At 35.8% G+C, this 57,671-nt stretch carries 31 protein-coding genes (2 of these 31 cut by a window edge); 11 read left to right on the top strand and 20 right to left on the bottom strand.

The genetic code is table 11. The features are described from left to right. From HW347_RS18170 to HW347_RS18140, 7 genes are all read right to left on the bottom strand, one after another. Window positions 1-632, bottom strand: partial view of an SGNH/GDSL hydrolase family protein gene (locus HW347_RS18170; RefSeq protein ID WP_214613164.1) — the 5' portion only. Its footprint begins 151 nt before the window's first position; only the first 632 of its 783 coding nucleotides appear in the window; its start codon is at window positions 630-632; the stop codon falls past the left edge of the window. Between the two features lie 2 nt (window positions 633-634). Further along, window positions 635-2,062, bottom strand: a complete 1,428-nt coding sequence (locus HW347_RS18165; protein WP_214613163.1) for an MBOAT family O-acyltransferase — start codon at window positions 2,060-2,062, stop codon at window positions 635-637. A 247-nt stretch (window positions 2,063-2,309) separates the two neighbouring features. After that, on the bottom strand, window positions 2,310-6,140 hold the full coding sequence (locus tag HW347_RS18160; protein WP_214613162.1) for a PKD domain-containing protein: 3,831 nt from the start codon (window positions 6,138-6,140) through the stop codon (window positions 2,310-2,312). Window positions 6,141-6,710: 570 nt separating this feature from the next. Beyond that, window positions 6,711-7,991, bottom strand: coding sequence for a nucleotide sugar dehydrogenase (locus HW347_RS18155; RefSeq protein ID WP_214613161.1), 1,281 nt, complete (start codon window positions 7,989-7,991; stop codon window positions 6,711-6,713). Between the two features lie 10 nt (window positions 7,992-8,001). After that, window positions 8,002-9,000, bottom strand: coding sequence for an SDR family oxidoreductase (locus HW347_RS18150; protein ID WP_214613160.1), 999 nt, complete (start codon window positions 8,998-9,000; stop codon window positions 8,002-8,004). Window positions 9,001-9,265: 265 nt separating this feature from the next. Continuing rightward, window positions 9,266-10,282 (bottom strand): NAD-dependent epimerase, encoded by a 1,017-nt coding sequence (locus HW347_RS18145; RefSeq protein ID WP_214613159.1) that lies wholly within the window; start codon window positions 10,280-10,282, stop codon window positions 9,266-9,268. After that, window positions 10,279-11,676 (bottom strand): nucleotide sugar dehydrogenase, encoded by a 1,398-nt coding sequence (locus HW347_RS18140; protein WP_214613158.1) that lies wholly within the window; start codon window positions 11,674-11,676, stop codon window positions 10,279-10,281. The genes HW347_RS18145 and HW347_RS18140 overlap by 4 nt, the downstream gene beginning before the upstream one ends. A gap of 397 nt (window positions 11,677-12,073) precedes the next feature. On the opposite strand from HW347_RS18140, the gene HW347_RS18135 reads away from it, so the two are divergent. The 6 genes from HW347_RS18135 to HW347_RS18110 all read left to right on the top strand — a co-directional run bounded on the left by HW347_RS18135 (window position 12,074) and on the right by HW347_RS18110 (window position 26,297). Continuing rightward, entirely contained in the window at window positions 12,074-13,060 is a 987-nt protein-coding gene (locus HW347_RS18135; RefSeq protein WP_214613157.1) for a UDP-glucuronic acid decarboxylase family protein, read from the top strand. A gap of 446 nt (window positions 13,061-13,506) precedes the next feature. Beyond that, a complete protein-coding gene (locus tag HW347_RS18130) occupies window positions 13,507-14,592 on the top strand; it encodes an aminotransferase class V-fold PLP-dependent enzyme (RefSeq protein WP_214613282.1) in 1,086 nt (361 codons plus the stop codon). 4 nt (window positions 14,593-14,596) lie between these two features. Continuing rightward, complete coding sequence (locus tag HW347_RS18125) at window positions 14,597-16,528, top strand: polysaccharide biosynthesis protein (RefSeq protein ID WP_214613156.1); 1,932 nt, start codon at window positions 14,597-14,599, stop codon at window positions 16,526-16,528. A 40-nt stretch (window positions 16,529-16,568) separates the two neighbouring features. After that, window positions 16,569-17,372, top strand: a complete 804-nt coding sequence (locus HW347_RS18120; RefSeq protein ID WP_394370292.1) for a polysaccharide biosynthesis/export family protein — start codon at window positions 16,569-16,571, stop codon at window positions 17,370-17,372. A 33-nt stretch (window positions 17,373-17,405) separates the two neighbouring features. Next, the gene (locus tag HW347_RS18115) at window positions 17,406-19,790 is read left to right on the top strand and encodes a GumC family protein (protein WP_225901974.1); all 2,385 of its coding nucleotides are present in this window, start codon (window positions 17,406-17,408) and stop codon (window positions 19,788-19,790) included. Window positions 19,791-20,168: 378 nt separating this feature from the next. Beyond that, on the top strand, window positions 20,169-26,297 hold the full coding sequence (locus tag HW347_RS18110) for a malectin domain-containing carbohydrate-binding protein (protein ID WP_214613155.1): 6,129 nt from the start codon (window positions 20,169-20,171) through the stop codon (window positions 26,295-26,297). Between the two features lie 90 nt (window positions 26,298-26,387). On the opposite strand, the gene HW347_RS18105 is transcribed toward HW347_RS18110, so the two are convergent. The 6 genes from HW347_RS18105 to HW347_RS18080 all read right to left on the bottom strand — a co-directional run bounded on the left by HW347_RS18105 (window position 26,388) and on the right by HW347_RS18080 (window position 36,160). After that, complete coding sequence (locus HW347_RS18105) at window positions 26,388-27,098, bottom strand: tyrosine-protein phosphatase (RefSeq protein WP_317195327.1); 711 nt, start codon at window positions 27,096-27,098, stop codon at window positions 26,388-26,390. 230 nt (window positions 27,099-27,328) lie between these two features. Beyond that, window positions 27,329-29,560: a TonB-dependent receptor gene (locus tag HW347_RS18100; protein WP_214613279.1), complete on the bottom strand. Its 2,232-nt coding sequence runs from the start codon at window positions 29,558-29,560 to the stop codon at window positions 27,329-27,331. A 105-nt stretch (window positions 29,561-29,665) separates the two neighbouring features. Continuing rightward, entirely contained in the window at window positions 29,666-30,151 is a 486-nt protein-coding gene (locus tag HW347_RS18095; protein WP_214613153.1) for a hypothetical protein, read from the bottom strand. Between the two features lie 35 nt (window positions 30,152-30,186). Beyond that, window positions 30,187-34,329: a non-ribosomal peptide synthetase gene (locus HW347_RS18090; protein ID WP_214613152.1), complete on the bottom strand. Its 4,143-nt coding sequence runs from the start codon at window positions 34,327-34,329 to the stop codon at window positions 30,187-30,189. Between the two features lie 26 nt (window positions 34,330-34,355). Further along, window positions 34,356-34,586, bottom strand: coding sequence for an acyl carrier protein (locus HW347_RS18085; RefSeq protein ID WP_214613151.1), 231 nt, complete (start codon window positions 34,584-34,586; stop codon window positions 34,356-34,358). Further along, window positions 34,583-36,160: an amino acid adenylation domain-containing protein gene (locus HW347_RS18080; RefSeq protein ID WP_214613150.1), complete on the bottom strand. Its 1,578-nt coding sequence runs from the start codon at window positions 36,158-36,160 to the stop codon at window positions 34,583-34,585. The genes HW347_RS18085 and HW347_RS18080 overlap by 4 nt, the downstream gene beginning before the upstream one ends. 390 nt (window positions 36,161-36,550) lie before the next feature. Between HW347_RS18080 and HW347_RS18075 the strand changes: the two genes are divergently transcribed. From HW347_RS18075 to HW347_RS18065, 3 genes are read left to right on the top strand one after another with little or no spacing between them, the layout of a single operon-like run. Beyond that, a complete protein-coding gene (locus HW347_RS18075; RefSeq protein ID WP_214613149.1) occupies window positions 36,551-37,810 on the top strand; it encodes a HupE/UreJ family protein in 1,260 nt (419 codons plus the stop codon). A gap of 21 nt (window positions 37,811-37,831) precedes the next feature. Continuing rightward, window positions 37,832-41,860: a non-ribosomal peptide synthetase gene (locus HW347_RS18070; RefSeq protein ID WP_214613148.1), complete on the top strand. Its 4,029-nt coding sequence runs from the start codon at window positions 37,832-37,834 to the stop codon at window positions 41,858-41,860. Between the two features lie 10 nt (window positions 41,861-41,870). After that, window positions 41,871-42,569 (top strand): 4'-phosphopantetheinyl transferase family protein, encoded by a 699-nt coding sequence (locus HW347_RS18065; protein WP_214613147.1) that lies wholly within the window; start codon window positions 41,871-41,873, stop codon window positions 42,567-42,569. A gap of 62 nt (window positions 42,570-42,631) precedes the next feature. On the opposite strand, the gene HW347_RS18060 is transcribed toward HW347_RS18065, so the two are convergent. From HW347_RS18060 to HW347_RS18050, 3 genes are read right to left on the bottom strand one after another with little or no spacing between them, the layout of a single operon-like run. After that, window positions 42,632-43,933, bottom strand: coding sequence for a DUF3570 domain-containing protein (locus HW347_RS18060; RefSeq protein ID WP_214613146.1), 1,302 nt, complete (start codon window positions 43,931-43,933; stop codon window positions 42,632-42,634). Between the two features lie 26 nt (window positions 43,934-43,959). Next, complete coding sequence (locus tag HW347_RS18055; protein WP_155596817.1) at window positions 43,960-44,172, bottom strand: DUF4266 domain-containing protein; 213 nt, start codon at window positions 44,170-44,172, stop codon at window positions 43,960-43,962. Next, on the bottom strand, window positions 44,169-45,149 hold the full coding sequence (locus HW347_RS18050) for an FAD:protein FMN transferase (RefSeq protein ID WP_225901973.1): 981 nt from the start codon (window positions 45,147-45,149) through the stop codon (window positions 44,169-44,171). Before HW347_RS18050 ends, HW347_RS18055 begins: the two co-directional genes overlap by 4 nt. A 453-nt stretch (window positions 45,150-45,602) precedes the next feature. On the opposite strand from HW347_RS18050, the gene HW347_RS18045 reads away from it, so the two are divergent. Continuing rightward, complete coding sequence (locus tag HW347_RS18045) at window positions 45,603-48,557, top strand: DUF5060 domain-containing protein (RefSeq protein ID WP_214613144.1); 2,955 nt, start codon at window positions 45,603-45,605, stop codon at window positions 48,555-48,557. Between the two features lie 203 nt (window positions 48,558-48,760). On the opposite strand, the gene HW347_RS18040 is transcribed toward HW347_RS18045, so the two are convergent. From HW347_RS18040 to HW347_RS18025, 4 genes are all read right to left on the bottom strand, one after another. Then, entirely contained in the window at window positions 48,761-50,323 is a 1,563-nt protein-coding gene (locus tag HW347_RS18040) for a sulfatase family protein (protein ID WP_214613143.1), read from the bottom strand. Between the two features lie 12 nt (window positions 50,324-50,335). Next, window positions 50,336-51,922 carry a DUF4955 domain-containing protein gene (locus tag HW347_RS18035; RefSeq protein WP_214613142.1) on the bottom strand — a complete coding sequence of 529 codons (1,587 nt, stop codon included), beginning with the start codon at window positions 51,920-51,922 and terminating at the stop codon, window positions 50,336-50,338. Further along, window positions 51,912-53,126: a glycoside hydrolase family 88 protein gene (locus HW347_RS18030; protein ID WP_214613141.1), complete on the bottom strand. Its 1,215-nt coding sequence runs from the start codon at window positions 53,124-53,126 to the stop codon at window positions 51,912-51,914. Before HW347_RS18030 ends, HW347_RS18035 begins: the two co-directional genes overlap by 11 nt. 136 nt (window positions 53,127-53,262) lie before the next feature. Continuing rightward, window positions 53,263-57,363, bottom strand: a complete 4,101-nt coding sequence (locus HW347_RS18025; RefSeq protein WP_214613140.1) for a hybrid sensor histidine kinase/response regulator transcription factor — start codon at window positions 57,361-57,363, stop codon at window positions 53,263-53,265. A gap of 220 nt (window positions 57,364-57,583) precedes the next feature. Here HW347_RS18025 and kduI point away from each other — a divergent pair, with 220 nt between their 5' ends. Continuing rightward, window positions 57,584-57,671, top strand: partial view of a 5-dehydro-4-deoxy-D-glucuronate isomerase gene (gene kduI / locus HW347_RS18020; protein ID WP_214613139.1) — the beginning only. Its footprint extends 752 nt past the window's final position; only the first 88 of its 840 coding nucleotides appear in the window; the start codon lies at window positions 57,584-57,586; the stop codon falls past the right edge of the window.

Genomic DNA, 57,671 nt, shown 5'->3' with positions numbered 1-57,671 from the left:
GTAAGATTGTCATGAACCAAATAGACCACATTATTTAGATTTGGTTCAAATAGTTTAAAGTTGGGCTGTGAATAGAATTTAGGGCCATTAAGTTTTTGGTTAATTAAATTTACTAGTTTTAAAGGCGATTCTTGTGATTTTTTTGACTGTTTCTTGTAAACTAAATCATTAGTGCCAGTTATTAAGATAAAAACCAATTTTGCTTCCTTTAAATTATAGGTCTCATATATGTCATTATAAGAATTTAAATTTCCACCACTAGCCCCAAAATTATAGACTTTGGCATCGATTGTTTCATCTAAAAAGTAGGCTATTGAATTGTATGTACCACAAATTTTTGATGTCACAAATGAATCACCAACTAATGCATAATTTTCACTTAATTCACTTGGTTCAAAATCAATGTGAGAATAAAAACCCAAATTATTTATATTTAATCTAATTTTTTCTCCATTTGGATTATAGCCAATAGAATCATTTTTATTTGCAATAGACGGAGTAGTAAAGACCCGCTTAATATCTGCTGTAAATTGTCTGACACTAAAAATAGGGGAGGTGAGGCCTTGAAAACATTCAAAAACTACAATGAATAATAAGAGGAAAACAAAACTATTGAGTATTAATTTCTTCATGATTAAAATTGAAAGTATATAAAATCTGTTTGAACAACACCAAAATATTGTACCACATGGAAGAGTAGAAAAATATAAAATAAAATCCTAATAATTTTATATTTTGATATAGTAGATAATCTTTCGTCTTTTCTCAAAAACCATTCTATAATAATAAATACAAGACAGTAACCTACACCTTGAAGTTTTGAACTGGGTAATTGAATTTCAATAAACATTTTTTTTATGTACAAAAAAGCATTTGAAATAGTATCACTGCGAAAGAATACCCAAGCAATAACAACAAAAAAATAAGTAACACCAATCTCAATGAATTCTTTTATAGACGGTAGAAATTTATTTTGGGCAACAATACCTCCTACATATTTTCTATTTAGATCAAAGTAAAATAATGGAACATATAATAAAGCATGTATAAAACCCCACATTAAAAAAGTCCAATTTGCACCATGCCAAAAACCACTAACCAAGAAGATGATAAATATATTTTTTAGAGATTGCCATTTACCCCCTTTTGACCCACCTAACGGTATATATAGGTAATCTCGAAACCAAGTTGACAGTGAGATATGCCATCTTCGCCAGAATTCTCCAATATTTCGTGAGAAATAAGGAAACTTGAAATTAGACATTAGCTCAAAACCAAATAACTTAGACGTACCTATGGCAATATCTGAATACCCACTAAAATCACAATATATCTGAAAGGAAAAATAAATAGCACCGAGCCATAATGTTCCTCCATCATAGTCTTGATAGTTTGCAAATATATCGTTAGCCCTTGGGGCTAAAGAATCTGCGATTACAACTTTTTTAAACATTCCGTACAAGATCAACCGAAGGCCTTGAACAGATTGTTTATAATCGAATTTTCTTTTATTTAGAATTTGAGGTAATAAGTTTGTTGCTCTCTCTATAGGACCTGCTACTAATTGGGGGAAAAATGCAACAAAAGAGGCAAAGCCTATAAAATCTGATGTAGCTTTTAAATTCTTTCTATAAATGTCTATTGTGTATGACATTGTTTGAAAGGTATAAAATGAAATACCAACTGGTAAAATTATGTTTATAGTCCATCTATTTGTCTGGGAGAAACCTAACTCCATCAAAAACTCCATTAAGGAATCAATAAAAAAATTGAAGTATTTAAATACGGCAAGAACGCCAATATTAAAAAGAATACTTACCCAAAGATAAATTTTTTGTTTAGACGGTTTGAGCTCGTTTTGGACTTTTAAACCTATAAAAAAATCAACTAAAGTGGATAACAGAATTAAAAATAAAAAACGATAGTCCCACCACCCATAAAACACATAAGAACTAACTAGTATCACTAAATTTTGCGCCTTTAAATTACCCTTAAAAAGAAGCCAATATAAAACGTAAACTATAGGAAGAAATATTAAATAATCATTTGAGTTAAATAGCACAGAATTCTAATTTTTTTAGAAACGTAAAGATATACTTTCAAAGAGAAAGTAAAGGATATAACTTATTATTGCCTGCTTCGTAATTTAATAAATGAGGTGTTATATGATTTAGATTCTATTCTTATCTTTAAAATTGGCTAGGTCAATTTTTTATTTTCACCCTATTTGAAAACAAAGTATAAGCCTATAGGTGTGACTTACATTTCGCTTACGCAAGTATTCTGAATTATTTGTGGGTATTTACAATTTAATTGATGTGATTGTATGAAATGTTTACATTTACATTTGAACTAGGCTTGTAACCATCCTTATACCTGAGGGGGTTATCATTAGGCTCTTTTATTGTAAAAGTTCCTTTTATATTTTTAACAGTGTGTCCAATGTTCGGAGCATTAATACTCATAAAAGGTACATTTTTACTATATTCCAAATAGAAGTTATTGAATTCGAAATTTCCTGTTGTCGTTTCTCCGGAAAATGCCTCAAGTTCAATCGCTGGATCTGAACTACTGGTAGATACATTATAAGCTTTGCAATCTTGGAATATAACTTTATATGCATTTGCAGATTTTTTCGCCTTTATAACACGATATTTACTGCTATTGAATTGTAACCTCTTAAAAGTAGCTGTACCTTGTACTGGGTTATTATGTTGACCTTGCCCTAAATTAAGTTCAGCCGTCGTAATTCCATTCGAGGGTGATTGCATGTTATTTTCAAAAGTACAATCGGTTACATTTACAGAAATAGGAATGGAAGAACTTGTTAGCTTTCCAACAGAGAGAAGAAATCCGTGACTATCATTATCGGAAAACATACAATTATTGAAATTTATATTTACAAGCCTATCACTAGCATCATTTGGTTCTAAAGCAACTCCAGATTCAGGGTCTGCACCATTAGACCCGTTGAATTTTGAATTTTTAACCCAAACATCTTCTGCACTAATAATACTTAGCCCTTGTCTACGATTATTTTCACTAATAATGTTGTCTAATGTAATATTCTTGGAATAAGTGGCATTATAACCACCCGAAATATACATGCCGTCGCCTCCGCTATCTTTTAAAATTAAATCCTTAACGGTAATATTGTTGCCTCCGTTAATAGCAAACGCATGTCTGTTTTCCATGTTATTGTATTCTGATTTAATCATTTTGAGTTCTGCATTATTCCCCTCTATTTTGATATTCTCAGCGGCAACTAGTTGAAATAATATACTACTAGATGCAGAGAATGCTCCAGATTTCGCCCTTAAGGTTACTCCAGACTCAAATACTATTGTCATATTTTTAAGTCTAAACAGTTTTAACGGTTGAACAATCCAGTCTGAGCTTTGCTTATCAATAACAACATAGGAACTTCCAGAGGTTAATGCTTGATATATAGCATCTGTTCCATCACTTGAATTAAATCCAAAATCAGATGCGAAAACGGCATTTGAAGGGTAGTTACCTGAACTTCCGCCAGTGTCACCACCTCCAGTGTCACCACCTCCAGTGTCACCACCTCCAGTGTCACCACCTCCAGTGTCACCACCTCCAGTGTCACCACCTCCAGTGTCACCACCTCCATTATCTACGGGTCTTTCCTTTACTTCAACTTCAATTGTAGTAGCGTGAGTTAAGCCTTCTGCATCTTTTACAGATAGTTCTACTTGGTATGTACCTGAATTTGCAAAAGTGTGCTCCGGATTTTTTGTAGTTGTTGTAGATCCATCCTTGAAATCCCAAAAATATCCTTTAATCTCTTTGTCATCTGTAGAGTTATACGCCTTCAACTCTACTGTTAAAGGAGCGTAACCAGTTAAAGGAGAACCGGAAGGTATTGCAACGGGGGCTTCGTTTTCTGTTTTAGTAATCTTAATGGTTATGGTTTCAGAGTCTTTTAAACTTTCTTCATCAGTTACCGTAAGCAATACATTATAAATTCCTTCCTTTGTAAATGAATGTGAAGGATTGGAACTTGTTGAAGTACTACCGTCCTTAAAGTCCCAAAAATAATTTTTAACTCCTTTATCATCTGTAGAATTACTACCGTTAAACTGAATTTCTAAAGGGGCTTCTCCTTCGGTAACATTTGCAGAGGCATTTGCCTTAGGAGCTTCGTTTTCTGTTTCGGTAATTATGACAGTGATAGTTTCGGAATCTTTTAGTCCCTCTTCATCTGTAACAGTTAAAACAACATTATATGTGCCTTTTTCGTTGAAAGAATGAGAAGGATTACTGCTGGTAGCTGTGCTACCATCTTTAAAATCCCATGAATAATTTTTAACAGCCTTATCATCCGTAGAACTACTGCCTTTAAATTGAATTTCTATAGGAGCTTCACCTTCAGAAATATTTGCAGATGCTTTTGCCGTTGGGGCTGCGTTTTCTTTTTCAGTAACCGTAATGGTAACCGTATCGGTATCTTCTAATCCAGCTTTATCTTTAACTGTAAGTAGTACCTCATATGTTCCAGCTTTAGTAAATGTATGTGAAGTAGATGAAGAACTTCCTTTGTCCCCATCCTTAAAATCCCATATATAACTGGTGATTTCATTATCATCAGAAGAATTTTTACCATCAAAACTAACTTTTAATGGAGCTTCACCAGATGTTGGTGTTCCTTTGGCTACAGCTTTAGGGGCGTTGTTTTCACTTGGCTTTACTGTAATAGTAGTTTCTTCTGTATCAATTTTTCCTTGAGCATCTTGCACTGTTAGGGTTACTTTAAATGTACCCGCTTTTTCAAATGTATGAGAAGGGTTTGATTCATTAGATGAATTACCATCGCCAAAATTCCATCCATAATTTTTTACCTCTTGGTCGTCACTAGAATTATTACCAGTAAAACTCACTTTTAGAGGAGCGGTTCCTGAAGAAGGAGCTGCATCTACCACGGCAATAGGGGATTGGTTTTCAACAGGAATCACTACAGGAGGCTTTATTTCATCTTCTTCTTCCTCTTTAGGAGTCTCAACAGGAGTTTCTTCCTCTTCTTTTGGTGTTTCAGCTTCCTCCTCTGTTTCCTCTTTAGGAGTCTCAACAGGAGTTTCGTCCTCCTCTTTTGGAGTTTCAGCTTCCTCCTCTGTTTCCTCTTTAGGAGTCTCTGCAGGTGTTTCTTCCTCTTCCTTTGGAGTTTCAGCTTCCTCCTCTGTTTCTTCTTTAGGAGTCTCTGCAGGTGTTTCTACCTCTTCCTTTGGGGTTTCAACTTCTTCCTCTGTTTCCTCTTTAGGAGTCACTACAGGTGTTTCTTCCTCATTCGGAGTTTCAGACTCTGAAGAGATTTCATCTTCATTATTTTCGTCAGATACGGGGTCCGGGGTAGGAGAAATTGAAGTGGGAGTTTCGTTTTCCGAAATTATAGCTTCAGCATCTTGTGGAGCACTATAGGTAACAACAAGTTTTGGTCCTTCTTTTGTATCATGCTCTTTAGATGCAAACGCTAAATCATTACCGTCTTCATGTTTAAGCACTAAAGTAATTACTTCTGTTCCTACTTTTTCTTCATCAAGAATAATTTCTTGAGTCTGATTAACTTGGTAAATTTTATTCGTGGAGCCAAGTAATGTGTCCGATTGTGGTGCTGTATTTTCCGTAATGCTATGTTCGGACCAATCTGTTGAATCTCCTTTTAATATAGATATGGTTCCATGACCGTCATCATTACTGATCGTAAATTCAAAATGAATCTCTTCTAAGCTTCCACCAATAGAATCGATTTCACTTAAATCAAACATAATATAGCTTTCTCTACTACCTTCTTCAAGTCTAATCAAGTCTTGGTTGTATCCTTTGCCACTCTGTAAATGTGCATCATGAATAGGGGTGAACACAGTAGTCCTGGTTTCATACACTATTTCTTCAAGTATTTCCTCTTCTTCAACAACTAGAATTTCTTCTTCTAGAATTTCCTCTTCCACGATTTCTTCGGAAGCGTCTTTACTTTCTGCTTCTTCAACTAGAGTTGATGGGTCATTTAAAACAGCGTCTTTTAAAAGCTCGTTGTCTTTTGTACATGAAATGATAATAAGTAGAAAAATAAATACAAATCCTATAAAAGATTTGTTTGGAGTAGTGGGGTGAAATTTCATAAGTGGGCTAAAAAGTTAAATTTTCTTAAAAACTATAGAGTCCTAAATTATTCCAAAGTCGTTTAAAAGCATATTTTATCGATTAAACGCAAGCAGCCAAAAATAGAAACAAATTACTAGCATCTGGTTTTTTCGATGAAAAATATTTAAAAATCGATGAAATACATTAAAAAGTGTTAAAATCGACCCTTTGTCGAATACTAGATACAGTACGGTAAAATGTCTTGCTTTAGACGTTTATGTTTTATGTTTTTAACGTTTTGTTAGGAGTTTAATCGATGAAGTGCATAATATTGTTAATTTTTCTGACAACTTGCTGCGTATTTTAACGATGTGAAGACCAACGATTATAGTAACTATTTTTAATAAATTCAATTTTTTTAATGATTGGTTCAAATAGAAACTTCAAAAATCATTACGCACTAATCAATAAATTTAGGAGCCAATATTAGCGGTGTATTTATATAGATGTAATAGGGAAGGAAATTATGTTCTAGAATATTAGAAACCAAAAAGGGTCTAAATAGTATATACTATTTAGACCCTTTTTTAAATTAAATGACTTTTGTCTTAAAGTCTGCCGTCAGCTTTCTCTTTTAAAATACTTTTTACATCGTACAAAATACCATCTTCGTTTAATAGACCTCTAAGGTCAAGGTCAATAAATTCTCTATGCGCAACAGTTAGCACTACTACGTCAAATTTTTGGTTGGGCAGTGTTGATACCATGTCTAGATGCAGCTCTCTTTTAACCTCTTCTTTAGAAGCCCATGGATCAAATATAGTTAAATCAGTACCGTAACTTTTTAAATTATTAATAACATCAATAGCTTTTGTATTTCTTACATCAGGACAGTTTTCTTTAAATGTAATGCCTAGAACAAGAATCTTAGCGCCTTTAATTTTAATATCCCGCAGAGCCATTAGTTTTATTACTTCAGAAGCAACGTATTTACCCATACCATCGTTCATACGACGCCCAGCCAAAATTATTTCTGGATGATAACCATATTCCTGAGCTTTTTGGGCCAAATAATAAGGGTCTACACCTATACAATGACCACCTACCAGACCAGGTTTAAACGGAAGAAAATTCCATTTGGTTCCTGCAGCTTCTAAAACTGCAGTTGTATCAATATCCATTAAATTGAAGATTTTGGCCAATTCGTTTACAAACGCAATATTAATATCTCTTTGTGAATTTTCAATAACTTTTGCAGCTTCTGCAACCTTAATACTTGGCGCTAAATGTGTGCCAGCCTTAATAACGGAAGCATAAAGGTCATCAACTTTTTTCCCTATAGCAGGGGTAGAGCCAGAAGTTACCTTAAGAATTTTTTCTACAGTATGTTCTTTGTCTCCTGGGTTTATTCGTTCAGGAGAATATCCTACAAAAAAGTCTTCGTTGAACTTTAATCCACTTACTCGTTCTAGAACAGGAACACATTCATCTTCTGTAACTCCAGGATAGACAGTAGATTCGTAAATCACCAAATCTCCTTTTTTTAATACTTTCCCAACTGTTTCACTAGATTTATAAAGTGGTGTTAGAATAGGTCTATTTGTGCTATCAACAGGTGTTGGTACTGTTACAATGTAATAGTTGCAATCTGCAATATCTTTTAAATCCGAACTACAATGTAGACCTTTAGAAAACTTAGGCGTACTTTGTAAGACAGCTTTTAAATCTTCATCGCTTACTTCAAGAGTATTGTCTTTTCCGGATTGAAGCTCTGCAATTCTTTTTTGGTTTATGTCAAAGCCTATTACAGGGTATTTGGTAGCGAACAGACGTGCTAAGGGCAGGCCTACATAGCCTAGGCCGATAATTGCTATTTTAGATGTGCTCATACTTTACTTTTTATTTTAAATTGTTCCAATACCAATCCATTGCGGATTTCAGACCCGATTTAATGTCGTACAGGGGACTATAACCTAATTTTTTTTTTGCCTTGTCAATAGAAGCTAGGGAATGCGGTACATCTCCCAATCTTTCAGGCCCAAAATTCACTTCAATATTTTTAATTATTGAATCGTACGGATTCAAGTATTGTTTTAGTAATTCAATTAATTCATTTAAACTAGTACGCTCTCCATAGGCAACATTATATACGGTATTGAGAGCTTCTTGGTTGTCAGCTAAAAGGGCTCTTACATTCATTTCTACAACATTATCTATATAGGTAAAGTCTCTCGAAAAACTTCCGTCACCATTAATAGTGGGTGACTCGTGATTTATAAGTTGTGTGGTGAATTTAGGAATTACAGCAGCGTAGGCACTATTAGGGTCTTGTCTTTTTCCGAAAACATTGAAATAACGCAGGCCTATAGTTTCAATCCCATAGGTTTTGGAGAATACATTTGCATACAGTTCATTTACATATTTTGTTACGGCGTAGGGTGATAGCGGTACTCCAATTTGTTCTTCAACTTTTGGAAGTACTTCTGAATCGCCGTAAGTGGAGGAACTGGCGGCGTATATAAAACGTTTTATTTTTGCATTACGCGCAGCAACCAACATATTTAAAAAACCCGACACGTTAACTTCATTGCTTAAAATAGGGTCGTTTATGGATCTTGGTACAGACCCTAATGCCGCTTGATGTAATATATAATCTACATTTTCACAAGCTGTTTCACAATCGTCCAGTTCACGAATATCTCCTTCAATAAAAGTAAAATTTTCGTTTCTTAGAAAAGGTCTTATATTTTCATGTTTACCAGTAGAAAAATTATCAAGACAAACAACCTTGTTACCATTTTTTAATAAGGCTTCGCATAGATTTGACCCAATAAACCCGGCACCACCTGTTACTAAAATATTATATTCTGATGAGAAATTAAGTTTTTCGAGTAACATTTAATCTAGATGTAAAAAGTGTTGGTAGTTATAAACATTAACCCCAATATATTTGGAATTAAATCGATTGACAGCAAAGGTGTGAAAAAATTACTCTGTAAGAAATAAAATTCAGTCAAAAATCTTTTTTGCTATTAATGTTAAATTTTAGGTAAGATGAAAATAAAAGGGTGAAATACCATTTTATAAAAATTAAAGTAAAATAAAAGGCTCAAATGTATATGATATTTGAGCCTTTTTGGTCTGTGTAGTGAAATAGGATATTTTATTTTTTATAGTATTCCTTATACCAATCAACAAAATTTTGAACACCATCTGCAACGGAAGTATTTGGCTGATAATCATAATCTCTAATAAGATCATCAACATCTGCCCAAGTGCGTTCTACATCACCTGGTTGCATTGGCATGAGTTCCTTTTCCGCTTTTTGTCCCATGCTATTTTCAATAGCCTCTATAAAATCCGTCAATTTAACAGCATTATTATTTCCAATGTTGTAAATTTTGTACAAATTTCTGTCTTCTACTGACTGGGTAAGTGTGCGGACGACTCCCTCTACGATATCATCAACATAAGTAAAATCTCTTTCCATTTTACCGTGGTTGAATACTTTGATAGGTTTTCCGTTTGCTATGGCATCAGTAAAAAGGAATAAAGCCATATCTGGTCTACCCCAAGGTCCGTAAACAGTGAAAAAACGAAGTCCGGTTGTCGGAATATTAAACAAATGGCTATAAGTATGCGCCATTAGTTCATTACTCTTCTTCGTTGCTGCATAAAGGCTAATTGGATGGTCTACATTGTCTGTAGTTGAAAAAGGAATTTTTTCATTTAAACCATAAACACTAGAACTACTAGCATAAACTAGATGCTTTACTTTATTATGTCTGCAACATTCCAATAAATTTAAATAACCAACGACATTACTGTCTATGTAGGTTTCTGGATTTTCAATACTGTAGCGAACCCCAGCTTGAGCAGCTAAATTACAAACTCTATCAATTTTTTCCTCTTTAAAGAGTAGGGGAAGAGCTTCTCTATCCTCTAAGTTCATTCGAACGAAAGAAAATTTATCTCCATAAATAGTACCGGAACATTTTTTATGAAAAATTTCGGCATCACTCTGGCTAATACCCAATTGTTTCAATCGAGCATATTTCAGGTTTATGTCATAATAGTCATTGACGTTATCTAACCCTACGACTTCGTATCCTTTTTTTAGGAGTTTTTCGCAAAGATGATATCCTATAAAACCGGCCGCACCGGTGACAAGAATTTTCATGATTGTCCTATTTTATAATATTGGAAGCCTTTTGCTTCCATTTCTTGTTGAGATAATAGACGGCGACCATCAAAAACAAATGCTGGTTTTAGCATTTTTGTGAAAATCGTTTCCCAAGAATATCCTTTAAATTCATCCCATTCCGTTAGAATAGCAATAGCATGAGCATCTTGCACGGCATCCATTGGATTTGTAACTACAGTTAAAAGTCTTCTGTTTTCTTCCGGAGACCTAGTTTCTAAATAATCCAAATCTGCATAAATTCTTTCTGCAGAAACTTTTGGGTCATATACCACAATCTCTGCTTTTTCTTCAAGCAAAGCATCAGCAATATCAATAGCTGCAGATTCTCTAGTATCGTTGGTATCTTTTTTAAATGCCCATCCGAAGAAAACTATCTTTTTACCAGAAACTGTGTTGTATAAGGTTGATATTATATTCTCAGCAAAACGTCTTTTTTGATAATCGTTCATGATTATCACTTGTTCCCAATAGTCGGCAACTTCGTTAAGACCAAAACTTCTTGATATGTAAACTAAGTTTAAAATATCTTTTTGAAAACATGAACCTCCAAAACCAACAGAAGCATTAAGGAATTTTGATCCAATTCTACTATCTGTTCCAATAGCTCTAGATACTTCGGCAATATTAGCGTCAGTGCGTTCGCATAAGGCAGAGATAGCATTAATGGAAGAAACTCTTTGTGCTAAAAATGCGTTAGCAACTAATTTTGAAAGTTCCGAAGACCAAACATTTGTTTGAAGTATACGCTCTTTTGGTAACCAATGTGCGTAAATTGAACTTAAGGTGTCTTTTGCTTCTTGGCCAGAAGGTGTTTCATCACCACCAATAAGCACACGGTCTGCATTTAAAAGATCTTCTACTGCTGTACCCTCGGCTAAAAACTCAGGATTAGAAAGAATTTCAAATTTCACTCCGTTACCTGTATTTTCTAGAATACTTTTTATAGCACTAGCAGTTCTAACAGGTAAGGTAGATTTCTCTACTACTATTTTATCCGTTTTAGCTATTTTGGCAATATTACGGGCGCATAGCTCTACAAATTTTAAATCTGCAGCTTGCCCTTTTCCTTTTCCGTATGTTTTTGTAGGAGTATTTACTGATATAAAAATAATTTCAGCTTCATCAATAGCTTTATCTACTTCCGTAGTAAAAAAGAGGTTTTTACCTCTTGTTTTTTCAACAATTTCCTTAAGTCCTGGCTCGTAAACAGGTAAATTGTCTAGGTTGGAATCATTCCATTGGTCAATTCTTGCTTGGTTAATATCCACAACAGTAACCGTAATTTCAGGGCACTGGCTTGCTATAACAGACATTGTTGGTCCACCTACATATCCTGCACCTATACAGCATATTTTATTTACTTTTTTCATGACTGGTTTCATTTTATTTGATTGCAAAGATTACTAAATAACTCAAAACTTCCTTGTATTTTATCGGTTAAAAAGATATTATTAAGATAATGTGTTCAAAATGGGATTTTTTAAGACGTAATAATAATCATATTACTAAATACTAACGTTTAATTAAATATGTTATAGTACAACGTCATAAGTTGTGCGAAATTATATACGATGAATATGTTATATAAGACTATGGACCTTTTAACTTATATATTTGGAGTTCGTAGTTTTTTGAGAAAAAATCATCTTTTGTTTAACACATTGTATTTATATTCGTGGAAGTATCATATCAATTTTGAATAATTTATTCTTGATTAGTCGTGTAAAAGTATTTGACACTAATTTAATAGGATATTAAATATAAGAAATGAAGAGAATATTAATTACCGGAGCAGCGGGTTTCTTAGGGTCTCACTTGTGTGATCGTTTTATAAAGGAAGGTTATTATGTAATAGCCATGGATAATCTTATTACTGGGGACTTACGTAATATTGAGCATTTATTCAAGTTGGAAAATTTTGAATTTTACCATCATGATGTTACAAAGTTCGTAAGTGTTCCTGGAAAGCTAGATTATATATTACATTTCGCATCGCCCGCCAGTCCAATAGATTATTTAAAAATTCCTATTCAGACTTTAAAAGTTGGTGCATTAGGAACTCACAATCTTCTAGGTTTGGCTAAGGTTAAAAAAGCCAGGATTTTAATAGCATCTACTTCCGAGATATATGGAGATCCTTTAGTGCACCCTCAAACGGAAGAGTATTATGGCAATGTTAATACGATTGGTCCAAGAGGGGTGTATGATGAGGCTAAAAGGTTTCAAGAGTCAATTACAATGGCTTATCACCGTTTTCATGGTTTGGAAACACGCATTGTACGAATTTTTAATACGTATGGACCTCGAATGCGCTTAAACGACGGTAGGGTAATCCCTGCATTCATTGGGCAGGCATTAAGAGGTGAGGATTTGACCATATTTGGAGATGGAAGTCAAACCCGGTCGTTTTGTTATGTAGATGATGAAGTAGAAGGTATTTACAGACTTTTACTTAGTGATTATGTTTTGCCCGTAAACATTGGTAATCCACATGAGATTACTATTAAAGATTTTGCGGAAGAAATTGTAAAGTTAACAGGAACTAACCAAAAAGTCATATACAAGCCATTGCCTCAAGATGACCCTATGCAACGGCAACCGGATATTTCAAAAGCTAAAGAAATTCTAGGTTGGGAACCAAAAGTTTCTAGGTCAGAAGGAATGAAAAAAACTTATGAGTACTTTAAATCCTTACCAGAAGAAGAGCTGTATAAAAAAGAACATAAAGACTTCAAGGATTATAACAAAATTTAATCCATTGAGGTGAAAGAGATGAAAACAAAAGGAGCAATCATAAAAATGAGATTAGCTCCTTTTGTTTGTGTGGTATTATTTTACTCTTGGGTTTTAGGTTAGTAACTTCCGTACCATATAGTTTAGCTTCGTTGCGGATAATAGATCCATCTTTTGGTTTATATCGTAGTTATGTAAGATTGATTGAATTTGTAATTTGCTCCATTTATGTGATTAGCCGATTTTTTTAGACATACAACAAGATTAATTAAAAGTATAAATGTTAAAGTTTAAATTTGTATTCAGTAATCAAAAAGAACTTTTTAGTAATTTTTAGATTATATTTATATGTTTGGCCTTCTGTTTTAAATAAAGTTGGCCTCCCCCCCCCCCAAATAAAATGAACTTTAAACCTATTTCAATTGAAAACTATTACAAAAGATAAGATATGGCTTTCTTCACCACACATGGGTGGAGGAGAACAAAAATATGTTCAAGAGGCCTTCGATACAAATTGGGTAGCCCCTTTGGGTCCTAATGTAGATAACTTCGAAAAATCCATTAACCAGTTTTTAGGAGGTAGTAGTCATGTTGCTGCACTTAGTTCAGGTACTGCTGCCATCCATTTAGCTTTGGAGTTGTTAGGAGTAACTAGAGATGACGAAGTTATTTGTCAAAGTTTCACTTTTTCAGCATCAGCTAACCCTATTATGTATCTTGGCGCAACACCTATATTAGTGGATAGCGAAAAAGATACATGGAATATTTCTCCAAAATTACTTGAAGGTGCTATAGAGGACCGAATTGCGAAGGGAAAGAAGCCAAAAGCAATTGTAGCGGTCCACTTATATGGTATGCCTTATAAGGTAAGAGAAATTGCTCAAATTTCTGAAAAATATGGTATTCCCGTGGTTGAAGACAGTGCAGAAGCATTAGGTAGTCGCTTTGAAAACCAGAAATGTGGTACTTTTGGTGCTATAGGTATTCTATCGTTTAATGGTAACAAAATTATTACGACTTCTGGTGGTGGAGCATTGATTGCTAAAGATGAAGCCACGAAAAACAGGGCAGTATTCTTGGCAACTCAAGCAAGAGATGATGCACCACATTATCAACACTCTTCTGTAGGATACAATTATAGGATGAGTAATATTCTTGCGGGTATTGGTCGCGGTCAAATGGAGGTGCTTCAAGATCGCGTTGATCAAAGAAGATTCAATTACAGTTTTTATAAAAAACATCTAGGTCATCTTCCCCAGATTGAATTTTTAGAAGAACAAGATGGATATTATTCAAATAGATGGTTGACATGTGTTTTAATGCCTTCATTTGCAATTAGGGAAAAAATTCGATTGGCTTTATTAGAGGAGAATGTGGAATCAAGACCTTTGTGGAAGCCTATGCATTTACAACCGGTTTTTGCTGAATTCCCTAACTATAGTGATGGTACATCTGAAGACCTTTTCAATAGAGGACTGTGTTTACCTAGTGGTTCCAATCTTTCGGAGAAAGATTTAGGAAGAATTGTAGCGCTTATTTTAACCAAAATTTAATCTGATGATAAAAGGATATTTAGTAAATAATGCTCACAAATATGCATCTAAATGGCTTGTTTTGGCTATTGATGTAGTAATGATAGCTATTTCTTTTGTGTTGTCTTACATCATAAGGTTTAACCTTACTTTGGATTTTGACCTTGATAAGCTTTTTGTTCAATTACCTATTATATCTTTAATTGCGTTGGCGTCGTTTGTTTTTACTGGCTCTTATAAAGGTGTAGTGAGACATACAGGTGTTAGAGATGTTTATAACATATTCAATGCAATCTGTCTTTCTAGTATTTTATTGATATCAATGGTTTTGTTCAACCGTGAACTAGGAGTTTTTGAAAATTTCACTGTTCCATTGGGTATTATAATTATACATAGTTTATTGAGTTTCGTTGCCCTTACAGCTTCTAGATATGTGTTTAAGTCGCTGTACAGCAATTTTATGGCTCGCGATTTTAAGGTTAATAAAAATGTTTTAATTTTTGGTGCTGGGGAGTCTGGAATATTAACGCAGAGTGCTCTTGTTAACCATACGAAGAGTAGGGTGAGAGTTGTTGGGTATGTAGATGAAGATGTTAAAAAAATTGGAAAGCAGATAAATGGAGTAAAAGTATTTAACAAAGATGTTCTAAACAGGGAGTTTATCTTAAAGAATAGTATTTCAGAAGTTATCTTTTCAATTCAAAATATAGACCCCAAAGGTCTTAAGGAGCTGGTTGAAGGTCTTGTTGATTTTCCTGTCCAAGTTAAAATTGTACCTCCTGTAGAGCAATGGATTAATGGAGAGCTTAAGGTTTCGCAAATAAAACAAGTTCAAATTGAAGATCTATTAGATAGAGCTCCTATTAATATTAAAAATTCTAAAATATCTGAGGAAGTTAAAAATAAAGTTGTTCTTGTTACAGGAGGTGCTGGGTCTATAGGAAGTGAAATTGTTCGCCAAGTTTGTACATACGATTACAAATCACTTATCATTATAGATCAATCAGAATCTGCACTATATGATTTACAGCAAGAATTAAAGCAAAATGGCTTTCATAATTTTATGCCTATTGTAGGAGATGTACGTGATAAAAATCGCTTAAATAATCTTTTTCAAGAGTATAAACCAGACATTGTATTTCATGCCGCTGCTTACAAGCATGTACCATTAATGGAATATAACGCATATGAAGCTATTAAAATTAACGTAGCAGGAACAAAAGTGGTTGCAGATTTATCAATTAGTCATAATGTAGATAAATTTATCTTCATCTCAACTGATAAGGCAGTAAACCCAACGAATGTTATGGGGGCTACAAAACGAATTGCAGAGATGTACATTAGTTGTATGCAGCAAAAAGGTAAAACGAAATTTATTACTACGCGTTTTGGAAATGTTTTAGGTTCGAATGGTTCAGTTATTCCTCTTTTCAAAAAGCAAATAGATAAAGGAGGTCCTTTAACGGTTACACATGAAAATGTAACTAGATTTTTTATGACTATACCAGAGGCTTCTCAGCTAGTACTGGAAGCTGGGGCCATGGGAGACGGTGGTGAAATATTTATTTTTGATATGGGTGAGTCCGTAAAAATATTTGACTTAGCAAAAAACATGATCAAACTTTCAGGTCTTAAATATCCTGAAGACATTGATATTAAAATAACTGGTTTACGTCCAGGAGAAAAATTATACGAAGAGTTGTTGGCGAATGGAGAAAATACTTTGCCTACCTACCATAAAAAAATTATGATTGGTAAAACAAGAGAGCTTGATTATGTTTCTGTAAGATCAAGAATTGACGAACTTTGTGTATCTAATATGTTCTTCAACGAAAGTACGGTTAGTTTAATGAAAGAGATAGTTCCAGAATTTATTTCAAATAACTCGGAACTATGTTTATTAGATAAGAAGAAAGAAAATAAGACTAAGAATCATCCCCTTAAAAAAGTCTTATAACCTTTTAATTTGCTATTATTGCACCAAAATATAAAACACTATGTCCATAAAAAAAATGATTTCAACTGATTTTTTTCAGTCGTTAAAAGCTATAATCCCTCTATTAATTGTGTCTGTTGTATTGTTATCCTCCTGTGCTTCTAGAAAAGAAGTAGTGTATTTTCAGAATACTGGGGATTTTGAAACTTTGGTAGACAAGAATAGCTTTACGCCTAAGTTTAAGATTGATGATTTAGTAAGTATTTATGTTTCAACTTTAGATAGTGAGGCTAGTGCCCCTTTTAATTTGTTGCGAGGCGGGTCTGAAGGAGGCGTTCGTGCGGAACAAGTAGATTATTTAATTGATAAAGACGGAGAAATTGATTTCCCAGTAATTGGTAAGGTTAAAATTGCTGGACTTTCTGGGGAAGAGGTTAGAATTTTATTGCGAGATAAACTTTCAGACTATTTAAAAGATCCGATAATAAATATAAGATTGCGTAATTTTAGTATTTCCGTACTAGGTGAGGTTAATAGACCGGGGACATACCCTGTAGATGGTGAACGCATCACTATTTTGGAAGCTCTAGGGCTTGCTAGTGATATGACTATTAAGGGGAAGCGTGAAAATGTAATGGTAATTCGGGATTTTGATGGAACTAAAGTTTATACTCGAATTGATCTTACTAAAAAGGAAGCATTAAGTTCACCGGTGTATTATTTAACACAAAATGATGTGGTTTATGTTGAGCCAAACAAATCTGCTATTACCGCTTCATCGTTTGACAATAGAGTTACAGTTGCAGTATCGATAGCTTCTTTACTGATAACTTCTACTATTCTTGTGATTACAAGAACCAATTAACTCTAAGTTACTATTATCATCTAAAAGTGTAAAATGAGCGTAAATACTCAAAACTCCATGTCAAACAATTCATTTGACCTAAAGGAAATATTAAATACATATACCGCTCATATAAAGTGGTTTGCTTTATCTGTTTTTTTGGCATTGATTATTGCCTTTATGTATATCAGATATGCAACACCAAAATTTGCAGTTCAAACTCAGATTCAAATATTAGAGGATAAGACATCAGGGTCTGAACTTGATGTATTTCAAGATATGAGCTTATTGGGAGGCGGAAAGAATAAGGTGGAAGATGAGCTACAGCTGATTAGTTCTCGATCTAATTTAATTAGTGTTGTAAAGGAATTAAATTTAAATACCAAGATATTAGTTCAAGGAAACATTAAGGAAACTGAGCTATATAAAAACCCACCGGTAAATTTAAATTTCATTGCTGCTGATTCGATATTGAATAGAGCTAATTTGGAATTTTTTATTACTATTAGTTCTTCTACAACCTTCGGGTATACAGAGGAAGAGGATAAGCCGGTGAAAATTTTTGCTTTCGGGAAAAATATTCCAACAGCTATTGGGGATATCGTCATTACTCCAAATGTTGGGGTGTTTGAAAACTTTAAAGATAAAAAGCTTAGGGTTTCTATTCAGCCAATTGATGATGTGGCTCAGAGTTATCGTAATCAAATATTGATATCTAATCCTGGAGAGTATAGTAATATTGTCAATTTAACTTTAGAAGCTCCAATAAGGGAAAAAGCAGCTAATATTCTTGATGCATTAGTGAGAATCTATAATGAAAACGCCATAGAGGATAAACAAATTATAGCTGATCGTACTTCTAATTTTATTGATGAACGAATTGCAAATATTTCTTCTGATTTGGCAAGTGTAGATCAGTCTGCACAGGATTTCAAGACAGAAAAAGGAGTAACAGACATAGCTGCGGAAGCTAATGTAAATTTAAACGTTGGTGTGGCTAACCAGCAAGAATTAGCAAATGCAAGAAACCAATTAAACATGGCGGCGTCCATGCAGGATTTGGTTCAACAACAAAATAGTTACGAGGTTTTACCAACTAATATAGGGCTTTCTGACCCTACGATAGCCAGTACTACGGAACGCTATAATCAATTGGTTTTAGAGCGTAAAAGGCTCTTAAAAAGTTCAAATGAGAAAAATCCTGTAATCGTAAATTTGGATCAGCAAATAGCTGGTTTAAAAAGTAGCATGCAGTCTAGTTTAAGCAGTTCGGTTAATAACCTTGGGCTTACGGTGAATTCTTTAAGCGGGCAGCAAGCGCGTTTTAATTCTAAAATTTATTCCTCCCCTGCTAATGAGCGCGCACTTAGGGACATTACCAGACAACAACAAACTACAGAGTCATTATATCTCTATCTTTTACAAAAAAGAGAGGAAGCTCAAATTTCTGCAGCATCTAGTTCTCCTAAATCAAAAGTAGTTGATCAGGCTTATAGCGTAAGTAAGTTACCTGTATCTCCTAAGAAGTCCATTATCTATTTGGCTTCTTTTATTTTAGGACTGTTAGTCCCTTTTAGTATTATTTATGCAAAAGATTTACTGGATAATAAAGTGCATAATATGCATTCTTTAGAAAAGCTAGTTAAGAACATTCCGATTCTTGGAGAACTCCCAAAATTAACTAAGAAGGATGAAAAATTTGTAGTTAAAGAAGATAGGTCTGTACTTGCAGAGTCATTACGAATAATTCGTACAAACCTTGATTACCTAATAAAATCAAAACGAAATAAAGCTGGAAAAAGCAATGTTGTTTTTGTTACTTCTAGTGTGCCAGGTGAAGGTAAAACCTTCCTCTCAACTAATCTATCTATGATATTGGCTAGCACTAATAAAAAGGTGCTATTGATTGGAGCGGATATCAGAAATCCTAAACTTTATACATTCTTTTCTAGTGGTGATGTAGATAAAATGCAGAAACCAACCAGAAATAAAGATGCAGGTCTTACGGAGTATTTGTATGACAATACGATAGAGATTAGAGATATAGTCAACCCAATGCTTGTCCATAGAAATACGGTAGATGTAATTTATTCAGGTAGGATACCACCAAACCCGGCTGAATTATTAATGAGCGATCGTATAAAGACACTGTTTGATCAAGTTTCTGAAACTTATGACTACGTAATTGTAGACACAGCCCCTTTAATGGTTGTGACAGATACCTTGTTAATAAGTGAACATGCAGATTTACTTTTGTATGTCACTAGAGCAGGAGTAACAGAAACTAATGCCGTGGAATACCCTATTAAGCTTCAAGAAGAAGGAAAAATAAAAGGTTTATCTTTTATAGTTAATGATGTTGATTCTTCTAATCTTGGCTATGGCGGTAAATATGGATATGGCTATGGCAAAACTCAGAAAAAGTGGTGGAAGTTTTAAATAGTATTATTTATTTTACATAAAATAACAAAATCCCGAAGCAATTCGGGATTTTCGCTTTTCAACAAGAAATATTTTTTTCGCTAAATACAGGGTTATTTTATTTTTAAAAAATCACTACTTTCGTTGATTCTAACGAAAATTATTCCCTCTATATTATTTTCCATTACAAATCACTTTTTTTAAAACAAGAGCGAGGCTGTGCTAATGTGCGAAATTTCTAATGATATAGGTTTGTGAAATCGTTTGTAATTTAACGGAGTTCAGTCCTCTTTTAGCGAAAATAAGTAGGGTATTCAGGCCTTAAAGTGTTATTAGATTATATTTGTTAATTGTGTGAGAACACCTTTATTAAGAAAATGCCAAACATTCTTTGATATGAAAAACAATTACATAACAAGTTTTTTAATTTCTTGTTTTACAGTCTTTTTTATAGGTAGTTTCCGAATGGAAGCACAATTGCCTGACGAATTTGTAAAGGTAGATTTAACAACAGGTTTAGCTAATGCTACAAGTTTTACGTTTACACCTGATGGACGGGTTTTTATTTTAGATCGTTTTGGTGAAATCCTAATCTACAAGCCTGATACACAGATTACTGTTTCAGGAGGTGTGCTTCCTGTTTTTCATGAACTGGAAGATGGTTTGGTAGGAATTGCGGTGGATCCAAACTTTGAAACGAATAGTAAAATCTATTTGCATTATGCCCCGTTGGATTTTATTGGAAACCGAGTTTCTAGATTCAGCGTTATTGGTGATGCTATAGATTTTTCTTCTGAAGAAACTATAATTCAATGGGCAACTAGTAGGACTGCAGAGTTTCATTCTGGAGGTGATATGGATTTTGATTCTCAAGGTAATTTATTCATAGCTACTGGTGATAACACAACATATGGTAGAAGAAAATATGCGCCAATTGATGAAGAGGTCTCAGATATGAGTGCTGAGAAAGCTTCCTCAAATACAAATGATTTAAGAGGTAAAATATTACGAATCAAACCGGGTGCTGGTAGCAGTTATACCATACCTTCAGGAAACTTATTTGCCAATGCTGCGCAAGGAAAACCTGAAATATACGTCATGGGAGCTCGAAACCCATATCGAATTCATGTAGACGAAGCAAACGATTGGTTGTATTGGGGAGAAGTTGGTCCTGATGCGGATTTAGATAACGTTTTAGGTCCTAAAGGTTTAGATGAAATTAATCTAACAAAGGCACCTGGTAATTATGGGTGGCCTTATTTTTCAGGAGCTGATAATAATCCTAGCGAGAATTATGCGTATCAAATAGATTATGCGGATACGCCATACTATAATGACCCAGCAGCTCCAGTAAACATTTCTAAGTGGAATACGGGTGCAACAAATTTGCCCCCTGCTCAAGAAGCATGGATAGAAAAATTTCATAAATGTTACTTGGCTGGTTTTCGTTACAGATATGATTCTGAATTATTAGATGATCAAAGGTTGCCGATTGAATTTGACGGTCTATTTTTTTACTATGATTTTAATACCAGTAGAATTTGGGCAGTTGAAATGAATGCCAATGGAGACATTATTTCAGAAGAACTATTAGAAGATTCTGTTTTTCCTGGATTAGGAGGAAGTCAGGATGGTTATATTGATATGGAGGTTGGCCCAGATGGTAAATTATATATATTAGCTTATGGGGTTGGTTGTTGTCCTGATGATTCGGGTACAGGTAGACTTATCAGAGTAGATTATACAGGAATTACTTCAAATTCACCTCCTTCTGTAGTAATGGAGGCTGATGTTACCAACGGTCCACTGGATTTAACTGTTAGTTTTACAGGAGAAAATACTACTGATCCAAATGGAGATAGCCCATTGACTTTTGCTTGGGATATTGATGTGGACGGAACTGTGGATTATACTACTGAAAATATTACCCACACCTACACTACAGCAGGTACCTATACAGCCCAGTTAAAAGTTACTGATCCAGAGGGAGCAGTTGGCGCAAAAACGATTACTATATATGCAGGGAACTCTACAGCTAACTTTGATTTTGCTTCACCGGCAGATGGAGGGCTTTTTGGGTGGAATGATGATTTTACATTAAACTTAACTGGAAATGATCCTGAAGACGGAAATCTAAATTGTACAGATATTACTGTTATTCCTTCACTTGGGCATTTGAATCATTTTCATGATGATAATACAATAGACGCCTGCGGTACTAATCTTACTTTAGATGATGGAGGACATGATATAGATGGCGAAATGGATATTTACTTTGTCCTGAACGCTAGTTATACAGATACAGGGGGATTAATTTCACGAGATCAGATTAGAATTCATCCTAAAAGGAAAGAAGCTGAATTTTACGATACACAAAGTGGAACTACTATTATAGAAAACAGCTATAATCTTGAAGGAGCAACATCTGCCCTGCAAGTAGATAATAATGGGTATATTTCTCTTTCAGGACGTAACCTTCAGAATATTACTGGAGTAAAATATTTGGTAGCTTCAGGTAACACCGGTGGTACTATAGAGCTTAGAGTAGGTAGTGTAACGGGTACCTTAGTGGCAACTACAGCCGTACCTTCAACGGGAGGTAGTGATCAGTGGTTAACTGTGGAAACTCCTATAACCGCACCTAGTGGAAAGAACGATTTATTTTTTGTCTTTAAGAACGCCACAGCTGCACAAGATATCTTTAGATTAAATTATGTTGAATTCACGGGAAATGGTGTTTCGGTAGATAATTCGGCACCCATAGTAAAAACAGTTCAACCTGAAGGTAATTCTGCTGTTACAGTTTTGTTTTCAGAGTATGTAAACCAAACAACTGCAGAAAATCTATCTAGTTATTCCATTAGTAATGGAGTAAGTATTTCTTCAGCAGTATTACAAGCAGATAGTAGAACTGTTCTTTTGACTACATCTGCGCTTTCTTCTGGTATTAGCTATGGTATTGATATTGCAAACGTTCAGAATGTTAGTAATATACCAATGGTTAGTGAAAGTTTATCATTCATGGTTTTTGAAGAATTCCGTTTAAATGCTGGGGGAGGGGAAGTGACTTTTGAAGGAAATACGTTTATAGCGGATAATGAAGAGTATTTTACCGGAGGAGACACGTACTCACAGATTATTGATATCGCTGGAACCACTAATGATGCCATCTACCAAAGTGAGCGCTACGGAGCAAATTCAGGTGGTTATGGGTATGATATACCGGTGGGTGTAGCTGGGGAATATGATATTCGTTTACATTTTGCCGAAATATTTTTTAGTGTTGATGCGAATCAACTAGACAAAGGGGTTGGAACAAGAATATTTAATGTAGTAATCGAAGGGGAACAAGTATTGACAAACTTTGATATTCTGAGTGAAACTGATCCAGCTACGGCTTTAATAAAGGAATTTGATAACATTTCTATTACTGATGGTTTTGCAAGTATTTATATTAATGGCGTGGAAGAAAGCGCTAAAATAAACGCTCTTGAAATTCTATCACCAGATACATTTGAAGGAGGTACACCAACTGATGCTAATATTACGATACTTTCACCTTCTAATGGGTGGGATGTTAATCAACCTTTTGAAGTAGCTTTTAGAGTAGATAATTGGGTAATTAATGAAGATGATACGCATATCCATTATTTTATTGATGATAATTTAATAGATAAATATTACGGTTATGATCCAATTCCAATAGATGGTTTGTCTAACGGGGAACATACGATTAAAATAGAATTATATAATGCGGATCACACAGGTACAGGTATTTATGATGAAGTAATTGTGAATGTTACTGGATTGGTAACATGTAATGAGACACCATTTCCAGAATCTTGGGTAGTTCATGAATTTGCACCTAACCCGTATACAGTGGTATATACTTTTGCTGATGATGATTTAGATGGCGATGGTCTTAAAGATATTGTTACTGGTGGTTGGTGGTATAAAAATTCAGGTTCTGCTTCCGGGGATTGGGTGAAAAACGAAATAGGGGATAATTTTAATAATGTAGCCCATGTTTATGATTTTGACGGAGATGGAGATATGGACCTATTGGGGACAACTGGTGCATATAAAGGAGCGCAGTTAATATGGGCTCAAAATGATGGTAATGGTAATTTTACGGTTTATGAAAATATTCCTGAAGGTGATACTGATTATGTAGAGCCTTTCTTGGCAGGTATTGCGGGTGGTGTGTTTGATGATTCAACTACTTACAGAATGGCAATAAACTGGAATGGGGCTGAATCTACTAACTCCCCAATTCAAATGTTGACGCCATCTACTAATATCACAACAGATATGTGGAGTTTGGTTGATGTAAGCCCTGATTCATCCGGAGAGGATATTCAGGCAGGTGACATAGACCGTGATGGAGACCTTGATTTGTTTCAGGGTGTAAATTGGTTACGTAATAACGGAGATATAAATTTTGAGAAATTTGAAACAGGAATAGATGATGTTTATAGCACTACGGCAGATCGAGCGCAGTTAGCTGATTTTGATCGTGATGGTGATTTGGATGCTGTTGTAGGACAGTTAGGTGTAGGAGGAGGGGGAAATGGAACAGGATTAAGAACTGAGTTTGCCTGGTTTGAAGCTCCTTCTGACCCAACACAATTATGGATTAGACATGACTTAGATAGTGATATCAACGGAAGTTTAAGTGTCTTTGCCATAGATATTGATTTTGATGGTGATCAAGATATTGTTGTGGGAGAATGGAGAGGGGATAATCCTCGCTTAATAGCCTTTGAAAATGACCTTTGTGGTTCTGGTGAATTCAAAAAAGTAATTTTGGACGATGGAGCTTTAGGGTATGAACACCATGATGGTGCTAGAGTTGTTGATATAGATAGTGATGGTGATTTGGATGTAGTCTCAAATGGCTGGTTAAATGATAAGGTTTTAAGAATCTATGAAAATACGACTCCACTTTTACTTGACAATAGGCCAATTGCAAACGCGGGGGCTGATAAGATAATTTCTACAAACGAAGTAACATTAGTAGGCTCAGGTAGCGATCCTGATGGTGGTGAAATAGTTTCTTACCAATGGACTCAAGAAAGTGGTCCAAATACAGTCACTTTAATAGGGGATCCGACTACGGAATTGATAGCAAGCAATCTTATTGATGGTTTATATGTTTTTCGTTTGACTGTTACAGATGAAGAGGGTGATAGAGGTTTTGATGATGTTTCGGTAACGAAATCAAGTACATCTACAGTTACACGAATTAACAGTGGTGGTTCAAATTTCATATATGATGGTATAAATTGGGCTTACGATCAGCACTCAAATGGAGGGACTACATTAACAAATGCTATTGAGATTGCTAATACAGAGAATGATATACTGTACCAAACCGAACGTTATAGAACAAGTGGTAGCTTAATTTATGAGATTCCTGTCGTCAACGGTCAACATAGCGTGAATCTTCATTTTGCTGAGATATACTATGGCGTGCCTGGAGATGGTTCTGCAGGTGGTGCTGGTTCTAGAGTATTTAATATTGATGTAGAGGGGCAGGAGCAGAAAGAAAACTATGATATTTTTGTTGAAGCAGGAGGAGCGGCTACAGCAATTATTGAGACTTTTAGTGGTATTGATGTAACTGATGGTAGCTTAACAATAACATTGAGTCCTGTTACTGAATTCCCTAAAATTTCAGGTATTGAAATTATTGAACCGGTGGTTGAGGGAGCTCCAATAGTAGATGCAGGTTTAGATCAAATGTTAACTTTACCAGTTAATAGCGTTGTGCTTTCTGGATCAGGTTCTGATTCTGATGGTGGTGTTGTTACTTTTACCTGGACACAAGATAGTGGTCCTGATACAGCTACATTAAGTAGTGAAAATACAAGTGAATTATCAGTTAGTAACCTGGATATTGGAGTATACATATTTTTACTTACCGTTACAGATGATGAAGGAGAATCGGTTTCTGATGATGTTACCGTAACTGTTGTACCTGAAAATGGTTTACTAGCAGTCGCGGAAGCAGCACCTGCAGAAGGTAGTGCTCCTCTTGAGGTAACTTTTACCGGTAGTAATTCAATCGGAGATATTGAAAGTTATTTGTGGGATTTTGATAATGGTAATACTTCAGAAGATGCAGATAGTGCTAGTACATTCTTAGAAAATGGTACTTATGAGGTAGTGCTCACTGTAAGTAATGCAGGAGGAGAAACACATTCCGACAGTGTAACTATTACTGTTGCAGAGACAATTGAAGGCGATAAAATGGGCTTTATTTTAGAGAAGAACCCTATAAGAGAAGGTGTGGCAACTATCCGGATTTTAAATCAGCCTGAAAATTTCACAATGTTAGGTATTAATTTACATGATCAACAAGGACGTTTAATAAGTGGTATAAGAGCAGAAGATGTTATTGTTGTAGATACTGATACATATCAAGTGCCTGTTCATCTTTTGCAAGACGGTATATATTTTTTAAATATTGCCAATAATAGAGGTAAACCTGTTACGATGAAATTTTTAATCCAAAACCAATAATTTATTATAGAATTAAAAAATGCCGCTGATTCAGCGGCATTTTTTTTTATATGTTTAGTTGGGATAAATTACGAGTACTATTTGTTCTTTTTAATAAAAGGTCTGAATGGTATTGTTGATTAATGGGAGAAGTTGCTCTATCATTTTTTTAGAAAGGGTTAGTTTTTTTAGCGCATTGAGCTGAGACATATTATGTACATCAGATGCAACAAAATCTATTAAACCTTTCTCTAAAAGTTCTACCGCTACTTTTGGCACTTCTTTTCCGTAGTACTCACTAAGGGATAAAAGATTCATTTGAAATTGGATACCATTATCTTTGTATTCCTGATATCTTTTCTTTCTATGGTGTAAAAACCCATATCTCTCAGGATGTGCCAGTATAGGAAAAAAGCGTTTCGAAGCTGTTTTTATAATTGCTTCCTCAAAGTTTATTGGTGGTTGTAAATATGACATTTCTACCAATAAATAATCTTTCTTCAGTGGCATGATGCCCTCATTTTCTAATAAAGACTCAAAATTATCATCAATCATATGTTCAGCGGAAGCTTCTACTGAAACATCCTTTAAGCCATTTTGCAACAGTGCATTTTTCAACTCTGTTAGCGAAGCTCCAATAGTTTCTCTGGTATTAGGATAGTAGTTAGACATGATATGTGGAGTGGCAATAAAATGCTTGACCCCAAATTCAGAAAAAGACCTTATAAGAGCAATAGATTCATCTACAGTCTTAGCCCCATCATCTATGCCTGGTAATATATGATTATGTATGTCGATAAAGCCATCGAGATAATCGACCAAAAATTTTTTCTTATTGAAAAAGTGAAACATTTAAAGTGGTTTCGTTAATAACTCAAGAAGTATAACGGATAATACCGATATTTATGATGTTTTGTTTTGTACAATACAAAGATAAGTCAGAACTACTATAAACAAAATCATTCTAACTAACTTTCATTTAGGCCGTAAACAAGAAAACGGAGATATGACAAATGTATCATATCTCCGTTTGTACAAAGTCTAAGGAGGAACTAAAAGTTTACCGATATCTTCCCTCTTAGGTAAAACGGAATACCTGGTGTAAAGTGAATTTCTTCAACCGGTTCGGCTTCATTAAATAATCTACTTTCTGTAGCAAATTGGGTTTCGTTCCATTCTGTATCAAAAAGGTTTTCGACAATAACACCCAAGGTCCAATTCTTAATTGAATAATTCAGGTTCAAGTCTGTTACAAAATAACCTTCGGCAATTATAGAATTATCTTCGTTCGCGGGTCTGTTTTTGACGTACTTGTAGTTAATTCCTCCAGAAAAATTCTTGATATCTATAAATGAGAGTCCAGCTGAAGATGTTAAGTCTGGTGCAAGCGGAATAAAGTCCGCTCCGTCAGGTTCTTCAGTACTTCTTGCATAAGTGTAATTAACGTCTCCATTAGCATAAAGCCAATCAGTTAATTGATAACGCAAGCCAAAATCAACACCTAGTCTCTTGGTTTTACCGCTTGGCTCTACTATACCCGCGTCTCCAACATAAACAAATTCTTGGTCTAAAAACAGTGTCCATAAGGCGGCGTTGATAACCAATTTATCTACAGGTTTGAAAATAGCTCCTAAATCACCTCCATAGGCTAAGGGTAGTATCTCCTTGCCGTTGTTTGCTGTTACAACTCTAGTATCGTTTGAGTGATAGCCAATACCAGATTTAGCAAAAAGCTGTAAGTTGGGAGTAGGGGCGTAGATAATATTCAGTTTTGGTCCAAGAAAAAGCTTGTTCTCACTTTTGCTATCGTAAGTTTCGGTTAGTTTGTTTACATAGTCGAACTTAAAATAGTCTAATCGCAGGCCTGTATTCAACGTCCATTTATTTCTCTTATAAGTAACATCAAAGAAGCCATAGGCATTCAGTTCGTCAACGTCGCCATAGGCAAGGCGCTCCAATAAAGTTTGACGGTTTTTTGTTCGAGATAATTGTACATCATTTACATCATCATATCTAAGTCCTATACCTGATTCATATTTTAACTGAGAATCATGGTCACCAATATGAACGGAATGCTCATAGCTAGTCTCGGCACCTATTACGGTACGGTCTTCATATTGTCTAATTTGGTCACCATTTATAGGATCTTCCAAGAAAAATGTAAAATTGGAAAAAAGCTCAAAGTCATACTTGGTCAAATATGCTTTAGATTTTACTCTAGAATGTTCATCTAACTGTTTACTATGATTTAATAGGATGTTACTTCGGCTGGTATTTCCACCTTCAGTATCATCAATTGCTCCAAATCTGCCAATCAACCCAGCATCAATTGTACGTTGTGGAACTTGACCAGAAGCATCCCACTTACTCTGAAAATGAGAAATTGTAACACTCAAATCTTGGTCTTCACGATTATTGAACGTGTAGCGCCCCATCATATTAATCCGGTTGAAATTTTGTGAAGAATCAAAAGGACCGTCCGTTAGAACTAGTTCAGAAGCGATATAAGCATTGTTAAAGTCGCTTTCAGCTACTTTGAACAAACCTACGGTACGCAAGGTATTGAACTGACCGATTTCCGCTGAAATCAAATTTTCGTCAAGTTTCCGTTTGGTTTTTAAATCGATATATCCTGCGGTATTAAAATTACCCTTGTTAGCGTAATATGGCCCTTTTCCAAAGTCAATGTTATCAATGGTTTCGGGAATGATAAAGTGCATATCTGAATAACCTTGTCCGTGAGCATGGGAAACCATATTTACAGGAAGGCCATCTACGTTAATTGCTAAATCTGTTCCGTGATCAATATCAAATCCTCTTAAGAAAATCTGCTCTGCTTTTCCTCCACCAGCATGTTGACCGATTATTAGTCCTGGTACTTTTCTTAATATTTCTTGAGAAGATTTTACCGGGTTGGCCTTAACATCAACATTAACAAAATTACTTAAGGCATTAACCTTAGATACTAGCACTACTTGATCTAGTGATACTGCAGATTCTTTTAGGGCAACATTGATTTTGCCATCTAAAAGGCTTTCAGAAATGGTTAATTGATGGTTTTTATAACCTAAGCTATAAAAATAAATAACATCCCCAAGAGAGATATCATCAAGTTCAAAATAACCTGAGACATTCGTGTAAGTATATCCGCCGGTTGTTTTATTATAAACACCAACACCTTCTAGGGCAATTTGGTCTTCGTTGGTTACAGTACCGCTTAAATCATGGGCATTGACGCCGATGTAAAAAGTTAGTAGTACTATAATTGTAATATATTTTTTCATCATATAAAGATTGATAGTATTAAGCGCATAGGCACCTTACCCCATAAATGGATAAATGCAAAGTCTTGATACTGAGTCGTTAATTAAAAGTGTAGGGGTTAAATCCTAAATGGAAGTGGGAAGGACTGCTTGCCGTGGCGGCTCTTCTAAGATGGTAGAATGGCCTAATTTAAGGCTATTTTCTACGGATTTAAAGTTTTGTAAAAAGCTCACATAAAGAATGTGGTTGTAGAGATAATAATCTGTGGTAATATGTTTATCAAACTTAAAATCAGCAAGCAGCTTATCTTTTGATGATTCATTAGTATTAGAAGCATCAAAAATGGAATCAATGATTTTAATTAATTTGTGTTCGTGGTTACTTGCTTCGGCAACATGTTCATGGGCATGATGCATATTTTCATTATCTGAAAAAGAGTCATGACCAATAACGGAGTCAGGCATCTCTAAAGCATGTGAAACCTTATGAAACACAGTACTTATTTGATGATGCAAGGGGTTCAGGACATAGCATAGAGCAATCACCAAAGCTATATATTTTATAAGCTCTGGTCTGGTAGAAGCACCGGTATGTTCTTTTTTGCGTTGCATACAAATCTACTTACGTAAACAGGGTACAAAAGGTTTTACTCTTCTAAAAGAGATTTCAATGTTTCTTCTATATAATTTGAATATTCTGCAATAGTAGGCATTTCAAATATCTTATTTAATGGGAAATTATATTCTATTTCTTCGTTAATACGAGCTGTAACCCGGATGGCCGCCAGTGAATGACCTCCCAGAGTAATAAAATCATCATGAATCCCAACTTTATTCAATTGCAGGACCTCTACCCAAATTTTCTCTAAGAGTTCGTCAATTTCATTTCTTGGAGCAGAGTATGTGGTATTCATAGCCAATTGAACTGCAGAAAGGTTTTTCAGACCTTTCTTGTCTACCTTTCCATTTTTGGTAAGTGGCATTTCATCTACGTGTTTATAAATCGTAGGAAGCATATAGGATGGCAATTGCTTTGCTAAGAAATTTTGAATCTCTTTTATGGATATATCTTGTTTTCCAGTGTAATAGGCAACCAATTTTGAGTTGTTTTCCCATTGTGGTTGTGATGATTCATACCCAATTTCATCCATTATTCGCAACACTTCTTTTTCGTCTATAACTTCATTGATTTCCTCTAGACTTTCATCTCTTGTTTTATGGCCTAGTCTCACATCCCAACTATAAGGGAAAGAATAGTTGCTATACCCTAAATCTTTTTTATGCACATAAATACCAACCTGATTAATTAAACAGTTGGTAGACCTTCCTGTGTCCGTTGGGCGTATCCAACTGGCTTTATCTTTTAAATAAACCAGCATTTCTTCCAAGCTAACATCACTAAATCTATAAAAATCTACGAACTCTACTTTTTCAAAAACGCTTTCGTCATCAAATATGGATACATCCAAAAGCCTTTTTACGGCATCGGACTCTTGGTGATACAATTTTCTAGCTTCTAAAATGGTATTGTCTATTTTGGCAGTGTCTAGGTCTTCATCCCAAAAAAGTTCTTCGGTAAGTCTGGTTTCAAAAAACTGTCCGCGACTAAGACCGGTAACTATAAACGGAATATTATTTTCAAGTGCTATTTTAGTGCTAAGCGTATAAATGGTTTTAAAACAACCGTTACATACATTGTGATGTTGGTTTAGGCTATCAACAAATATCTCGTTCATATGCGGTGTATGGCCATATACATGGTCTACACCAAGTTTCTTTACTATACGGTCTACGTTTGCTTTGGCTTGTTCGGATATATAACCGTTATCCATCGTGAAAGCCAAGACTTTAAGGCCCATATTAATGAGTCTTGCCAAAACATAGGTGCTATCTTTACCACCACTTAAAAGTGAAATACAATCATAATTAGGATTGGACTCTCTTTTTGAGGTCAATAAAGAAACCAATTGCTCGTCATTCTTAAAATAGCGTTCGGTTTTATCTTTATATGTTTCAAAAGCAGTGCAAAGGTGGCACACTCCCTTTTCATCAAAATCGGTATTTGGGTAGTTAGAAGGTAGGCCGCATTTGGTACAGTTAACCACTTCATCTTCTGGAGTTGTTTTTTTGCTTTCCACTAAAACAACGGCGCAATTTTCTATTTCAGAAAATTCGGTTAGGTTACTTTCTATATCCGATAGTTCAATACGATGCCCTCTGAGTTTTACTTGCTCATCAGACCTACCCATATATTCAAAACTTCCATTTTTATTAATTCTGGCCAAATCTCCCGTATGGTACATTTTCTTATCAGAAATAAATGGATTTTCAATAAATTTTTCAGCAGTTAAGGAAAGGTCATTTGCATAGCCATCAGAAAGTCCTAAACCACTTAGATGGAGTTCACCCACAACACCTTTTGGCACTCTGTTTTTATATTCGTCCAATACATAAGCGGACATATTAGAAATTGGCAGTCCAATGGGTACAGTAGCTTTCGTATGGTTACTTTCATTGTACTCTGCTACAATACACCCCACGGTAGCTTCCGTGGGTCCATATTCATTATATATCTTAAGTTCGTTAGGGAATGCTTTTTTTATAGATTTTGCTAGATTAGATTTAAGTTCTTCGCCACCTACAATCATGGTGTGAATGTATGACGTACTCAATTCTTTTTCTTTAAATAGAGCTAAATGAGAAGGAGTCAACTTAATATAGTTAACAAGATTGTCATCTAAAACTTTCAATAAGCTAACATCAGGACCGGTTACGGATTCTTTATAAACATTTATCCTTCCACCGCTAACCAATGGCAAAAATGTAGATGTAATAGTTAGGTCAAAACCTATTGATGTGAATAAAGGAAAAATGGATTTTTCATTAGTGTGATATGCTTCTTTTGCCCAAAAAATATAATTAGAAAGCGCTTGTTGAGAAATGAGAACACCTTTTGGTTTTCCTGTACTTCCCGATGTATAAAGTATATAGGACAAACTTTCAGGCGAGGGCTGTATTTCTAAATTAGTAAAAGGCTGTTCGTTTATAATTGAACTCTCCTTTTGAACATCCAAAATACCAATATCCGGAATATCTATTTTTGAAATAAGGTCGCTTTGACTAAGTAAAAGTACACTCTTTGAATTTGAGGTAATATACTTTACGCGTTCTACAGGTTGGTCGGAAGCAATAGGGGTAAAGGCTGCACCAGTTTTAAGAACAGCAAGTACACTAATTACATAATCGGAACCTCTGTTGAAATGAAGCGCTATTCTACTTTTTTCATTAATGCCCTTAGTTTTTAGATAGTGGGCTAGTTGGTTCGCTTTTTTGTTTAGTATGTTGTATGTAAGAATTTCATTTACAAATTGTAACGCTACGGAATTGGGAGAATTATTTATATTTTCCTCAAAACTTTGAATTACTGATTTGAACGGAGTAGATAGTTCTTCAATTAGCAATTCGTCAACAGGAGCTGTGTCTAGCAATCCAGGCTTTCGTATTGATTGTTCAGAATTTCTTAAAAAAGCATCTAACAAATTTAGAAAATGAACAGGAATTTCTTCTGCCGTAGCATCGGAAAAAGTATTGCAATTTATATCGAAAGCTATTTTAAAATCACCACTATTGTTCATGTCATAAACATGAGTGCGTAGGGCATGACTACTATCTATATGGTCAGAATGAATCCATTCTGTTTTTGTGGGAAAACCGTTAAAATCAGGGAAATCCGCATGTATAAAATTTAAAATAGTATTAGAACTACTATTTGTTTGAACTGTAGCACTTCCTGGACGCGCGTTTCTTAAATAATTATTGGTCTCTATTTTAATACGATTAAAAAGACTTATGAAAGTGTCTTCATTTTCAATATCAATAACCAATGGCAGTACTTCAATAAAAAGTCCCGCAGTTTTTTGAAATTCTCTGGTAGACCTATTATGTGCTGGTGCACCAATAGCTATCTTTTCTTGACCACTTACCCTGTAGATATAGGAGGAATATAACGTAAGAAATATGTTGAAAAGGGTTAAATCCTCCGTCCATCCTTTAAATTCCTTGCGGTTGGCCAATTCGCGGAGTTGTTGTGAACGCTGTGTACCGAGGTCTAAAGTAATTCGTCTTGCCGCAGTACTATTGTCAATCTTTTCTCCGTACAGTTTAGGTTTTTCTAGCAAGTTTTTTGTCCTTTCTTCCCAATACTTATTACTGTCGTTATTTACACTCGTAGTACTTTGTTCATGTTCAAATTTGATATAGTCTGAAAACGATGGGAAATTTTCTACGGCCGCCATGGTATTAGTTATTTCGCTTGTATAGAAAGAACTCATCCGCCGGTAGAGAATGGAATTAGATACTGCATCTGTAACCAAATGATGTAGTTTTAAAAACCATACATAGTTGTTGCTTCCTGTTTTTAATAAGGCGGTATCAAATACTCGTTCAGAAATATCCATGAGTTTCAACGTGCGTTCATGGAGCCATTTGTCAATAGTTGTATTGTTTTGATGATGAGTGAGGTCTATAAATTCTAATGAAAAATCTACTTCACTGCGAACAGTCTGATTTGGAATCCCTCTTTCTTCGGAAAAAATAATTCGGAGGATATCTGAGGTTTCAATTAGCCTTTCAAATGCTTTCTCAAATGTCATCTTGTCTATATCGCCCGTAATCTCAAAAGTATATACCACATTATGAAGGGGAACATTGGGATGCATTTTTTGACCCGCCCACAGAGCAGATTGACTTTTTGTAAGTGCTAAAAATGTATCTTTTTGTTCGTTCATCATAATTGTACTTTCTTCAAATCAAAACTCTATTTACGTGCTATATACTTCAAAATATGATTTACGGTCATGAAGTTTTCTATGGTCATATCCTCCGGAGCTACCTTTATGTTCGCTTCATTCTCAATAAAAAGTACTAATTGCACCATTCCTAATGAATCAACTAAACCGCTACCTAAAAGGTCTTCGTTTATATCTATTTCCTCAACTACTTCAGTAGCTAGTTTACTTTTAATATAGCTTATGATTTTATTTTTCATAATTGGTGTTCTTCCAATAGTTTGCTTATTTCTTTGCGGCTTATTTTACCTGAGCTAGTTCTGGGAAAATCATCCATAAACTCAATAGTTTTAGGAATGGCATAGGAAGGAAGTTCTACTTTGCAGAATTCCATGAGGTAGGTGAGATTTATAGACGCATCTTTCGAAGGTTTAATGACGGCAACTAATTCTTGCACTTCTTCATCTTTTCCTAATACCAATACGGCCACTTCTTCTACATCTTTATGCTTCAGAAGGGTCAGTTCTATTTCGTCTAGCTCTACACGATATCCTCTAAGCTTAATCTGCCTGTCATTTCTTCCCAGAAACAATAGTTCTCCGAGATTGTTCAGTTTTACTAAATCTCCTGTTTTATAATAAGTATGGTCATAACCACTTGCTATCGTTACTTTATGTAAAGATTGTTCCGTGAGCGATTTGTTATTCCAGTAGCCCTGCATCAATGTTGCTGAGCGTATGGCTAATTGACCTATTTCTCCTTTTGACACATCATTATTATTCTGGTCTAGAATTTTGTACTCTGTATTGTTCCAAACCTTTCCAATAGGTATGGGTTCATCTGTTTTGGGTGGTTCAGGCACATTGTAATATGTACATAAAATGAGTTCGGCCGGTCCATATAAGTTACTGAATCTTGCATTCGGCCATTTTTTCATTAAAGCCCGTAGATGTTTGGTTATAAAAACTTCACCTGCAAAAAGCACCCATCTTAAAGAACTGAAATCATGTTTGTCTAAAGTCTCACTATGTAATAGCTGTATTAACATTAGAGGAACTGAATACCAGACTGTAATTCTCTCCTTAGAAATAAGCGCGCTCAGACTGGCCGGCATTTTTAAGTGAGCATCAGGGATGATTACGGTGGTAGCACCTACTAAAGGCGCAACAAAGTAACCAAAAGTAGAGGGGTCAAAATGTAACGGGGCTGGATTTCCGAATATGTCATCAGAGTTAAAATCGTAGGTATCTGCAGCAATTTTGGCCAAACTTAAACCACTATAGTGTGTATGCATGATACCTTTTGGCACACCTGTAGACCCTGATGTATACAATATAAAGGCTAAATCTTGTTCTAAAATAGTAGGAGGTATATAATCATCTAACTCAATAGAAAAAATATCGTCCCAAGCCACGGATGGAATTGAATTTTTAAGGGTGTCTCCAATTACCCTATTTAAAGTACTCTTTTCATTTAAAAGTGTATCAACCTTTCTTCTTTTAGTGGTTGTGGTAATCAAACAGCTAATTTGGCAATCATTTATAATAGCAGCAGTTTTGTGTAGGGGGGCAGCTGTATCAAGTGGTACATATACTGCTCCAGCTTTAAGGGTACCATAGACAGCAATAGAAGTTTCCAGACACCGGTTCATGAAAATACTTACTCGGTCGCCTTTTTTGATACCTATTGAAATTAGATACGAAGCTAGCTGGTCTGTTTTCTTATGGAGTTCACTATAAGATATGGTTTCCTCTAAATAACGAAAAGCTTCACGGTTAGGTGATGCTCTTGCTACATTTTCTATAAGCTGAGGTAAAGTGTAAATTGATTTCAAATTGATGGTTTAGTTGATAGCATACCAAGAACCACAAGAATTTCGATCAATACCGAAATCTTCTTATTCATAGCATGGCTAATATAATTTATGCTTGTGAATTTATCAAGGAAAAAAGTAATCGAATAACAGTTTTATAGGTCAGTCATCGAAAAATTGAAAATATTTATATCTATTTATTATTAATAATTAATTTTAAAGCTACTTTATTGCCAAATTCCTAAGAAGAGGCTTGCGTTTATGTAGGGGCGTTCTACACGATTGTGCTAGGGTTTGGAAATAAAAATTCTTAGATATTAGTATTTGTAAATCTTGTTCTATCTGATATAGAGTGCTTGAAAACGAAAAAATAAAGGCAACTATAAAATAATTATCTATATTGACAGCGCTATGAAAAAATTATTACTGTCTATTATCTTCGGCCTCTTTCTTTTGGCACCAATGGTTACATTTGGACATCAACCAAAACAAAGTTTAATTTACTTAAGAATCTATGAAAAGACCGGAATAGAGGGTCGTTTTGAGGTTAACGCCAATGAGCTTAATAGTGTTTTTGGTTTGGATTTGGGGTTGCATCCAGGTATAGAAAGGGTAAGGCCCTACCAAGATAAGATTCAAGCATATTTACTAGAAAACGCAAAATTTTCTTCTGAACTAGGAGCTTACCGTATTGTTTTTACAGGTGAAATGTCAAAACTTAATCTGTCGTACGGAGATTTTGTCAATTTTCATTTTAGACTAGAAAACTCCGAGAACCTGCCGGATAGCCTTACACTGGATTATGACGCTTTTTTTGACGAAGATCCCTCGCACATGTGCCTTGTAGCCATGGAGTATAATTGGAAGGCGGGCTTAATAAATAATGAGCATATTGTTGCATTATATCTCTCTGAAGGAGAGCGGGAAGGTTCTTTTTCTATAAAGGAGACCTCACTATGGAAGGGCTTCTTAGCTATGGTAAAACAAGGAATTTGGCATATCTGGATAGGAATTGACCATATTTTATTCCTATTAGCTTTAATCCTGCCCTCAGTAGTCCGAAGACGTAAGAAAGATGGTGTTACGGGAGAACCTATTAACAATGGCGAGTCTGGAATTTGGGGCTGGGTGCCGGTAAAGAATTTTAGACCAGCATTTATATATATTCTTAAGATAGTCACCTTTTTTACAATTGCACATACTATTACATTAAGTCTGGCATCGTTGGAAATTATTACACTACCATCTAGAGTGGTAGAATCTATAATCGCCTTTTCAGTAGGCCTTGCCGCTTACCATAATATTAGACCAATATTTAGAGGGGAGGATTGGGTTATAGCTTTTGTTTTTGGTCTTTTCCATGGTTTTGGTTTTGCTAGTGTATTGGGAGATTTGGGATTCAAAGGTGAGTACTTATCGTTATCACTGGTAGGTTTTAATGTTGGAGTAGAAATAGGTCAAATTGCAATTATAGCAGTGATTTTTCCAGTCTTGTATTTCATAAGAAATAACAAATTTTATTCAAAATTAATGGTGTGGCTCTCAGTTGTTCTCATAATTGTATCTGCATATTGGCTTGTAGAACGAGCCTTTGATGTTGATTTGCCATTAGATGAAATAATCAATAGAAATATATTATACCCTATGGCGAATTTTGTTGGTTTGAAGTAAATAACTCTCAGAATCTAGCATTTGGAAAAGAGCACAGATAAAAGTTCGTTATTAAACCGATGGAAAAATCGGGAGGCAAAGGAGTCTGCTTTATTGCAGATATCCAAGGCTCCTGTAGATGTTCAAATTCCATTATCAAGCGGCCAGCAGCGTATATGGTTTTTGCAACAGCTATATACGGACAATCCTTTCTACAACTATTCTGAAGCGCTGACTTTTGAAGGGAATTTGAATGTTGAGATGCTAAAGAAAAGTCTCAACCATTTATTCTTAACTAACGAGGTTTTAAGGTCTTATTATCCTGCTATTACTGGTAGTCCAGTTTCAAAAATTGATGATACTATTCCAAACCTTGTTGAGTTTGATCTTAGTCATTTAACTGAGATTGATGCGAAAGAAGAGGCTGACACTATAATGCGTAAGCAGTCTTCCAGAGTGTTTGATTTATCTGAGCCAGGTCTGGTTCGGGTTTCATTATTAAAATACTCAGCTCATAGATTTGTATTGTTTTTCACATTGCATCATATTGTAATTGATGAATGGTCTATTGATGTATTGAAACAACAGTTGGCGGATTCTTATTTGAAGTTAATAGCTAGCAGTTCTTTGGAGACTAAACCTGAAACCATTCAATTTTCGGATTATGCCCATTGGGAACGTACTACACCTATTGATAATAAACAACTGGATTATTGGAAGAATACCCTATCTGGTAATCTCCCTATATTAAATCTTCAAACGGACAGTGTAAGACCAGCAAGACCCTCTTTTAAAGGTAAACAAAAAGTTTTACCATTAGATAAAAAACTGTCATCGGATATTTTGAACAAATCAAAACAGTTGGGGACTACGCCATTTGTTTTTTTGCTTACCGTGTATTATGTTTTACTATATAGATACACAGGCCAGTCAGATATTCTTGTAGGGACCCCTATTGCTAATAGGAGCGTGAAATCACTGGAAAAAGTTCTTGGGTTTTTTATTAATACGGTCGTACTGAGAAGTACGGTGCTTAGCACTAATAGTTTTTCGGATTTAATTGAAGTCGTCAAAAAGAATACACTTTCTGCTTTTTCAAATAAGGAAGTACCTTTTGATGTTTTAGTGAAGGAATTAAAAGTAGAACGTTCCCTAGCGGTTAGTCCATTTTTTCAGGTGATGTTCCTGTACCATTCGGCAACCGAGACTCCTTCTTTTGGTTCTGATTTAAGACTGATAGATGAAGCTGAATTTGATACGGAAGTTTCTAAGTTCGATTTAACCTTGTCCATATCAGAATTCAATGGACTACTCTCTTTGGCCTTTGAATATGATACAGATTTATTTGAAGCGGCAACTATTTCTCGTTTTCTATCGCATTATAAAATTTTATTGCAAGGAATAATTGTTGATCCAAATGAGGACATTGGTAATCTGCCAATGATGTCTTTGGAGGAAGAGAAGGTTTTGCTTCCGGTGTCAAAAGAAACTAAAAATCATTTCAAATCATATAAAGCAATTCACCACATCATAGCTGATGTAACACATCAGTTTCCTCAAAATAAAGCATTGACTTTTAATGATGTGTCTATAACTTATCAAGAGCTTGATGAGCAGGCAGATGCAATTGCACATGCCATTCTTCAAAGAACAAAGAAGCGAAACGAGGTGGTTATGCTTTGTATGGATAGGTCTACAGAAATGATAGTTTCCATGTTAGCTATTCTTAAGGCCGGATGCGCATATCTACCTATGGATCCTAAATATCCAATGGAAAGGCTAAATTTCATTTTAGAAGATGCGGATTGTAATATTGTGGTATCCCATAGTAGTTTAGCAAGTGTATTTGATTCTACAAGCAAGAATGTCATTTTAGTTGATAAAATCGAAACGAATAAAACAATGGACGTCATCTTACCGGAAGTCCGAGAAGATGATTTGGCATACATCATATACACTTCCGGAAGTACAGGAAAACCTAAGGGAGTACCCATAACTCATAAGAATATAATCAATTCAACTGTAGGAAGATTGGACTTCTATCCTGAAAATCCTAGCGCGTTCTTATTAATGTCCTCTATTTCGTTTGATAGTTCCAAGGCAAGTATCTATTGGACGCTGTGCACTGGAGGGAATCTTATACTTACTGAAAATAGAATAGAACAAGATATTACTAGAATAGAAGACTTGGTGCAGCGCCATAAGGTTAGTCACACTCTTATGCTTCCAACTTTGTATAAAGTAATTCTTGAGCATGGTAATTTAACTAAATTGGAAAGTTTTAAAACAGTTATTGTAGCAGGTGAAGCATGTACGCGAGCCCTTGGTAATCTTCATTTTAAAAGCTTGCCAGATACAGGCCTGTATAACGAATACGGTCCTACGGAGGCCACGGTTTGGTGTATAGCTCATAAGGTTGAAAGAACCGAGGATTCTGATATGGTGTCAATAGGTAAGGCAGTTGCCAATGCAGAAGTATACCTTTTAAATGAATCAAAAAAATTAGTTCCTTATGGAGCTGTGGGGGAAATATATATTGGTGGGCCAAGTGTGTCAAATGGGTATATTAATAGAACGGACCTTACTGAAAAAGTGTTTTTAAACAATCCTTTAAAAGAGGGTTCAAATGAGAAAATTTATAAAACGGGCGACCTAGGTAGGTGTAGAAATGATGGTACAATTGAATTTCTAGGTAGAGTTGATCATCAAGTTAAGGTACGTGGTTTCAGAATTGAGTTAGATGAGGTAGAAAAAACCATATCCGAATATGACTCGGTAAGTGCTGCAGTGGCTATGGTGGAAGACAACAAGCGTTTAGTTGCTTATGTTACAGCAGATGAAGAAGTTGAGACAGATGCTCTTAAAAGCACTCTGAAAGCCAAATTGCCCGGATATATGGTGCCAACCAGGATTGTTCAGGTAGACAAGTTCCCAGTTCTTCCCAATGGTAAAGTAGATAAGGTACGTTTAGCTCAATTAAAACCATCTGCAGAAGAAAAAGAAAATACTAAGATTGAGCTTCCTTCATCGGAACTAGAAAAGAAAATGGCAGCTATTTGGAAAGAAGTTCTTGATTTGCCGTCTATAGGTATTCATGAGAATTTTTTCGATATTGGCGGAGATTCCATTTTGAGTATACAAGTGATTTCGAAAGCGAAAGCGGAAAACTTAGTAGTATCTCCTAATCAATTATTTGAGCATCAGACTATTTCAGAGCTCACTCGTTACCTAGAAGCTCAAAATAAACATAATACTAAAGCTTTCGATAAGACGGAATTTAAGCACCTTGTGCCTATTCGTTCAAGCGGTACAAAACCACCTTTGTTTTGTTTGCATTCTGGTGGTACACATTTCTTTTATTACAATCAGTTTGCCAACCATTTAAATCCTGACCGTCCAGTTTATGCCCTTCAAGCTTCCGATCATGAAGATGAGCTTGTTTTGCATAAAAGCGTTCATGAAATGGCAATAGATTTTATAACGGAGATTAAGAAAGTGCAGCCTCAAGGTCCGTATCATTTTATTGCGTATTGTTATAATACGGCAATAGGTATGGAGGTTACGAGATTATTGGGTAAAACTAACGATAGAGCTAATCTTATCATTGCAGATACTATGGCAGATTATCTTAGTCTTTTTGCGCCGTCTCAAACTAATGTTAGAACATCTGCGCTGTTAAACCGGTTAAAGGCTGACCCTATAAAAACGGTTCACCGATTTGTAAGGTCAAAATTCATATTACCACTCAAAGAAAAATACAAAACGCTAACCAGTAGCGGTAGCGAAAAACTTATTCGCACCCTACATAACAATCATATTAAGCTCTACCGAGAATATGATTGGAAACCGATAGCAAATGATATTCAGATTTTATTGACCGAAAAATCAGCTACCGATTTTAATACTAAAGTCATAGCTTCATGGAGGAAAATGACAAATAAAGAAGTTGTAATTGTTTCCGTTGAAGGGAGTCATGATAAACTTTTTGAAGATACTACAATAGTTAAAAAGACAGCAAGTAGTATAGATGCGTGTATGAAAGAGTTCGAATCTACTAGAAAAACGGGCTAAATTTGAAACTATGAAACTACCTGGGAGTGAAGCGCACATATGGTATTTCAATTCAAACGATTTTGATGAACTTGACCGGTATTTACAACTACTATCCCAAGATGAACTCGAAAGAGTAAACAGGTTTAAGTTTGAAAAGGACAGAAAAACTTATGTTTTAGCAAGAGGCTTGCTCAGAATTTTATCTGAGCGCTATCTAAATATCCATGCTGACCAGGTGTTCTTTACGTATAATCAATTCGGAAAACCAAGCTACGACTTGCAGACTTTAGTCCGGTTTAATGTTTCTCATTCCGGTGAACTTATTGTTTTGTCCTTTGTAGCTAAAGGTGAAGTGGGAGTAGACGTTGAGCGTATAAAAACCAATTTTGATATAGCTAAAATAGCCGAAGGCTTTTTCTCCAAAGATGAGGTTTCTTCTTTATTAGCTTTTCCTGAAGAGAAAAGAGCAAAAGCCTTTTTTAATTGTTGGACGCGAAAAGAGGCTTTCATAAAGGCAAAAGGAGTTGGGCTATCCTTTGATTTGACCTCTTTTTCAGTTTCTATCAATGATAATAGCCCTGAACTTTTAAGAACGCAATGGAATCCCAATGAAAAGAATGACTGGAAATTATTCTCCTTTGTTCCTCAAGAGGGATATTGCTCAGCTTTATCAATATCGTCAACCATACAGAAAGTATCTCACTTTGGTTTGGCAGATTTAGATTGATACTTATCTCTTGGTTTTGTAACTACTTAAAAACAGTAAATTAATTATTGTTTAGGGTTGTTTTAATCCATAACAAATTTCACGCCTGCCGTTATGATTGACGAGCTAAAACTAGTGTCACGATCATACTGATAGAACTTTAAATCTATACTCTTCAATCCAAATTTAGAGATATGCATCTTCGTAAAAATATCGGTATAAGAAACCCCCAGTCCATACTGATTGGCTGAATATTCAGATAAATCATAATCTGAGGTATAAAATTCTTCCGTTGATAAATGCGATTCATAAGGAGCGAAATAATCGGCAGCAGATTGGTTGTAAAATCGGTAAGATGGATACAAGGTAAACTTGTCGCTCAGTTTTACAGAGGCCTCAAGGCTTGCTGTGTGGGAATTAATGCCCCAATCATCAAAATAATAACGGTAATACGTTCTAAGCGACACAATTTCATTAAGATACCAGTTTAAGCGGCCTCCAACAGCAAATTTCAATCTTCCGTCAGGTAGTTGTTCTATGTCATCTGCTAACTGAAAATTATCTATAAAAGAATCGGCAACATCAGAGAAGTAAACGCGTTGAAACGGTGTTGAAAGCAGTCCCTGTTGGTTTATAACATCAAAAGAAATTAAACCTTGAACATTTTTATGTAATATTTGAGAGAGTCCTAGCCCTAGGGAATAAGAGTTTCGGTTTGTTTTATCTAGTTCAGAAAAGCTAGGGTTGTAGTTTGTGTTTCCAGTAATTTCATCAGGCCTAAAGAAACCGACTCCACCTTCTCCAAATGGTCGAAGTTCAAAAGGATATATAGTGGTCCAATTGTCTAAATAAACATTACCGTTAACGCTGATTTCTGTATTTTTTTCATTGAAGAGTTTTGTGTAGCTACCTCCAAAACCGAGAGAAAAATAATCATATTCTGAAGACACGGAGAACTTCGCTGACCATAGGTCATTCCTATCATCGGAACTATGACTGTAGGTTCCCGTTAAATTCACCCACGTATCCGATTGTGATGCACCGGAGCTTGCAACAAATGGGTCCGCTTCGCCTTTGTCAAAAGGGTCTACATTACTTGAAGACGCAGAGGTATAAGCAGAAACGCCTGCATCTATTGTAAGTACATCATCATCGTTCAGCGGAATAGAAACGATAATAGTTCCCGTAACATCCGTCAATTCTTCCGTACCTTTTCCGCCTGTAACAGCTGCATTATCACCATCCTGTGAGTAATAACTTGTTAAGAAATCTACTTCTGTAGTTTCAAGAACACGTTTTTTGTAGGTCTGCTCTTCATCCTGTGACCAAGCTTGCTGCACGCCTAGTATTAAGATAATGAGAAGTGTATTTTTTATTGAAATCATAATTCCTCTATGTATTATCACTTAACTTAATTGCAGCCGCAGCCGCCTCCTGTTTTTCCTCCATTGGCACCAACTGCTGCCTCTCGATAAGAATGAGCGATGGTAACATTACGGTCACACTTCTTGTCGGACAAAGCCATATCAGGGTCACTGAGGTTTACCTTGTCATACTCTTTGACCACAACGCAGCTATTCATGGCGCAGGTCAATCCTATTAACACTAAAAACTTTTTAATCATAGTTTTTCTATTTCTATATTCTTGGATGTGAATATGTTTCCTTTGTCATCAATAATGATACATTCAATATGTGGCATTTGGTTAACTCTATTTAAACCAACCTCTTTGCCCATAACAAAAACGGAAGTGGTTAAAGCATCTGCCAATTCTGCTTTTGGGGCAAAAACAGTAACACTAACAATTCCTGTTGATGGCAATCCTGTTCTTGGGTCTATAATGTGAGCGTATCGTTTGCCATTTAAGTTCACGAATTTTTCGTAATCACCAGAAGTTACGACAGCTCCTTGCAGAATAGGTAACAAAGCAAAAACCTTGTTTTTGTCCATGGGGTTGGTAATGGCAACTTTCCATGGTTCTCCATTAGGTTGCTTGCCCCAGGTATTCATGTCTCCAGAAGCGTTTATAATCGCTGCTGTCACTCCTTTTTCCATTAAAAGGACTTTGGCCTTATCTGCGGCATATCCTTTTCCTATACCTCCAAAACCTATTTTCATTCCTTTTTTCTTTAGAAAAACGGAACTGTTTTTTGGGTTTAAGATTATATTTTGAAAACCAACCTTGGCAACAGAAGATTGTATGGCGGTGTCGCTTGGCATTTGGGTCATGCTACCGTCAAATACCCATATCTTGTCCATTGAGGCGTAACTAATATCAAAAGCACCATCTGTAAGTTTGGAGAGACCTATGGCTCTCTCTATTAAGCTGTAAAGCTCAGGAGAAACCTTAACCGGGTTTTGACCGGCATTTATATTAATTGCAGAGGTTTGTGATGCTGGATTCCAGGAAGAAATTAAATTTTCTATTCTAGAAATTTCGGCAATAGCTAAATCTATATTTTCATTTCCTTCAGTGGAGTCTTTTGCTACTACGGTAACATCAAACCGGCTCCCCATTAGTTTTAAAGTCCTGGAGAAGGTGCTTTGTGCACCTGCGGTTATCGCAAAGAAAATAAGTACTATAGATAGATGCTTTTTCAAAATCTGTAGTTTATAAATAATAGCTTTAAAAATTAAAAAGAGCAAATTGTAAAGAAACATTGCATCCTTAGTACGAGACTTATGAAATAGCTTACGAAATAAGCTAATTCATCTCACTGCCAAAATCACGATTAGTTGCAGAAACAATATATTTTTGCACAAATTTGCGCAATATAAAAGTGTTGTATTGATGATTTATTCCTTATTATTGTATGTTTTAGTGTATTATTGCCACTAATAAATGAATTTTTACGAATTAAGCGCAAATTTTGCGCAATATGTATTTCTTTTTAAAAATTAAGTAGTCGCTCTTATTTTAAGAAAGGAAATTGTCTAATTTGTTTAGCTTCAGTTATATGATATAAAGATACAGTTTATCACCAAAAAAAAGCAAGATTTACCTTAAGAAGGTTATTAGTAATACAACATCAATAAACAGGAAAAAGAACACCTATGAAACATCAAAAATGGAAGTCTATTTTTAAAAATCACTTCTTACTCGCTCTGTCGTTAAGTTTTTTTCAAGCACAGGCAAATCAGCCTAAGGTAAAGAATGTGGCTAACGGTCAAGTTGTTGTGGAAGCCGAAGATTTTTATAAGCAAACTAATTCGGATAAACGCAAGTGGTATGTTATAGACGCGGCATATGGGGCAAAGTTGAAGAGCACTGACCAAAATTTACATTTTAAGGCAGCTAATGGTGAAAGATATATTGAGATTTTACCAGATACACGTACGAATCATGACGATAAATTGATTGCTGGAGAAAATTTTTCCAATGAAGCAGGAAAAATAGGGATTTTACATTATAAAGTTAATTTCTCTGAGGCCGGAAGATATTATGTTTGGGTTCGTGCATACAGTACAGGCACAGAAGACAATGGTGTTCATGTAGGTGTGGATGGTACTTGGCCTGAAAGTGGGCAGCGTATGCAATGGTGCGACGGTAAGGATTCTTGGACGTGGGGAAATAGCCAACGTACCGAAGAAAGACATTGTGGTATTCCAGGGTTTATTTACATAGATATTGATAAAGCTGGTGAGCATGATATTCAATTTAGTATGCGTGAGGATGGTTTTGAAATGGACCAATTTATATTTACTAGGGATACTAATTATCATCCTGAGCATACAAATGAATCTGCTACCGATGGTAACCAAGATTTATTAGCTATGGTTAAAGAAGTAAGACCAAGCGCTAAAATTTACCCAGCACAAACATTTAAGAACACGAAGAATGCTTTTTATAATGATAAAAAATGGTTGGCTATAAACCCAGAGGAGCATGAGGAGGCAGAAGCTTCCCTTTCTTTTGATGGGGCAGAAGGTGAATATGACGTGGTGTTATTTACTGTTGGTGAAAACGACGGTCGTTCTATATACACGTTAAAAAAGAATGCTGAAACCTTTAAGGATTTTAGAACTCCATTAAGCAGTAACATGTTTGAAGAAGGCTTAGAGTATGTAAAAGTATACACTAATATTAAGCTGAATGCAAATGATGAAATAGGTGTAAAGGCAGTTCCAAAGAGCAGGGACGGTAAAGAGTTTAGCCGCGCCCGATGGAGTGGTTTGGTAGTTGTTGAAGCAGGAACGGGTAAAAAATTATTAGAAGAGCTACAGCAAAAAATGGCGGATCTGACTAATATGCAAATTACGGGTGAACTAAAAAAATGGCATAAAGTAACGCTAACTTTTGATGGTCCAAATACTTCTGAAGAAGCAGATTACAATCCGTTTATGAACTATCGCTTTAATGTGACATTTTCGCATAAACAAAGTGGTAAATCATTTGTAGTGCCTGGTTATTATGCAGCAGATGGTGATGCCGGACAGTCATCTTCAGAGCAAGGAAATAAGTGGCGTGTGCATTTTGCTCCAGATGAAATAGGAGAGTGGACTTATGATGTTGATTTTAGAAAGGGAAATTATTCGGCAGTAAGCACAAAACCTGATACGGGTTTAAGCGGTTCTTATATGGATGGTGCCCGTGGTACTTTCAATATTGAAAAAACAGATAAGACCGGAAACGATTTTAGAGCTAAAGGTCGGCTACAGTATGTAGGCGAACGTTATTTGAAATTTGCCGAAACAGGCGAGTATTTCTTAAAGCAAGGTCCTGATGCGCCAGAAAATTTTCTTTCGTACGTAGATTTAGACGGTACTTTTAAGGACGATGGGCATAAAGATGAAATGGTTAAAACCTGGTCTGCACATTTACAAGATTACAAGAAAAATGACCCTACTTGGAAAAACGGTAAGGGTAAAGCCATTATTGGTGCTTTAAATTATTTAGCTTCAAAAGGGCTGAACTCAGTTTCATTCTTGACCAATAATATCGCAGGTGATGATCAGAACGTATTTCCGTATACGGACTATGATACTTATGATAGAATAGATGTTTCAAAAATGGACCAGTGGGAAATTATATTCGAACATGCTCAGGAACTCGGTCTTTTCCTTCACTTTAAAATGTTTGAAGTAGAAAATCAAGGGCTTTTAGATAATGGTGGGGTAGGTGCATATACCAAATTATACTACCGTGAACTAATGGCGCGTTTTGGTCACCATTTAGCCTTGAACTGGAATCTTTGCGAAGAAAATGGGGAATGGGTAACTAACCCAACAACACCTCCACAAGAAGAGGAGCAGCGTTTGGCAATGACAACATACTTTAAAAAGAACGACCCGTATCACCATCATTTGGTTATCCATAATGGTGTTGAGTTTGAGGATTTATTAGGACCTGAAAGTGGACTTACAGGACCATCTGTTCAGACAAACAAAGAAGATTTTAGTCGCGTGCATGGACAAGTATTGCGTTGGTTAAATGCATCTAAAGAAGCTGGTTTTCAATGGGCCGTTGCAGTAGATGAGCCGGGTGATGCTCAGCATTCGTTAATTACCGATGAAGAAAATCCTGATCACGATAGTGCGCGTAGAAATGCCTTATGGGGTACTTTCATGGCAGGCGGATGGGGTAATGAATGGTATTTTGGATATGCACATCCTCATTCAGACCTTTCTTGCGAAGATTACCGTTCAAGAGACCTGTTTTGGGACCAAGCCGTACATGCAATGGACTTCTTAAAAAACAACGATATTCCGTTTTGGGAAACTGAAAACAGAAATGACCTTGTTGGTAATAAGGAGAATAAAAATACCGTGTACTGTTTGGCAAAAGAAAACGAAGTATATGTAGTATATCTTAATTCAGTTCCAACATCTAAATTAGATTTATCTAATGCTACTGGAGATTTTGAAGTATTATGGTTCAATCCCAAAAAAGGAGGAGACCTAAGAAAATCTAAAGTCAAAAAAGTATCTGGTGGGGCAGTTGTGGATTTAGGGAAATCTCCAGATAAAAAGCAACAAGACTGGGCTATTTTAATTAGAAGAGCAAAATAACCATTAAACGAAGAATGCAGAGGACTGCATTCCTCTTTACAACGAACGTGATAGGAATACTTATACTATCACGTTCTTGTATAGAGCCCAACGAGTAGGGAGCTATTTCTAGGATAGACCTAAACTTTAGCTTATTCGTTAAAGGTTTGTTGGAGAATAAATTGAGTTTTAAGTATAATAAAGTTCAAAGATGAAACGGTATACTATTCGTACCGGATAACATCTTTGAACTTTTTTTGTTGGTACCAAGGGTCATTAGTCCTTTTAAGCTCCTTTCCGAGTATGCTTAAAAGGTTTACGGCCACTTCTGGTCGTTCTTCTAAACTAAGTTTTTTAAGCTGATACGGGTCTTCTTGGTTATCGTAGATATAGACCTCTTGTAAACCTTTAGTTTTATCGTTGCCTTGTTTTTTTTGGTCAACGCAAAGCGTATATCTATTGGTTAAAACACCGCGAGAATTGGCTAACATCAATAAAACACCTTCTGGCTTTTCTACAGTAGCTGCATTGGAATCTGACAAAAGTGAAGAAAAGTCAATTCCTTCGGTAGCTTCAGGTATGTTTTTCTTCAATCCTACTAAGCCCATTACTGTAGGTAATACATCTGGTCCACTAAACAGGACATCGTTTATGGTACCGCCTTGTAAGCCTTTTGGCCAGTGCACAATAAAGGGGATTGCCAATGACTCGGTTTCAAATACATTTTTACCTTCTTTACCATGACTGCCCAGCATCTCGCCATGATCAGAGCTAAAAAGTATAATGGTATTGTCTAGTTCTCCTATTTCTTCTAAGTTCTCCAATACTTGACCAATATAATTATCTACACTGGTAAGATTGGCAAAATAATGACGCACGTAACTGGCAACTTTTAGGTCTGCATTATCGCGCACGGCCAATAGGCTGTCTTGTGGATATTTCTCTTTGTTGTAGTATTCGGCTAGAGTCTCTATATCCGTATTTTCATCATCCCAAGGATTGTGGGGAGGATTGAGTGACCACATTAAAAAGAAAGGCTTTTTGGAATCACGTAGGTTATCTTTATTCTGAAGATAGTTTTTGATTTTTTCGGCTTCAATTTTTGGTGTGAAAGCCTTGGGTTCATGCAATTCACCATCCTTCTTGCCGTCAATAGCATTTGGGTCATTACTGTAGACCAATGGATCATAGTGCGTATCCCTAATAGATTGATAAAAATATTCGATGCTATGTCTATTTTTCCCTGGTGGCACGTATGTGTCATATCTATTGATGTAGTTTCCGCCAGGTTCTTCGGTAGAACCTATGTACGTTCCTTTTTCATCAAACAAGGGCTCGTTCTTCAGCCAATGACATTTTCCAAAATAAGAGGTATTGTAACCCGCATCAAAAAATAGGTCAGTTATTGTTGGGATATCATCACGTAAACTTTCATCTCTATCCTTTCTACAGTTGTTCCAGATACCATTCTGTTCTGGATACCTTCCTGATAAAATCATACCTCGTGCAGGACTGCAAAGGGGAAAGTTACTTACCGCTTGACTGAAGACCACACCATTTTCTGCCAATTTATCAATATTAGGCGTAACTACTGGATCAGGCTTCCCTATTACATGAGCTCTATATTTTTCTTTGGACCAAAACCCTGCACTGTAACGCCTTAGTTGGTCCGGATAAATAATTAGAACATTGGGGGCTTTAGTTTCCGCTAAAACAACCTCGGGCTTTTTTTCATCTTTACACCCTAATGTCAATAAGACAAGGGCTAATAGCAGTATTTGTTTCATGAAGGGTATTCTTTATTCTTTGGGCAGACCGCTTTTTAGGTCTTGTATCCACTTGGGTAATTTCCCCAATCGTAATTCTAACTGAGCTTCAAATAATGATTCCGGTTGAACGGGAGTATTTAAACTTTCTACCAATTGCAATTCATCTGGTTTGAAAGTGGTACCAGCACCATGAAACCCAACAACTATGGGAGGTACAACCCGCCAATATTCCATATGCTTGGCTACGAACGGAAAATTAGTTTCGGCCTCATCAGTTTCATTATAATTCCAAAGAACAAGATATCTGCCGTGGTTGGGTAGATTTTTAACCGCTCCACCGGCTCTTCCGCTAAAAAATCCACCTTCAATATTATCAAAAAGAGTAGACCTTGGCTGTGATGCGTGCGATTCAAAACTACTATGTGCAGGGTGTTTTGAACGCCAAACCACTGTACCTGTAGTGCTTCCGCCACCCACACCAGATGCATGTTGCATACCAGCTTTATCATTAATATAGGCAAGAAGTACACCTGTAGAACCGCCGCCTACACTAACGGCACTATGTCCAATCTTACCATCAATGACGAGGTTTAGAGCAGTTGTAGCTGCACAATGGGAAAAATAAATGGCTCTATTAATATTGGTGAACGTGCAGTTTCTGACCCAAGAATCAACTAACCCGGTTAGGTTTAGTATGCTCCACCCACCATCATCTTGCGCAGAGCGGTGGTGTATAAATTCTTTCTTCCAGTTGCCTTCAAAAGTTAGGTTCTCAAAACCAACTTCTGATAGATGAGGAAAAGTGTAAAGTTTCCAATCCTGTTGTTCCGAAATGTTATAATGAATGGGGTCTACAAAAGTAATTGAGTTACCAGATACGGATGCTACTTTGTGTCGTTCGTTAACTTGTACACCATCTTCAATAATTGAAGTCCATTTGGGGTTTAAGGGTAGGGGATGAATATCCTGTTCTACAAACTTGGGGTCGTTATCTTTTACCTGAACAATGACCCAATCACCTTCTTTTATTTTAGAAGCATCCGCAACCTGTATGATGTGGGTTTCTCTTCTGGCGGAACCGGTTATATCTGTTATGAATGTACTTTCTTCCGTTGCTCTAGTTTGTATGGCGTACGGTGATGTCCATAAGTTTTTGGGCACTATGGGAGGCATATCTTGCTCAAAAAACAGAATAGCTTTATCAGAAGTGTTTTTTGGACCTCTCAGAACTATATTGGAAGACGTTATCTGTATAGTGTTTAAATCATCGGTTTTTGAGTTGATAAGGTACTTTCCTGTAGGGAAATAGACAATTCCACTACCGTTTGCCTCTCCGGCCTCAATCGCTTTAATAATGGCTTTTTTGTCGGATATCCCATCATCGGGTATCGCTCCAAAATCTTGTACATTAAAAACTTTGTGAGCTGTCTCAGGAATCTCCTTTTCACTAAACCCATAGCCCGCATAGGAAAAGTTGGGCAGTATGGGTTCAGTGTTGTTCTGGGTGGCATTTTTATAATTCAACCATACATTGCTTTCTTGTGCAGCACAGTTTATTGCCAGTGTACAAGTAAAAAAAAGAAACAAGGTTATGGAGAAACTACCTCTATTTTTCATATTGTTCTTTATATCTAAGTAAAGCTTCTAAGTAGTAGTAATCTGCGTAATTGAGTGGAACATCTATTTCTGCGTTATGCGGAATACTTCCTACGCTATGTTTCAGGATGAAATTATGATTAGTTCCTATTTCAGCAGTAAATTCATCTGTAGCAAGGGAAGTCAAAATCCGCTCAACATCAACCTTATAAGCATCATTGGTGTAGGTGTTTAACTCCAATAAGGCCGAAGCAGTAACACATGCTGCAGATACATCGTAAGGTTCGTTGGGAATATTTTTAGCATTATAATCCCAATAAGGAATACCATTTTTTTGATTCTTTTGATTGATGATATACCCAGCTATTTTCTTTGCCATATCTAAATAAGCAGGGTCTTTGGTATAGCGGTAACAAAGGGCGTAGCCATATAGGCCCCAGGCCTGACCTCTGGTCCAAGCGCTTTCATGGGCCGTGCCTTGAGCGGTATGCTTGAAACGTACGGCACCTGTTTCAGGGTCGTAATCTACTACGTGGTAGGAGCTGTTATCTGCTCTAAAATGATTCTTTAGAGTAGTGTTTGCGTGTGCAATAGCTATCTCTTTGTATTTAGGGTCTCCCGTAAATTCTGAAACTTTAAAGAGTAGCTCAAGATTCATCATATTATCAATGATTACAGGGTACTTCCAGCCTCTTTCTGCCTGCCATCCGCGGTCAACATCCCAACTTTGGATACAACCTACTGTAGGATTGAATCTTGTGGAAAGAGATTTTGCCGCTTCAATCATTACAGCTTTAAAATCTTCATTACCCGTTAGCTCGTAACCGTGTCCAAAGGAGTTATTAAAGACAAAGCCTAAATCATGGTTGGTCTTTCTAAATTTATGTTCTTCGAATAAAGCTTGGGATTTCTCTGCTCTTGTTTTCCAAATTTCGTTATTGGTGGCTTTGTAAAGAAACCACTGACTGCCAGGAAAGAAACCTTCTGTCCAATCAAAATTTTGGTGTGCCCAATGCATTTCCCCATCTGCGGTAACCGTTCTGGGTATTTTATTTTGGCTCTCTGCAATTGCCGTTTGTAGGGCTAATTGTTTCTCAGCATGTATCAAAACTGCATCTACGTTAATAGTACTAACTTCTGTTTTGGTAACAGTGTTGGTTTTGGTGGCACAACTATTCATAAGAACAATCACGACAGCAATGGATAGGTAGTTTTTTATATTCATTTGTTCATGTTATAAGCTTTCCTTTATGACCTTCTCTAAGGGTTTTTAAAAGCTAGATTTGATTAAAGCTAAACTACCGCCGATATTGCTTTTGAAAGGGGTATAAATGGGTTAATAATGGGGGATTTTAAGATTTTCATATGCTCTCAGAACCCAAAGTCGACTGTTTTTTATAAGCTGAAGGTGTTTTTTTGTATGCTTTTTTGAAACAAGACCTGAAATATTTGATATCGTTAAAACCTACTTCATAGGCTACATCATTAATATTCAATTCGGTTTCTCGTAGTAGCTGGCCAGCCCTTTTTAAGCGTACGCCTCTAATGAATTCAGAAATGGTATTCCCTGTAAGTGCTTTAAGTTTCCGGTATAAAACCGATTGACTCATATTGATGTTCTCACTAAGGAAGCTTGCGTTGAGCTCGGCACTAGAGATATTCTTTTCTACAATGTCCATAGCGTTTTTTAGGAAGACTTCGTCCGTAGATACTAGCTCTAGTTCGCTTGGTTCTAATGCTAAATCCGTTCTAAATTTCTTGGCAAGTTTTTTTCGGGTAGCTATAAGGTTTTGTACCTGTAACTTCAATAGATCGGCTTCAAAAGGTTTGGTAACGTATGCATCGGCTCCTGTCTCAAAACCTATTTTTTGAATTTTGGAAGAGGTTCTTGCTGTGAGAAGAATTACGGGAATATGGCTGGTAAGTACATCAGACTTTAATGTTTCACACATTTCAATACCATCCATTTCCGGCATCATTACATCACTAACAATTAAATCTATGCTTTTGTTCTTTGCTAGATGGATGCCTGAAACTCCATTATTCGCTTCGAGAACATTGAATTCATCATTGAAAATACCTTTTACAAAAGCTCTCACTTCAACATTATCCTCAACAATTAATATAGTCTGTTTGTGGTCATCAAAATGGACTTCGGCTTCGTTATCTATTTCATCTTTTACCCAATTAGATTTTAAGATGGATGGGTCATAGTAGTCTAATGGGTCTGTTTCATTGGTATGCTCCTCATAACTGAGGTCTTCTGGTTGTATATGTTCTTTTCCTAATGGTAGGCTAATGATGAAACAAGAACCATGGCCCAGCTCACTTTCTACTTTTATTTGACCTTGGTGAAGTACAACAATGTCTTTGGCCAACGCAAGACCAACACCAGTTCCAGAACGTAAATCGTTCTTCTGTCCTAATTGAAAATAGCGGTCAAAAACAAATTCGATATCTTTTTTGTGGATACCTCTTCCGGAGTCTTTTATTTTGATGTTTACCTCATTATGCTCCGTTGTAATTTCGATACTTATTTTCCCGTTAGGAGGGGTGAATTTGAACGCATTACTTAGAATATTCAAAACCACCTTTTTCATTTCAATACGGTCAAACCAAACTTCCAATGGAGGCTCTGGAGCCGCTAATTCAAATTGAATAGCCTTGTCTTTGGCCAAGTCGTTAAATGAGGCCTTAGTTTCTTCAATAAAAGGAATTACATCATTCTTAGAAAAGGTCAATTTCAATTTTCCATTTTCGGCCTTTCTGAAATCTAATAATTGATTTATAAGTTGCAGCAATATGCGTGCATTCCGCTGCATACCAGTTAATTGTCTTTGCATCTGCTCATCACCTTTCTTTTCTTGAATAAGGCGCTGCAACGGAGCGGTAATAAGGGTTAACGGAGTTCTGAAATCATGAGATATATTCGTAAAAAGCTGTAGTTTTAATTGATTTAACTCCTGAATCTGTGTTTTTTCTTGGCGTTCTTTTCTTAAATCATGGCGTTCTTTAATGCGAATAAGAGTATACCTTCTAATCAATAAAAAAGCACCCACTAATAAAATTGCATAGATTAGATATGCCCACCAAGCAAGCCAATAAGGCGGTTTTATTTGGATTTCTAAAGAGGCAATTTTTCCATTCCAGACACCATCACTGTTAGAAGCTTTTACAAGAAAAGTGTAGCTGCCAGAATCTAGATTGGTATATGTGGCTTTTGTTTGATTTCCAACAAGTTGCCATTTAGAATCAAATCCTTTTAGCATATAAGCATACTGGTTATTTTTTGGTCTAGAATAGTCCAGCGCTACATAATCAATACTTATGTCGTTTTCATTGTATGCCAACTTAAATTTAGAAGAACTGTGATCTACTATTTTTTGGATGGTGTTGGCTATTTTTAGGTTTTCAATTAAGACAGGCGGAATAAAAGAATCCCTTTCTATTTTTTTAGGGTCGAATACGGTAAAACCATTAACTCCCCCAAAAACCAATTCTCCTTTTCTGGTCTTTAAGTAGGCCCCATAATTAAATTCGTTGTTTACCAAACCATCTGATTGTGAGTAGTTTTTGATTTCATCCGTAGAAATATTCAACCTACTTAAGCCTTTGTTTGTGCTAAGCCATATATAGCCTAGGTCATCGGGAAGAATACCGTAAACTACTTCGTCTGGGAGCCCATTGTTTATTCCATACCTAATCGTTTTTTTAGACTTAAGGTTATATGAATAGAGTCCGTCGCCTTCTGTACCTATCCATAATTGGGTGCCGGATTGAGGGTAAATACTAATTACTTTATGAATATCGTACGGAGTATTGGTGCCTTCTTTAAATTTAATAGGTTCTATTACTTTGGTGTCAATAGAAATTGAGCCAAGTCCGTTTTCACCACCAACAAGAAGGACTTTTTCTTTTGGGCTTTGTATAATTACACTAATGAAAGTGCCCAATATATTATTAGGGTCAGCAATTCTAAAGCTTTTTCCAGTTTTGGTATCATAGTAGTTTAACCCGCGATTATCTGTTCCTACCCAAAGGTTATTATCCGTGTCTTCTATTAAAGAAGTGGCCCTATTGGAAGAAAAGTTGGAGAACGTATGTGTTTTGTCCACCCAATCTTTAAATGATGGGCCTTGTTTTTCTAGCAAAGCATATGAAAGCCCTTTGTTGTGCGTGGCAATCCATAAATTATTATTATAATCTTTTACAATAGCTTTTATATTGTTACTGGATATGGAGTTTTTGTCAGCTTCATCATGAACAAAATGTTTAAAAGTATTCTTAGCTGTATTGAAATAATTGAGTCCGCCACCCTCAGTACCGACCCATAAGTTTTTTCCTTTAGTTTCTACAATAGAACTTACAACCGGATAATTTAAACCATTGGAACCTATTTGGTAGTTTTTGAAAACATTGGATTTTCGGTTTAAGTAGTTAACTCCACCGGCCCATGTACCTATCCAAAGATCTCCTCTAGAATCTTCTGCTATTTTGTAGATGGATTTTCGGCTAACACTTTCTGGGTCTTCCGGATTGTTATTATAATGAATTAGCTCATTTGTTGTTTTGTTTAAGAGATATAGACCGTTGTAGGAGCCTATCCAGATATTTTCTTCATCGTCTTCATAAATAGTACGGACTGGACTTTCAATTAGTTTTGCGTTTTTATCATCCTTAACATCTATAAATTCCAGATTTTCTTTGTCAAGTTTCGCAAGTCCACCGTCATGACCTAACCAAATGCTCCCGGACTTATCTTGGAAAAGTACGGTATGATAGTTCTTTGTGCTTTCGGGAGACTGGCCTTTTGGATAACCGTATGTTTGAATTTTATTTTCTTGCTTGTTATATAAATGGATTGTTTTTGGGGTAGCTATCCACAAGGCATTATTTTCTGAATTTAGAAGTGATAGTGCTCTATTGGATTCTAGCTTGATGGGCTCATGTAATTCGTTGAAATTTTTAACTTCTTGAGAATCGGAATTTACGTGCATTAAACCAATATCAGCAGCTACCCATATTCCTTTGTTTCCGTCAGAAATAATATCATATATTTCTCCATTAAAGGGCCTGTTTTCTTGATTGGATATTTGTACACGGTCAAAACTATCGGTTTGTGGATTATAAGTGTTTAAACCATTTTTGGTTCCCACCCAGATGGTACCACTATCATCCTTAAATAATACTTTTATCCAGCTATTGCTTAGGCTATTTTCATTTGTGGCATCGTAATAATAATTTTTGAATTCGTGTCCATCAAACCGGTTAAGACCATAACGGGTACCAAACCACAAGTATCCTCGGGTATCTTGTACGATGGCAACTACCGAACGTTGGGATAGCCCCTCTTCGGTAGCATAATTTTTAAAATTCAATTCGTTGGCTGCCTTGTAAGGCGTTTGCGCTTGCAGTTTTACAAGAAAGCCAAGGAGAACAAAAAGAACTAAATTAAACTTCATTCTATATATGGTGTTATAAAAGGTAAAAGTTAGTGATTCTTTTCAGAAATTTCTAAGCTATAATTTATAGTGATGTCCTCTAGCCCCATGAATAGGCAGTATTGAATGATTAGCCCCCGTTTTTTGGACTATATGCCCCGTACGGTTGGACTGTTAAAAAGTACTTTTATCCTAAGAAAATAGAGTAGAAACGAAAACATAAACGAAACTGTTTTTAGATATGGAATTGAATTACGAAACACGTTATGCTTCTAGCCCCGAAGCAGTAAAGGAGTATGATACTACACAATTAAGAGATGAGTTCTTAA

It is taken from the genome of Zobellia barbeyronii, from assembly GCF_018603515.1.
Lineage (GTDB): Bacteria > Bacteroidota > Bacteroidia > Flavobacteriales > Flavobacteriaceae > Zobellia > Zobellia barbeyronii.
The sequence above is the reverse complement of the archived record's forward strand: the minus strand, read 5'-3'. Positions and strand labels throughout refer to the sequence as shown.

Coding starts and splice junctions, on each gene's coding strand:
- HW347_RS18160 (WP_214613162.1), bottom strand. CDS start 6,140: ATGAAATTTCACCCCACTACTCCAAACAAATCTTTTATAGGATTTGTA.
- HW347_RS18155 (WP_214613161.1), bottom strand. CDS start 7,991: ATGAGCACATCTAAAATAGCAATTATCGGCCTAGGCTATGTAGGCCTG.
- HW347_RS18150 (WP_214613160.1), bottom strand. CDS start 9,000: ATGTTACTCGAAAAACTTAATTTCTCATCAGAATATAATATTTTAGTA.
- HW347_RS18145 (WP_214613159.1), bottom strand. CDS start 10,282: ATGAAAATTCTTGTCACCGGTGCGGCCGGTTTTATAGGATATCATCTT.
- HW347_RS18140 (WP_214613158.1), bottom strand. CDS start 11,676: ATGAAAAAAGTAAATAAAATATGCTGTATAGGTGCAGGATATGTAGGT.
- HW347_RS18135 (WP_214613157.1), top strand. CDS start 12,074: ATGAAGAGAATATTAATTACCGGAGCAGCGGGTTTCTTAGGGTCTCAC.
- HW347_RS18130 (WP_214613282.1), top strand. CDS start 13,507: ATGGGTGGAGGAGAACAAAAATATGTTCAAGAGGCCTTCGATACAAAT.
- HW347_RS18125 (WP_214613156.1), top strand. CDS start 14,597: ATGATAAAAGGATATTTAGTAAATAATGCTCACAAATATGCATCTAAA.
- HW347_RS18120 (WP_394370292.1), top strand. CDS start 16,569: ATGTCCATAAAAAAAATGATTTCAACTGATTTTTTTCAGTCGTTAAAA.
- HW347_RS18115 (WP_225901974.1), top strand. CDS start 17,406: ATGAGCGTAAATACTCAAAACTCCATGTCAAACAATTCATTTGACCTA.
- HW347_RS18110 (WP_214613155.1), top strand. CDS start 20,169: ATGAAAAACAATTACATAACAAGTTTTTTAATTTCTTGTTTTACAGTC.
- HW347_RS18100 (WP_214613279.1), bottom strand. CDS start 29,560: ATGAAAAAATATATTACAATTATAGTACTACTAACTTTTTACATCGGC.
- HW347_RS18095 (WP_214613153.1), bottom strand. CDS start 30,151: ATGCAACGCAAAAAAGAACATACCGGTGCTTCTACCAGACCAGAGCTT.
- HW347_RS18090 (WP_214613152.1), bottom strand. CDS start 34,329: ATGATGAACGAACAAAAAGATACATTTTTAGCACTTACAAAAAGTCAA.
- HW347_RS18085 (WP_214613151.1), bottom strand. CDS start 34,586: ATGAAAAATAAAATCATAAGCTATATTAAAAGTAAACTAGCTACTGAA.
- HW347_RS18075 (WP_214613149.1), top strand. CDS start 36,551: ATGAAAAAATTATTACTGTCTATTATCTTCGGCCTCTTTCTTTTGGCA.
- HW347_RS18065 (WP_214613147.1), top strand. CDS start 41,871: ATGAAACTACCTGGGAGTGAAGCGCACATATGGTATTTCAATTCAAAC.
- HW347_RS18060 (WP_214613146.1), bottom strand. CDS start 43,933: ATGATTTCAATAAAAAATACACTTCTCATTATCTTAATACTAGGCGTG.
- HW347_RS18055 (WP_155596817.1), bottom strand. CDS start 44,172: ATGATTAAAAAGTTTTTAGTGTTAATAGGATTGACCTGCGCCATGAAT.
- HW347_RS18045 (WP_214613144.1), top strand. CDS start 45,603: ATGAAACATCAAAAATGGAAGTCTATTTTTAAAAATCACTTCTTACTC.
- HW347_RS18040 (WP_214613143.1), bottom strand. CDS start 50,323: ATGAAACAAATACTGCTATTAGCCCTTGTCTTATTGACATTAGGGTGT.
- HW347_RS18035 (WP_214613142.1), bottom strand. CDS start 51,922: ATGAAAAATAGAGGTAGTTTCTCCATAACCTTGTTTCTTTTTTTTACT.
- HW347_RS18030 (WP_214613141.1), bottom strand. CDS start 53,126: ATGAATATAAAAAACTACCTATCCATTGCTGTCGTGATTGTTCTTATG.
- HW347_RS18025 (WP_214613140.1), bottom strand. CDS start 57,363: ATGAAGTTTAATTTAGTTCTTTTTGTTCTCCTTGGCTTTCTTGTAAAA.